The sequence below is a fragment of the Agarivorans sp. MS3-6 genome, from assembly GCF_054112545.1.
Genome location: NZ_CM134202.1, coordinates 2,430,001 through 2,487,671 on the forward strand (window position 1 = coordinate 2,430,001; position 57,671 = coordinate 2,487,671).

Sequence of the window (57,671 nt, forward strand, 5' to 3'; positions counted from 1 at the left end):
CCTAAGGCGAGACTGAAAAGTGTAGTCGATGGGAAACAGGTTAATATTCCTGTACTTCGTATAATTGCGATGGGAGGACGGAGAAGGCTAGGCCAGCATGGTGATGGTTATCCATGTTTAAGGTTGTAGGCTGGACACTTAGGAAAATCCGGGTGTCTAAGGCTGAGAATTGATGACGAGTGTCTACGGACATGAAGTGGTTGATGCCCTGCTTCCAGGAAAAGTCTCTAAGCTTCAGATTATACGAAACCGTACCCCAAACCGACACAGGTGGTTGGGTAGAGAATACCAAGGCGCTTGAGAGAACTCGGGTGAAGGAACTAGGCAAAATGGTACCGTAACTTCGGGAGAAGGTACGCTCCCGACGGTGATGAGACTTGCTCTCTAAGCTGTTGGGAGTCGCAGATACCAGTTGGCTGCAACTGTTTATTAAAAACACAGCACTGTGCTAAATCGAAAGATGACGTATACGGTGTGACGCCTGCCCGGTGCCGGAAGGTTAATTGATGTGGTTAGCGCAAGCGAAGCTATTGATCGAAGCCCCGGTAAACGGCGGCCGTAACTATAACGGTCCTAAGGTAGCGAAATTCCTTGTCGGGTAAGTTCCGACCTGCACGAATGGCGTAATGATGGCCAAGCTGTCTCCACCCGAGACTCAGTGAAATTGAAATTGCCGTGAAGATGCGGTGTACCCGCGGCTAGACGGAAAGACCCCGTGAACCTTTACTACAGCTTGACACTGAACATTGACCCTACATGTGTAGGATAGGTGGGAGGCTTTGAAGCGTTGTCGCTAGATGATGTGGAGCCGACCTTGAAATACCACCCTTGTAGTGTTGATGTTCTAACGTTGGTCCCTTATCGGGATTGCGGACAGTGTCTGGTGGGTAGTTTGACTGGGGCGGTCTCCTCCCAAAGAGTAACGGAGGAGCACGAAGGTTGGCTAAGTACGGTCGGACATCGTACGGTTAGTGCAATGGCATAAGCCAGCTTAACTGCGAGACAGACACGTCGAGCAGGTACGAAAGTAGGTCATAGTGATCCGGTGGTTCTGTATGGAAGGGCCATCGCTCAACGGATAAAAGGTACTCCGGGGATAACAGGCTGATACCGCCCAAGAGTTCATATCGACGGCGGTGTTTGGCACCTCGATGTCGGCTCATCACATCCTGGGGCTGAAGTCGGTCCCAAGGGTATGGCTGTTCGCCATTTAAAGTGGTACGCGAGCTGGGTTTAGAACGTCGTGAGACAGTTCGGTCCCTATCTGCCGTGGGCGTTTGAGAATTGAAAGGAGCTGCTCCTAGTACGAGAGGACCGGAGTGGACGAACCGCTGGTGTTTGGGTTGTTATGCCAATAGCATTGCCCAGTAGCTACGTTCGGAACTGATAACCGCTGAAAGCATCTAAGCGGGAAGCAGGCCTTGAGATTAATTCTCACTAGGACTTTAAGTCCTCTGAAGGGCCGTTGGAGACTACAACGTTGATAGGCAAGGTGTGTAAGTGCTGTGAGGCATTGAGCTAACTTGTACTAATTACCCGTGAGGCTTAACCATACAACACCCAAGTGGTGTTGCTTATAGACATCTTATTTTTTAGACCAAGAGTACTTGTTATACTCGTGGGATGTTTTCAGCTTTTTCGAATGTTAAAGACAACAAGTTTTTGCCTGGTGGCAATAGCGTTGTGGACCCACCTGAACCCATGCCGAACTCAGAAGTGAAACGCAACTGCGCCGATGATAGTGTGGGGTCTCCCCATGTGAAAGTAGGTCACTGCCAGGCTCCAAATAAGAAGCCCTGCTCTATGAGCAGGGCTTTTTTATGCCTGAGGTTTAGCCACCGGCTACCATGCTGAGTCGATGGCCATGGATAGCCATGGGTAAGCATGCTTTTTCAGGCTGAAGTGAAAGCCGCTATGCTGCGCACCTATTTAGAGAAGGCCTATCCTAAGGGATAGGCTTTTTTATGCCCGAAATGTAGTCACAGGCTACCATGCTGAGTCGATAGCCATAGATAGCCATGGGTAAGCATGCTTTTTCAGGCTGAAGAGAAAGCCGCTATGCTGCGCACCTGTTCCACTGCCAGAGTCTATTTAGAGAACGCCTATCCTAACGGATAGGCTTTTTTTATGCCTGAGGTTTAGTCACAGGCTACCATGCTGAGTCGATAGCCATAGATAGCCGTGGGTAAACATGTGAACGTCAACAGATACCGCCAGGCACTTATTTAGAGAAGGCCTATCCTAAGGGATAGGCTTTTTTTATGCCTGAGATGTAGTCACAGCCTACCAAGGTGATAGCTGATTTACATGATCACTATTCTGCCTTGCTCTAAATGTTGCTTACAGTGCCAATTAAATGACCTTCTTTGAATAGAGCGAGTGCTTATTGCGACATGGAGAAGCGCCAATGAGATGAAGAGCCTTAGCTGTATGCCGCTAAATATTACTGCGAAGGGGACTCCGTTTCGCTGTGAAATGCGGGAGGATCCAACCATATTTGTATTACTAATGGTTGCTGTTGATAGGCATTAATCGCGCGTAGGCGGATCTTTTCCGCTTTTTGTAGAGTGATAGGCTAGTTTTTTCCATCTTGCGGCAATCTTTGCCTGACTAATACCGTTTATCATACAAAGTTTATTGATTAACATTAAATAGTTCCTATCGGCTTCTCGCGGTCAAAATTTAGTGATTTAAGTAAAAACGGTATGAAGCACCGCATTTTATCTATTTAGTGGCATTTAATTTGCAGTATAGATTTTGTGTAGTGAAATATCTCGAAGGGTGACGGGTTGTTGTCGCTGGTAGTCATTTTTGACAATTAGAGTCTCGAAAAGAGGGGTTTTTATTGGCATTAATGGCATTTGCCTTGCAATTTATAGATGAAGTCTGACTTAGAAACCTAACTATTATAAAAAGTTCTAAGCATCAAGCTAAATAATACAAATGTAATAAACGGAACTAACGTGATTAGGAATAGAGCTATGTTTACCAGAATTGCCGGGGTGTGTAGTATTTTATTATTGTCTGCGTGCTCGACAATAAGTGATACGGTTGAAAAAGCCGCTGACGGAGTGCAAGAACGAGAAGATCGTTCACAGCGTCAAGTTACAGTGAGCACTGATCGGCGTTCGCCAATCCCTGATGACCCCTATTATGCGCCTATTGAACCCAGCCCAGCAGCAGATCCGGTGATTGTTACTGGTTCAATGTTTAATAGTAATACGTCAACTAGCTTATATAGTTACACCCCGCCCTTTGCATTGGGCGATACCATCACAATCATGTTGGACGAAGAAGCCACAGCGACCAAATCAGCAAGTTCAACCTTGGCTAAAGACAACAGTTACAAACTGGATCCAATTACTGTGCCTGGTGGCAATATGACGATAAATGGTAAAACGGTAGAGTTAGAACTGAGTCAAACGCAAGATTTTGATGGTTCGTCAGATGCCAACCAACGACATCGTTTATCTGGCAGAATTACCGTGTCGGTAGTAGATATCCTGAATAACGGCAATTTGGTGGTGAGGGGAGAAAAGTGGCTAGTAATCAACAATGGTAAAGAATATATGCGCTTTACTGGGATTGTTCGCCCGCTAGATGTTAGTGAAAACAACTCGATTGGTTCATACCAAGTAGCTGATGCCCGAATAGAGTTTAGTGGCACTGGGGACCACGCAGACGTGCAAACTCAAGGCTGGTTATCTTCATTTCTAGGCGGAAGCTTATGGCCGCTATAGGGCGAATGCTATGTCATTGTTAATACGCGCAGGCTTAACGTTAGTAATGCTGTTAGGGGCGGTTTGTCCGAGTTATGCGGTTTGGTTTGAAGGTGAAGGGCAAGCCAAAATTCGAGATGGCCAAGTAGATGTAGCTCGACAGCAAGCCATCAAGGATGCGTTGCTTACACTCATGTATCGCGGTGGTGCCAGTGTCAAATCGCTGCAAGTCGTCAAGTCGGGAGTGTTAGAAACCGATGAGCTAACGGTTCGCACAAACGGTGAAGTGTATGACATGAAGCTGTTGGTGGAGACGATAAACGAGGACCAAATTACAGTTAAGGTAGCGGCAGACATATTTCCATTAAATAGCTGTGAAAAAGACAGCTATGCCAAAACGCTGTTTGTCGGCCCTTTTCAGCTGCAAAAACGAGAGCACGCCCAATTGGGTGGCATTTATAGAACTCCTGAAGAGGTGTCGCAACGCTTATTTTATCGCTTTAAGAACAAAAGTAAACGTATCGACGCCCGCCACTTAATGACTCGACAAATTGCTTTTGACGGTCGTTATTCTAATGATATTGAGCCACAAATGCTAAAGGTAGCGCGCAGCTTATCCTCGCAATACGACGTGCAGTACATCTTGTTCGGTAAAATAATCGATATGTCTAGTTACAACGAAACGACCTCCAATTTATTGGGTATAAATAGCACGGTCAAGCAACGTAACTTTCAGCTTAGGTTATATGTTATCGATGGCATCAATGGCGAAACTATTTTGCGTAAAAGCTACGGTTCTAATCGAGAGTGGCCCTTTGATGTCACCATGAAATTAGACGTAACCGGAGAAACTTTTTGGTCGTCGGATTATGGAAAACTTATTGATTCCTATATTGATCAGTCAGTTGTCGATGTAGAGGACGCACTCTACTGTCGTCAAAGCCTCGCTAAGGTGGTCGGCCTTTATAACGACCAAGTAGTGATTAATATTGGTCAGACAAACGGTGTGAGAAAAGGTGACAAGTTTGAATTAGTTCGCCAACAATATCTAATGCATCTTGATGGCGGCTTGCGAGGCCCAATTTTTAATGCTGATGATACGCAGCTTACCGTGGTATCGGTTCAATCTGATCGCTCAGTATTAAGAACAGAACGATTTTCAGATATGGCCAATATTCAAATTAGGGATGTTTTAGTCGCTGTTAGCGATGACCCCTTTGCGCTAACAGATAACGCTAATTAATCATTTATAAGGAATACTCAATGACCACTTCTTATGGGTCTGCTCCATTACAAACAAACGATGTGGCTTATAAACCAAATTTACTTAAAGTGAATGAACCGCAAGTGACCCCTAGTGCTGGCTTTGGTGAAAAGCTTCAAAGTGCCCTATTGCCTGATGCCCCCGAACCATCCTCTGTGGCTGGCACCGTTGGTGACCAAGTAACCGACTTGAGTGGTGGCTCCGATATTTTGGATGTAGCCCCTGCAGCTATGGATATAGGCGTAAGTTTGGCGTCTGGTAACCCGGTAGCCGCGGGATTGGCAGGGGCTGATTTATTACAAAGTGTGCTCAAGGCTGATATTGAGGCGCAGTTTACGGATTTGGGGCAAGGCATTGCCGCCGCTCTGGTGGCGGGTTTATCTGGCGATCCTAGCGCAACAGCAGTACTACCAAGTGCTGAAGAGTTAGCTGAGCAGGCGGCATTGGTCAGTGCAGACATTGTTGCAAATGGCAGTCAACAAGTCGCGAATGCTAGCAACAACGTTTTAGGCAATATCGGCACGAGTCAAGAGGGTAAGTCGACACCGACTAAAGGAACCATTCCCAAGGCATTTTTAGACAATACTTCTGTAGCGAAAGAGGAACCTTTGCTTAACCAGCAGGAAAATAGCTAAGCGGCTATATTTATTGCCGACGCTGTAAAAAAAGTGGCGTTATTGCTTAAGACGCCTTCGGCCCTTTTGTTTGCGACTTCCCAATATCTTGTTTTGTGCTTAAAGTTAACGCCGTGGTGATTAAACTCAGAGCTAAATGTTATATTCTGTAGATGTCGCATATTATTAAACATGTTGTTTATTCGATGTAAGGGACTCTATGAAGACTGGGATTGCTGTAGTTGTGTCACTAATACTTTTTGGCTGTGGTGGCGGAGGAGATAGTTCGGTGGTGGATAACCGCCCCGTATACTCAGTGAGTGGCAGTGCCATCGTATTAACCAATACGGTCATTGATAGCGATGTGAATGATGTTAATAGCCCTTATGCTTCAAACAATCAGGTTACTAGTGCCCAGGAATTACCGCCTATTGCTGTAGTCAGTGGTTATTTAACCAGCCATGCAACCCAAGTGAGTGGTGACCGCTTTGCCACTACGAGTGATTATATTGATATTTATAAGGTGGATTTACAGGCCGGTCAGCGTTTGTTCTTAGAAATTGCAGATTGGGAGAGTGGTAAAACTAATAGCGACTTTGATCTCAGCTTGTATAAGGTCAGTGATGAGAGTGAAGTGGCCAGCTCTATTGGTATAAATAAAACCGAACTGATTGATGTAGAAACCACAGACAGCTATTACATTGTGGTTGACGCTTATACGGGGGGAGGCCAAACCTTATCTCGTGGTAATTATACTTTGCGTTTGATTGGGCAAAACCAGTTAATCACCACTCATAGTCAGCATTTCAGCACGCAGCAAGATTTTGTCATTGACGAAATGGTGGTCAACCATAGCGCTGTACAAGCCAGAACGATGGATGCCAATCAGTACGGTTTATCGCGCGTGAGTGGCAGTGCAAAGATGAGCCTGTATCGCAACGAACAGCCGCTCGCGGCTGTCGCCGGTAGTGCGAAGTCTGCCTTAAAGGGTGGCGTTCAGTCCAATGAGTATGCAGCCAAGAAACGTACTCTGCAGACAATTAAGCTGTTGGCTTATCAAATGGGTATCGACAGTGTATCGCCCAACTTCCTTTATCAAGCAACGGCTTTATCCAATGATGCCTTAGTTGAGCGTCAGTGGCATTACCAACAAATAAACCTTGAGGCTGGCTGGCAAGCCATGCAGGGGCAAACATTAAATGATGTGGTGGTTGCGGTTCTTGATACCGGAATGTTTCAAAGTCACCCTGATTTGAATGCACAACTTACCGGTGACGGTATCGATTTTATATCCTATGACAGCATTTCTCTAGATGGCGATGGCATCGATACTAACCCAGAAGACCCTGGCGACCAGAGTGGTCCAAACGGCACGTCCTCTTGGCATGGTACCCATGTTGCCGGCACCATCGCGGCTCAGACTAACAATAATCTCGGTGTTGCAGGGGTAGCACCAAATGCAAAAATTATGAACTTACGCGTATTGGGATATGGCGGAGGAACAACCTATGACATTTCTCAAGCCATTTTATACGCAGCGGGCTTAGAGAACGCCTCGGGCTTATTGCCAGATAAAACCGCGAGTATTATTAATATGAGCCTTGGAGGCTCCGGCTATGACTCAACATTTAACCAAGCAGTGCAAGATGCGGTAGCCCAAGGCTTGATTGTGGTGGCTGCTGCGGGTAACGAAAGTACTTCTAGCGCCTCTTATCCCGCGGCTTTCGACAATGTGATTGGGGTGAGTGCGGTTGATGCTCAAAAACAAATTACCAGCTATTCAAATTACGGCTCTTATATTGATATTGCGGCTCCAGGTGGAAATAGTAGTGTCGATTTAGACGGTGACGGTTATGGCGATGGCGTATATAGCACTTATGTTAATGAAAACGGTTCTAGTGTTAGTGCTAGCTACCAATATTTAAATGGGACCAGTATGGCGGCACCACATGTTGCCGGTGTGCTTGCTTTGATGAAGCAATTGAATCCAGATTTAGATAGCAGCGAGTTTTTTCGCTTATTAACCAATGGCTTTTTGAGTGACGATCTGGGCGCAGCAGGCAAAGATTCACTATATGGTTACGGCCTGATCAATGCCGAGAAAGCGGTACAAAGTCAAATAGGCGTTAACGATCCTGACCGCAGCTACCTTAGCTTGAGCGCCAGTCAAATTAGTTTAAGCGCCTTAGAAAGTGAAGCGAGCTTTAGTATGCAGTTAGTGGGGGCTTCGCCGATCAGCATTGTTGATATAGCTCAAGAGGCAGACTGGCTCGAGCTTGACGCGAGTGCAACCGATGGTAATGGCTTAGGTACTTATAGTGTTGTCGTTGACCGAGCAGGACTAAGTGATGGCAATTACAGCACCAGCATTACTTTAACGGGTTCAGATGGTAGCGAGCACAAAGTGGCAATCTCGATGACAGTGGTCACTGAAGAAGCTGGTGATAGTGGTTTAGTGTACGCGCTGCTGATAGACCCTAACACTGGAAATACCATTTATAGCCAGCAGTTATTGATGAATGATGGCGTGTTTCAGTTTGCTTTTGCCGAGGTAGCTGAAGCAGATTATCGATTATACGTTAGTAGCGATAACGATAACGATTTTGTGGTTTGTGATGAAGGTGAATTATGTGGTGCTTATCCGGTGCGAAATGATATTAACCTAATACAAGTAAATCAGAATATATCTGGCTTGAGCTTAGATATTGAACCGATAACAACTGAAGACCTAAGCAGCCTATCGCAAAGCTTACTTTTGAAGGTAAAGTGAGCTTAGAACAAAGCCGCTTAGATCATTGTGATTAAGCGGTTAAAGCTATTCATGCTGGTAGATAACTTACCGGCTGATGGACTGAGGCATCGTTATTGCTGGCTGTTAATCCATAAATTGACGCCATAGAGGAATAAATGTAGTCCAAACAACATGCCAATTAGCCAAGCAAAACCATTCGCTCCGGCCAGAATGACTGCGATACCTAAGCCAATACTGAGCAAATAGCGTAATTTTAACCAAAGTTTATTACCCATGGTGGAATTGAGCGCTTTAAACCCGACAGCACCATTTATTATTAAGCCGCCGCCAAGGCATAAAGCCGCTAATCCGAGAGTAATGCCAGGAAATAAACTGAGCATCAACCCGACGACTAAAAATAGCCAGTAACTACTAGGGTCGGTGCGAGGGCCGCCAAGTTGTTGCAGTGTTCGGTTAAACCAAAGTCCTAATATTGCGTAGAACAAAATGGATAAACCTAAAATAACCGCACTGAAAGTACCGACATAATAAGCTAACAACATAGCTGCAATGCCAATGATGATATGTAACACCGCGACCTTTTTTATTTGACTCGTAATGTGGGCGGAGGTATTTAAACTAACCATGTGGGGATGTCCTAATATCAAAAAACAAAGTTGACTATAAATGAGTGTAACTAACTCAAGTCATTTCCCAGTGATTTTATTTACGGCAAATTAAAATCTTCAGAAGGTAAAATAATAGTGTGCCATGCAGCTAAAATACCGATCTAGTTCAATTAGTTGAAATCTTAAGAGTGAGTTATATTGGTTATAAGGGCTTAGCAAAGGCATACTACAATAGTACTACTGCCTATGTTGACCTGCCGCAGTCTGACCTAATTTGAAGTGAAGGAGAGTTAATGCTGGAGTTGAAATGTTTACGTTTATCGCAAGATAAACTGGCCGCATTAATTGAAATCACACCGCAAGAGGCCCATGTTAGCGAATCCGACATCAGGGCACTCATTCTTCGCTCTGATTATAGTCATTACTTTTTTGATGACGAAGCTATCGCTGACGCAGTGGCTAAATTTGCAGAATTAAGAGAGTCTCCTGAGCTCATTGAACAATGGGGCCAAACTTTTGTAAAACTGGCCAATATCCGCAATGCAGAAATCACGTTAGATGTCTCAGAAGATAAAATGGTGGCAAGGGCCACGATTACTGGTGCCTATGGGGGAAAAGCGATTTCTCAAGGCGATCTGGTTAATGCGATGAAAGAAGCTGGCGTTATTTTTGGCCTGCAGAAAAAACGTGCATTATCCTTGTTGAGTCTGGCTAAAAATATTCAACCCGGTGAAAAAATCAAGAAGGTTGTTGCCTTAGGGCGTAAACCGATAGATGGTGAAGATAGCCGTTTTGAACGTTTTGTTGCCACCCCAAAAGAGCGTTTGTTAAAACCCAAAGAAACTGACGATGGTCGGGTGGACATGCGCGACCTCGGTAATTTGGAAACGGTAGAACCTGATACAGAATTGATGCGCCGTCATCCTCATACTTTTGGTCATGAAGGAAAGGATGTACTGGGAGAGCCGCTCCCTTTTAAGCAAGGGCATGAGATACCGTTTACGGTAGGTGAAGGAACCACTATCTCTGCAGACGATGCCAATTTGCTGCTGGCCGCTCGCACCGGTTTACCTTTAGAAATTGAAAATGGCATGAAGGTTGACGACGTATTGTCGATTAAGAATGTAGACGTCACCAATGGCCATGTTGATTTTGCCGGTAGTGTATTGATTAAAGGCAACATTGGCGATGGCATGAAGGTCAAGGCAACCGGCGACATTCATGTTAATGGCTTTGTTGAGTCTGCTGATATTAGCGCTGGTGGCGATATTGTCATCGGCAAAGGTGTGATTGGCCACCGACTGATGGAAGGTGATGACAATTACTCTTGCTCGGTGAGTGCTGCAGGGGAGCTGCACGCCACTTTTGTCCAGTATTCTAAAATTACTGCGGGAAAAGACGTCACTATTACCAGTCAATTGCTGCATAGTAAAATTGAAACTGATGGCAAAGTAACGGTTAGTGACGCGAGTGGTTTACGTGGCACCTTGGTCGGTGGCTCTATTAATGCTGGCGGAGAGATAAGCGCTGTTGTATTAGGTGCAACAGCCGGCACTGCTACTCAATTAACCATATCTGGCGATTTTGATGATATTCAAGAAGAGCGGCGCTCATTGAATGGCATTAAGCATAACTTGCATGAAAAATTGAGTAAGGTGCTTGATGCGCAAATGAAACTCAGTAGTACTAAACAACAAGACCGCGAAGAAGGCACTGCCGAAAAACTAGCGGCAACCTTACACCATACTCGACAAGAGCTGGTGCAAATCGATTTCGCTCTAGATTACAACCAGCAAATGGAAGAACAGTTTTTTGCTAATGCAAAATTAACCGTTAGAAAGGAGCTTCATCCTAATGTTAGGTTGGATATTGTGGGTCAAAAGCTATTCACCAATAGAGAGTATGGGCCGACGCAAACCCAATATGAAAATGGGAAAATCAGCTTTACGCCGCTAAAGCCGGGAAGTTAGTAAATGGCTTGTTAGCGGCCTTTCAGATTAACTAAGGGTGATGTTTAAAGAGGCGAGAACAATGAATTGGCAATCGATTGCTAAGCAGTCCTTGGGTTTTTTCCCTACCCCTCTACACCTTCTTCCGGCTCTATCTAGTCAATTAGCTGGGCCTCAAATCTATATAAAACGGGATGATCTAAGCGGTTTAGCTCTAGGTGGAAATAAAGTGAGGAAGCTAGAGTTTTTGCTAGGTGATGCCTTAAGGCAACAGGCCAACTGTATTATTACCGCTGGCGCTGCTCAATCCAATCATTGCCGTCAAACTGCTGCTGCCGCAGCCAAGCTTAACTTACCTTGTTTTTTGCTGTTAGGTGGCAATGCGCCATCTGAAGCTCAGGGAAATGTATTGCTCGACAAATTGTTTGGTGCGCAGATTAGGTGGGCCGGTGAGCAGCGCAAAGGCGAAGGCATTGATGTGCTTGAGCAGCAATTACGATCCGAAGGATTAAACCCTTACGTTGTGCCTTATGGAGGATCTGACGCTGTAGGTTGTTTGGGTTTTGCCGCGGCTTTAGAAGAATTATTACAACAACAATCTGACTTGGATGAAATTATCTTCGCCTCCAGTTCAGGGGCTAGCCACGCCGGCTTAATGTTGGCTAAGCGCTATTTGCAGTCAACGATTAAACTGCGCGGTATTAATATTGATAAAGCTAATCATGCCGAGCAATCTTTTAATCAACGGATCGCTAATTTGGCTTCAGCTTCGGCCTTGCGCTTTGGTCTCAAGGAAGCGTTCGCGGCTGACGAGGTATGCTTAGATGATGCCTATTTAGGGGAAGGCTACGGGATACTTGGAGATGCAGAACGTGAAGCCATCATGTTGTTAGCGCAAACCGAAGGGATTTTATTAGACCCAGTCTATACCGCTAAAGCTATGGCGGGTTTAATTGCGCGAGTTCGCCAAGGTTGCTATTCCCCCCAACAAAAAATACTGTTTTGGCATACTGGCGGTGCGCCAGCATTATTTGCTTATTCCCAGCAATTACTCAGCTAATCCTGAGGCCTTGACTATGCTTTAAGTAGTCAACGAAAGCTTCAATGAGAATTATTATGGAATCTGGCATTCATAGCCTTAGTGATTTGTTTCAGCAATTGGGCTTAGATCCATCTATTAATGGAATAGCTCAATTTGTTGCCGAACATGCGCCTATTCCCGCGGATGTTTTGTTGCATCAAGCAAGTTTTTGGAATGCGAATCAAGCTGAGTTTTTAGCTGAGTCGGTAGCGCAAGATGCTGATTGGTCAGAGTTAGTCGATCAGCTGGACATAATGCTACGTTGAAGGTTTGTCTGCCGTAATTGGGTCTTGTTCTAACAGATCCAAAGCATGTGCTAGCGTGTTGGCAAAATCGTAACTGTTTTGGCTGGATAGATGAGCGGGCACTGTTCCATTAACATAGCGAACTTGAGCTACAGCCTTAACCTTATCGGTGGCCCTATGTGTTATCGCTTGATTCAATTTCAATCCTTTTTTCATCGAATAGACATCTTTACACTTCGCTACCATAATGCTCTATAGCATACTTAATCATCGCTACGCTACTATCAAGGTCTAGCTTGCGGCGGATCTTTAAAGTGTGAGTTTCAACGGTTCTAATACTGATAGATAAGCTATCGGCTATTTTTTTGTTACCACTGCCTGTGGCCAATAAACGCAGTACTTGCTGTTCACGTTTGGTCAAATGAGCGTTTGTTTGCTGGGCTTCATTATCAAACAAAAGTTTAGACACTCCGGCACTAATGTAGTGGCCACCGTTCGCTATCGCTTCTAACGCGCTGATTAATTCACTTGAAGCAATATCTTTTAACAAGTAGCCTTTCGCGCCGTTACGCATAGCGTTTTGCACGTACTCTTTGTTGTCATGCATACTGAGCATGACAACTTTACTGGAAGGGCTTTGCGTCGCTAAAGATTCCAAAAGCTGAATCCCATTTAGCTTCGGCATATTTATATCTGTCAATACGATATCAGGGTTGAGCGCGATTGCTAAATTGAGTGCTTGTTCACCATCGGCTGCAGTGCCTACCACTACAAAGCCTGGATGGGCTTCTAGGCGCATTTTTAAACCATCTTGTACCAGCGGATGATCATCAACCAATAAAATAGAAGTCATGCTGTTTGCTCTTGTGAAGAAGGGGCCTGTGTTGGTGTTTCTATCAGTGGCACTTTAATGGTAATGAAGGTTCCCTCACCAAGTTGACTATCGACCTCTACATGACCATCAATGTGGGCGATTCGCTCGAATATGTTCTTCAGTCCAAGTCCGCTGCTGGCTAACTCTGGGCGCCTGGTCAGTTCTTTAATTGAATGCCTACGCACTTTTTTACCTTTTTCAAAACCACAACCATTGTCTCTAATTTGCATCGTAAGCAGCTTTCCCTGATGACTTAATACAATGTCTACAGTATCAGCATTCGCATGTTTTTCTACATTTTGTAATGCTTCCTGAGTGATTCGGTAAAGGGTGGTTTCTACAGTCGAAGGAATATTCAAACCTTCAATGTCGCACTCTAAAAAAACATCAATATGGGTGCGCATTTCAAATTCTTGGCAAAAGCTTGCTAAGGCTGCGGCTAGCCCTAGGTCATCTAATACACTAGGGCGCAAGTCCTTTGATATACGTCTGATTTCGCCAATTGCTTCGTTAATGGTGTTGAGTCCCTGATTAAGGCTAGCGCTAACACTGGCGGGGGTATTGTTACATTCAGTAGCACTTTCTAAGCGGTATTTAATTGAAACTAATAATTGATTAATACCATCGTGTAACTCGCGAGATACTCGCTGTCGTTCTTGTTCTTGTGAATCGATAATGCGTTGGGTAAGTGCCTTCAGTTTCTTGTCGGCCAACTTATGCTCGGATATATTCAGTGATGCCCCTAAAAACGCGATAACCACGCCTGAAACAGTGGTTATCACAAACAGCCAAATAAAGTTGCGATTAATATTTTGTTCAGTTTGTGCTTCTAGCTTTGCTAACTCAAGATCTACATCGTCTAGGTATACCCCGGTGCCAAACATCCACTGCCATTTATCTAACATGACCACATAGCCGAGTTTTTTTACTCGATTGCCAGTGCTGGGTTTTTCCCATAGGTAATTACTAAAACCTCCTCCTGCTTTAGCTTGAGCAATCAGGTCTTGAATTAAGTAAGTGCCTTCAGAATCTTTAAAATCCCACAAGTTTTGCCCAACTAGCTCTGGTTGAATGGGGTGGACTAAATTAACGCCTTTCAAGGTATACGCAAAAAAGTAGCCATCGTCGGCAAAACGTAAACGATTAAGTAGCTCACGTACTTGCTGTTTGGCTTGTTCATCTTCGGCGCTCGCGGGCTCGTAGATATCTCGAATGCTGGCAAAGGCTTGGTCTATGTGATTTTGTAACTCAAGCGTTTTACTACGCATGATGTTTTCTTTAATCAGGGTTAGCTGTTGCTCGGTGAGAATAGATGATTGTTTAAAAACTAAGGTTGCGATTAACGCTGTTACGCAAAGTAGCGGTACTACCGACAGCAAGATTATTTTAAATTTTAGAGACCACATCTCATGACAGCCCAACAGAGTTTGTTAACTACATGTTAATACGGGGTAATTTTGAGTGATAGTGATCTGTGTCTCGTTTATACCAAAGTCTATGAGATACGTGATCTTACGTAGAAAAAAACCGTGCTTTAGCGGATAGGCTTTTTTGTAACAAGTCGCTAACATTAGGGGTGACCATAAAGCAGTTGGTTTACATTTTAAACATTTGACCAACAATGGAAAATTAAAACGAAAGGGAGAACAACATGCTTAAGTCCCTCTGCAGTAAAACCCTGCTGGCTTCTGCGATTATTGCGTTTAGTTCGGCCGCTGTATCGGCTGAAAAAGTATACAAATTGAAACTTGCTGAAACTTGGGGGCCTAACTTCCCTGTGTTTGGTGATGCGGTTAAAAACATGGTGAAAATGGCCGACGAGATGTCGAATGGTCGTTTAAAAATTCGCGTCGACTCTTCAAATAAACACAAAGCACCCTTCGGTGTATTTGATTTAGTAAAAAGTGGTCAGTATGACTTAGGGCATAGTGCTTCTTACTACTACAAAGGTAAAGTGCCCAATACGCTTTACTTCACTACGATGCCATTTGGTATGAATGCCCCTGAGCAACACGCTTGGTTGCAATACGGTGGCGGCCAAGAGTTAATGGACCAAGTATATGCCGAGCATAACTTAGTACCATTTCCTGGTGGTAATACCGGTGTGCAAATGGGCGGATGGTTCCGCAAAGAAATTAACTCTGTTGGTGATTTAGAAAACCTTAAAATGCGTATTCCGGGTTTTGCTGGTGAAGTATTGGCTCGTTTAGGCGCCACCCCAGTTAACATTCCACCCGGTGAGTTATACACCGCACTAGAGCGTAATACCATTGATGCACTTGAGTGGGTGGGGCCTTCATTAGATCTACGCATGGGCTTCCACAAAATTGCGCCATATTACTACATGGGCTGGCATGAGCCTGCTACTGAGTTGATGTTTATTGCGAACAAGAAAAAACTTGAGAAACTGCCTGCCGATTTACAAGCCATATTGGCGGTAGCAATGCGCAAGGCTGCCTACGACATGTTTATTCACTCGTATGCAGAAAGTGCCAAAAATTGGCAAACCATGTTGCAAGAATACCCTGACATTCAAGTTAAAACTTTCCCTGCAGAAGTTATCAAAGCACTTAAAACGGCTAACGATGAACTATTGAAAGAGAAAGCGGCTAGCGACCCAATGGCAGCCAAAATTATTGAATCTCAGCAACAATACATGCAGCAAGTTCGCGCGTATACAGCGATTTCTGAGCAAGGTTACCTAAACAGTACCGAAGGTTTGTAGTATTAGAATGAGCCATCAGCTGTTGCTGATGGCTCATTGATTAAACCGATAAAGCAATAGAATTGCTTAGGAGGCTAGAAATGTTGCGTTGGCAACTGGCAGTGGACAGATTTTCTAAGGGCATTGCCGCCCTAACCGCAGTATTGATGCTGCTGATGTTGGTTAATATATTTTACGATGTCGTTATGCGTTACTTTTTCCGCTCAAGCTCGATAGGTATGCAAGAGTTAGAGTGGCATTTGTTTGCAGCGATGTTTTTATTGGGCATTGCCTCAACCTTACAGGCCGAAGGCCACGTTAGGGTTGATATTATTTATGACCGCCTGTCCCGTCGCAAACGCGCGTGGATTGATAGCTTAGGCGTAGTGTTTTTCCTATTTCCTTTTTGCGGGTTGATAGCTTGGTATGGCTATGACTTTGCGTTGGAATCTTACCGTTTAGGAGAAACCAGTGGTGACCCTGGTGGTTTACCTTACCGATGGATTATTAAATCGATGATTCCGATTTCAGCGATATGCTTAGCGATAAGCGGCCTCGGAATGTTACTCAAAAATATTATTCAGCTACGAAATAAGCCCTAGTTCGTAGTTTAAAAGGAAGTTGTCATGATCGGGATTGTCATGTTTTTTGTGGCCTTATTAATGCTGCTTACTGGTTTTCCAGTTGCATTTATATTTGGCGGCGTCGCACTGGTATTTGGGATCTTTGCCGAGGGTTTTGAGTTATTTGCTTTTATGCCATATCGAATTATGAGCATTATGCAAAACTCGGTACTGATGGCGGTACCACTTTTTATCTTCATGGGAATAGTATTACAGAAAACTCGCCTTGCTGAGCAGTTGCTTGAAGCGATGGGGCAGTTGTTTGGTCGTGTTCGAGGCGGCTTGGCTGTTTCTACTATTCTAGTAGGCGCCTTGTTAGCTGCATCCACTGGCGTTGTAGGGGCATCAGTGGTAGCCATGGGCGTTATTTCACTGCCGGTGATGCTTAAATACAAGTATGACAAACGCCTAGCGGCCGGGGTTATTTGTGCCTCTGGGACTCTTGGGCAAATTATTCCACCCTCCATCATCTTAATTATTTTGGGTGATGTAATGGGTGTGCCAGTGGGGGATTTATTTAAAGCGGCCTTACTACCCGGCGCGATGCTGGTAGGGGCTTTCATTCTGTATGTATTGGCTGTTTCATTTTTTAAACCTGAAATGGCACCTGCATTACCTAAAGATGAAGCTGCAGGTCACGGTGTTCAGCCTTGCTGGAATGCTTTTAAGGCGATAGCTCCGCCGCTGGCTTTAATGATTGCGGTACTGGGCTCAATATTTTACGGTATTGCTACACCTACTGAATCGTCTGCGATTGGTGGTATTGGTGCCATTTTACTCTCTATTATTTATCGCCAGTTCTCTTGGAAGATCGTTTACGAGGCATCGATTGAAACCGTTAAAGTCACCTCAATGGTCTTTGCTATTTTCATTGGTGCAACGGCGTTCTCTATGGTGTTCTCATACACGGGTGGCGAAGAAGTCATTGAAGAAGTGATGACCAGCTTACCGGGTGAGAAGTGGGGCTTTTTAATCCTTACCATGATCGTGATTTTGATCTTGGGTTTCTTTATCGATTTTGTGGAAATCTCGTTTATTGTGGTACCGATGCTTTACCCGGTAGCCGAGTTAATGGGGATTGATTTAACGTGGTTTGCTATTTTAATCGCCATGAATTTACAAACGTCCTTCCTTACCCCGCCCTTTGGCTTTAGTTTATTCTATCTCAAAGGGGTTGCCCCGCCAGAGGTGAAAACTACCGATATTTATAAAGGGGTAGTACCGTTCATTATCCTGCAAATAATGGTCTTAGCGTCTATTTTGGTGTTCCCTGAGTTTTATGGCTTCGGCATGTAAAGGGGCATGTGGAATACAAAAAGAGGCCGTGTAGGCCTCTTTTTTGTTCATCTCTTAAAAAGACGTACGTTTATAGTGACGGTATTCAGGTTTCCAAAAGCTGGCTTCAATAGTTTGCATTAGCACTTCGTCGGTAGTGTTTACCGCTAAGCCTTGTTGCATGGCAGTTTTAGCTACCGCATAAGCGATATGTTTACTGACCAATTGAATTTCCTCTAGCGGTGGCAAGAGCGCCCCTTCACCATCGTTTGCTAGTGGTGAGCACTCAGCTAACGCGCGGCTGCTGGCGATTAACATCGCGTCACTGACTCTGGTGGCTTGGCAGGCTAGTACGCCTAAACCAATACCTGGGAAAATATAGCTATTGTTACATTGAGCAATCGCGATGGTTTGCTCACCCAGTTTTACCGGAGGGAAAGGGCTGCCAGTTGCCACTAGGGCTGCCCCTTGGGTCCAACGCAATATGTCTTCAGGTAAAGCTTCTACTCGACTAGTAGGGTTAGACAGCGGCAGAACGATGGGTTTAGCGCAGTGTTGATGCATGGTTTCAATGACTTGTTGGCTAAATACCCCGGCCGCTCCAGATACACCAATTAATACTGTTGGTTTGGCATGTTCAACGACATCCAGTAAAGACAGGCTATCGCTTTCCACTGACCATTGCTGTTGTAAGTGAGCTGATTGAGCCAAAGCTTTTTGGAAGCCTAACAAGTTTGGCATGTTATTTTGTAGTAGCCCCCAGCGGTCTACCATGAAAATTTGGCTTCGAGCTTGAGTTTCGGTAATTCCTTCTTCAACCATCGCGGCAATAATGGCCTCGGCGATCCCGCAACCTGCTGAACCTGAGCCGACAAAAGTGACGCGTTGTTCGGCTAAACGGGTATTGGCAGCCTTACAGGCTGCCAATAAAGAGCCTACAGTGACTGCAGCAGTACCTTGGATATCATCATTGAAACAACAAAACTGGTCTTTATAGCGTTGCAGCAGCGGCATCGCATTTTTTTGTGCAAAGTCTTCAAATTGGATTAAAGCTTCCGGCCAGCGAACTTTTACTGCTTGCATGAACTGTTCGACAAATGCGTCGTATTCCTCACCGCTGATTCGCTGATGTCGCCAACCCATATACATGGGGTCGTTAAGAAGTTGTTGGTTATCGGTGCCTACATCTAACACAATGGGCAAGGTGTAAGCAGGGCTAATCCCACCGCAAGAGGTATACAGTGATAATTTGCCAATGGGGATCCCCATTCCACCGATACCTTGGTCACCCAGTCCCAAAATACGTTCGCCATCAGTCACCACGATAATTTTTACATTGTGACGAGTGGCGTTATTAAGTAATTCGTCGATCCGGTGGCGATTAGGGTAGGAGATAAATAAGCCGCGTGAGCGACGATAAATATTGGAAAACTGCTCACAAGCAGCCCCCACCGTTGGGGTGTAAATGATCGGCATCATTTCACTAATATGGTCTTCAACCAATCGATAAAACAGCGTTTCGTTAGTATCTTGAATATTGCGCAGATAGATATGGCGGTCTAAGTCGTTAGTGAAGCTCTGGTATTGCTTATAAGCGCGTTCACTTTGCTCATCGATGCTTTCAATGGTTTCGGGTAATAAGCCTTCTAAATTAAAGAAAATCCGTTCTTCTTGGTTAAAAGCGCTGCCCTTATTGAGTAGGGGCGTCTCTAATAGTGCGGGACCAGCATAAGGGATATAAAGCGGGCGTTTTTTATCATCCATGTTAATTGCATCTTTAAATCAGCTAAGGAAAGCAGCATTTTTCCATATTCTAGCGTGCTAGTCATGGCTAAAAGGTGTAGATGTTGAAGAAATGTTTAATTTTAGAGGGAATCAGAAAGAGGCGAGCCGGCACCGCCAATAGATAGGAGGGGCATAACGCCTACCAAACGAGGTGCTATCGCCCGGGCATCTAAAAGCGACAACCGACTTAATGTAAGCATAGATGACGCAATAAAGATTACCAGTTAAATGTTATTTAAATGTTAACTTGATGTTGTTTTGTTGGGTAAGTTATTGATGTGTGGTTGCACAATAGCTAAATAACAAGCCGCAGCGATCACCTCACAACAGAGGTGAGGCTTAGGTACTGCGTTATGGCGGCTTAAAGAAATTGAATATCTAGGTATAAGTAAGCTAACAAAAGCGCGGCAAACCCCTTATAGAACTCCCCGCCAGTCGCGTTTTGCAGCGAATCTACCCATTGTGGTAACCAAGAGAGCAATTGCTGCTTGATAAATTGGCCTTGAGCGCTGGTGGCTTTTTGACCATCACGGATAATCAAATTACCCAAATAATCTAACTGAATGGCTAGGTGATCTGCAGGTTCATTAAATGCTGGGTCTACTTGCATGCCCTGTTGTTTCAGCAGTGCCTGCATGTCTTCATGAGGCTGTTGGAACATCATTTTAGACCCTGAGTAAATAGAGGCGTACGGAGGCGCGCCCGTGTTGGCATCAGTGAGAAACAGTTGGCAGAAGTCTGCGGCCAATTCCAACTCTGGGTGGCGCATGGCTAGGCTGTGGGCTAAGCCATTATTAATACGTTGTACCGCGCTGCTTAATTCGGGAACCTCGGCCAGGTTTTTAAGCAGGGCGGCTCCTTCTCCAGAGATATAGTGATTAAGCTGTTGCTTATCTAGCTCTTTAGTAAAAGTACTCGCGAACCACCAATAGAGGCTGGCCCGTACTTCGCTTTCTTCGCTTGAGCTTACTTGCTCTAACATTTATGCCATCTCCTTAGGGCCACCGAATGACGATACCGCGGGGGCCTTACCGACAAATTTTTCAAATTCAACTAAACAAGTATTGGCGCTGGTGGCTTGGGCTAGCTGAGAGCTACCAATATCCATGGTCAGGGTATTTGGGTCGCCATAGGTATCTAACGCGCCTATTTTTTCATCTTCAGGCCCATACCAAGCCCCTTCGTGAATGCGCGCTACCCCTTTAGCGAATTTATCTGAGACTACGGCTCCTGCCAGTAACTGACCTCGCTGATTGAATACTCTCACTAAGTCGCCGTCTTTAATACCGCGTTTCTTGGCATCTTCTGGATTAATGTATATCGGCTCACGGCCTTGTACGGCATAGCTGGCACGATATTCTTCAGAGTCACACATTTGAGAGTGTAGCCGTTGGTCGGGGTGACAAGATTGTAGCCAGATAGGAAATTTTTCAGAACCTGGGCCACCATGTGAGCGCTCGGCTTTTTCAAACCACATAGGGTGTCCTTGGCAGTCGTCATAACCATAGCGATCAATCTTACGACTAAATATTTCAATAAAGCCAGAGGGAGTACCCAAAGCATTAATTTCAGGATCAGCCCGAAAATCCGCTTGGCGAGTCCAGTTTGGGCCCTTACCAAAATCTACCCAGCCCTCTTTCCAAAAGGTGATAAAGTCTGGCATTTCAAACTTACCTTTATTGGCGGCGGCACATTCATCGTAGAGTTGTTTTACCCACTCCATTTCGGTCTTGCCTTGAGTATATTCTTTAGCTTTGCCAAAGCGTTGGCTGAGTAGGGTGAAAATCTCAAAGTCAGTTTTAGACTGATACAGTGGATCGACTAACTTGTGCATGGCAATAATACCGCGGTTGCTATACGAGCCATATAAATCAATATCGTTACGTTCCCACTGGGTACAGGCGGGCAGAACAATATCTGAGAAGCGGCAAGTCGCGGTCCATGTGAAGTCGACGCTTACAACGGTTTCTAATTTTTGGAAGGCTTTTTTCATACGGTTGCGATCTTGGTGGTGATGCCAAGGGTTACACCCTGAAAACACCATCATTTTCAAATCTGGAAGGGTGATTTTAGCCCCGTTGGCATTAATCACTTTGCCGGGTTCTAAAATCGCATCTACCCAACGGGCAACCGGGATGGTGCTGCTGTAGCCATTAAAGTCTTGGTTTTTGTGGATACGCTCATCCGGTTTGTCGGGGTTGCGTGGGTAAGCTCCCGGCCCTGCGGCGCCAGTAGATGGTACTCCAATAGAACTGTAATGGTGACCATAAGACACCCCGCCACCGGGCAAGCCTATCTGGCCTAACATCGCCGCTATAACCGCGCCCATCCAGTAAGGTTGTTCACCATGCTGTTGGCGCTGGATACACCAGCCAAACATGATTTGGGTTCTATCGCTGGCCAACAAGCGAGCAAACTGGCGAATGTCTTCGGCTGGTACGCCACAAATAGCTTCGGCCCATTCTGGGGTTTTCTCGATCTTATCTTTACTTTGTCCGGTGACGTAAGGAATAAAGTCTTCAAAACCAAGTGCGTAGGTATTGATAAACTCCTTGTCGTAAAGCTCTTCTTGATAAAGCGTATGGGCTATTCCCAGCATAAAGGGGACATCGGCCTGCGGATTCACATAACGTTGTTCGCAGCCTAAGTAGTCCTGTGTTTTAGTGCGTACAGGGTCGACACTAATCACTCTAATTTGTTTGTTGGCCACCTTATCTTTTAGTTGTTCTAGGTATTCAAATGACTCATGGGTTTCACAGGCCCAACCCACTTGTAGGTTTTTCACTAGGTCATTCGCCCACAATACAATGGTTTTACTGTTCTCTAAAATAAGCGGCCAAGAGGTTCCTTGTGCATACACCTCGGTAGTACCTAGCACATAAGGCATGATAGTTTGCCCTGCACCCGTTGAGTAATCCCCTACTTTTTTAACCGAAAAACCATGCATGGCAACTGCGCGTTCCATGTGATTTCCACATGAATGTACTTGACCGGTTTGTCGCCAGCCGGTTTGACCTGCATGCAAAGCCCAAGGGCCATAGTCTTTTTGCACCCGCTCTAATTCTTGATAGAACAAGTCTAGCGCTTCGTCCCAAGTGACCCGAATGAAGCGATTGTCGCCCCGTTGACTGGTATCGCTTTTATGGCGATTTAAGTACCAATCGTAACGCACCATCGGGTAACGAATGCGCGAAGGACTATAGATAATACCCCTAATGCCTTTCAGCATATCGGTGGGATACTTATCAGCTTCAAAGGCTTTGACCTCTTGCACCTTACCGCCATAAACACGTGCTCTAAACGCTCCCCAGTGAGAACCCGATACCTTCCACATACCTGCTGTTTCGGCGGCAGCCGCATCATTTGATACCGCCAATAAACTGGGACCTATCAAAGTACTAGCGCTGGTGGCTAAAATGCCTTTGAGAAAACCGCGACGAGTAATTGCCATGTTAATCTCCTTGAATTAGTGGCCAGCGTCAGAAAAGTCTGAAGAGTGTTTTTGCAAGTATTTTAATACTAGCGCCTGAGTATCACCGTCTAAATTTACAAACGACAACATACCGTTGAACATACCTGGCCAGGTATTGGTGTCGAAGTGGTTTTCTGCAGGCTGAGTATGACAAACACTACAGCTGGTATCGTAAGTGGATTTAGCAAACTGCCATAAGGTGTCTCGCGAATCGGTCAGCGAGCCATTGCGCATCCACAGTTCAATTGACACTTTCTGCCAAGGTAGGCCAGTGAGATCGTCTTCTTTGGTTTCACCTTTGGTTAACATGCTGTCGTTTTGCGCGACTTCTTTGGTTAAGTAGCCATCGTTGATGTTCATCGCAAAGTCTTCAAATAGAACCCGGCCAAACCCTTTAGTTTTGCGCCAGCCGTCAATTTCAACTTTAATCGCATCGCCTTTTACTTCGATAATTTTCACTTCAGTGGCGGCGTTCAGTTGGCCGGCTTCTTCACTGAGATCTGGATTTGTGAATAAGGGCAATTGCCGCACGCTAAAGTAGGCCTGACCTTCTTGGTAGCCTGAAGTTGCCATTTCTTCGAGTTTGGCTAAGGTGCCTTCGCCAGAATTCATATTTTCTGGTAGTTGGTGGGCAATACCTTTATGGCAGTCAATACAGCTTTGGTCACGCTCTGCAGCCATTTTCATTTGCGTTTGAGCACGCTCTGACATCGAATCGAAGTCCATGCTGTTGTAGTTGTGACAGTTTTTACACTCGAGAGAATTATTAGCGGTAAAACGATCCCATTCGTGTTGAGCAAGCTCCCCCCGTTTTGCTAGAAATTTCTCGCGAGTATTAATAGTTCCAAACACGGTACCGAAAACTTCTTTAGACGCCTGCATCTTTCGCGCAATTTTGTCTGTCCAATTGTGCGGTACGTGACAATCTGGGCAAGTAGCGCGTACGCCAGAGGTATTTTTCCAATGCACAGTGTCTTGTAATTCTACATACACGTTGTCAGCCATTTCATGACAGCCGATGCAAAACTTTTCAGTATTAGTCACTTCTAGTGCGGTATTAAAACCACCCCAGAAGATGATACCGGCAATAAAACCGCCAATAGTTAACAAACCAAAGCTTAAGTGTACGCTGGGTTTACTTATCACGGACCAGAATGTTTTCAGCAGTTTTTTCATTGTGTTATCTCACATCGCTGTGGGTTATTAAGGTTGCTAAAACGCTAAATAAAGCGAACAGATAAAGGTAGGTTATCCGTGTCCCGGAGGGCCCATTAACAGTTGCAGCATCCATACCGTAAAACCATAACCACCTACCAGTATCACCGCCAAAACGGGGAACAGAATGATGGTAATGAAGAGAAAGGTCTTCCACTCGCTCGATTTGCTTTGTTGCTCTGGCACGGTGTTGTGTTGAGACATGCTAAAGCGCTCCTACTTTACGGCCAACATATAGCTTCAACAGTAGACGCTGTTTGTACATTTAACCAGTTTGCAGGCTAATTTGGCTTAGTTAAAAAGAGGCAGAGAATAGCCAAGGTTTAATAACGGTTTTTTATTTGCTTGGGCATTGCCGCTATTTGTTGCTCAACCAGTGTCTCTAGCACGTTCCGCAGTGGCGTGGGGTTGAAGTCTTCAATTTGTTGTAACGTGTAGGCTATTGCTTCAATGGTAGACAAGCCTTGATCGATACGGGTTTTTCGAATGCGATATTGTCCTGCCGGTGCATTGGCAAAATGAAATTGGGCTATTTGTGTTAACCAAGGGTTTAGGTGCCAAAGCTTTAGCGCTTTACGCCAGGTGCCATCCAAGAAAATCAATGTAATGGGGAGCGGGCATGCGGGACGATTATTTGCCTCGGTTAAGGGCCTCTGTTGTTCTATGGCTTGGCTGGTTTCGCTTGGAAAAATTAGCCAGTACTGCTGTGGGTTTGCTGTTACCGCTTGGCAGATCTCATTGAAGTCAGCGGGCGTTTCACCAATCACTAACTGTGCTTTGTTGAGCGCTAAACTCGCTAGATGAGCGGTGCCTTTAGCATTTTTTTGTTCACTGGGGTGTTGCAGAATAAGTACCGAATGGCGGTGTTCACAGTTTGGGATATGTGGGCATAGGCAGTGGCTCACGGGGCGTAAGCAGCGCTGGCAACGGGGTCTACTCATAGTACTGTGCTTGGTCTGCAATTATCTGACACTCATTATAACCTTGCTGTCAGCTAAACCACTAGTGTTGCAAATGCCTAACTAGCTTAGATACTCGGCTTGTTGTTGCTTTATCCAAGCGCAGAGGTCTTCGGGGCAATGCTTGGATAGGTGCAAGTAGGTGGCAAGCTCACCTTGCGGTTCAAGCCAAGCCTTAAGGGTTCCCTCAGCCAAGCGTGATTCTACACTTATTTGCGGAAGTATTGCCCAACCTAGGCCTTCACTAAGCGCATCGAGTAATAGCGTTTCACCGCTAAATAGGTTGTTGTGTTGTGGCTCACGAATATCAAACAGTTTTAGGTGACTATCAAATAGCTGGCTATGATTGACCAGTTTGGGGTGAGCCACCTTCACCAGTTTTGCTGCCTGCCAATCTAATACTTCGATTTCTGGACGCTGATTATTCGCAGAGAAACTAAAGTGCATCATTTGTTGCTGGCCAGCGGTAAAATTGAGCTCTAATAAATGGTCGTATCGATGAAGCTGGCTAGCGAGCAACGTTAGCCATGGGCTGGGGAACCAGCTTTGATAGCTGATACTGAGTTGTAAACTTTGGCCTTGTTGTAGATGCTGACAGTGGCGTTGCAACTCCTGGTAGCGGTGAACGATCAATTCGGCTTGTTCCACCATGGCTAAACCCGCTTGGCTTAAATGAAACGGTGGAGATTGTTGGGTAAAGAGCGAACAAGCAAGCGTTAGTTGTAACTGGTCCAATTGCTCGAGTATTTCATCGGGGCTAAGTTTTAGCTGCGTAGAGCAATGGGCTAAATCACCATGCCTGGCAACACAAACAAAAGCCTTGAGTGCGGGTAAATATTTAGGATCATCCATCATAGGCACTTAGTCCAAGTAAGTTCAGGCACTGAGCTACTAAGCTGTTGTGCTGACCGCTTTGCCACAAAATTTCTATTTCTAATCTTGCTGGAGAAAAATAGTTGCTTAAATGTAGCTCGATTAAACTCCCGTTGCGAAAACTAGGCTCCAGCCAATGACGCGGGGCAATCGCCCAGCCCATGCCTAACACTAATAAATCATGCAGAATTTCTCGGTGCTCTAAGTGCCAGCAATTAACCCTATTGAGTTGCAACTCTGTGGGCAAATGGCTCAGACAGAGCTGCCGATGGCGCTGTAATTGTTCAGCACTAAGTTGTTGATGCCTGCTTAGGCTATGGCGTGCAGCACAAGCTAACGCTAAGTTTAAACTGCAATATCGCCTTGAGTGAGTTTTGGGCGGTTTTTGTTGTTGCGCGACACGCAAGGCAATATCTATCTCGCCCTGACATAATTGAGCTTGTAACTGTTGTTCGCTGAGCTGCACCAGTTTGAGCTGTTGTAATGCCAACTCAGAGATAAACCTTGGATAGCAATGCAGCAGGCTTTGACTCGGTACAAACTCATCCATACCAATAATTATTTGTTGAGGTCGAGTCGCGGTGTCTTGGCTTTGAAATAGGTTGTTCAGTTGCAACTGTAACTGCTTAGCCCGTCGGTATAACAACTGTCCTTGCGGGTTTAAACGTGTGTAGTTGGCTTCGAATAGGCGACAATGCAAACTTTTTTCTAAGCGGATGAATAGCTGCTCTCGTTGCCCGGGCGTGTTGGTTTCTGGATATTGATGTTGTTGCTCGTAAGCTTTCACAAATTGGTTGAGCAACTGAATATCTGGTGAGGGCATCGCCATTATCCCATTCTCTGCCGCAGTTGCTTTAAGGCTAGCAGAGAATGGCAGGAAATTAGCCCAATTTAGAACATATAACGAACTCCGGCACTAAATTCAAGCTTCACATCTATGTTGTCTACCACATAGATAATCGGCTGTACTTCGGCGAAAAAACGGAATTGTTCCACAGCTCTATTTGCGCCAAATACAGCTCTAGCCCCTAACTTTTTGTGCTTACTGTCACTGAGCTTACCGCCAAACCCGTAATAGAAATAGGGCTGCTCTTTAAAATCAAACATCTTATCGGCGCTGAGCGATAAATCGTTAAACCCAAGATTGACGCGAATATCATCAAACTGAGCACTGATCCCGTTATCGCTGCCAACCATTACTCCCAATTCAGGATTTGCATAACTTGGATTGGCCGCCAACGCTAACAATGCACTGAGTAGTAAAACACTTCGTTTCATATTCACCTCTTAATTAATCTAAGGAGCATTTTAGTGCTCATCGGCACGAGGGTAAACAAGGCCTGTGTAATAACGAGTGATAGACGGAAAATATTCGTGACACCTTAGATAGTTTATTCAAATCATTCGATTAAAGCTTGTCGCTACTCACAGAGCGTGCTAAATCTAGAGGTAGTGGAAGTAGAACTAATGCTTACCGCTGGGCGCTAACTATTATTAGTCGTAAGGAGTGCTTATGAGAAGTGACATTAACTTCGCAAAAACCGGATTGCTAAGCCGTTACTTAGCTGAAAGAGAACAATTCTTTAAAGGAGCATGCTGTTTTGTTCCTGATTCCCATCAAAACCTTAAAGAGCAGCAACAATCAGCCTTGCAACATGCCTATCAACAATCTTGGATTAATATTTCAGAGTTTCAACATTGGTCGCAACAGCTAGACCTGTAATTCGCTAAGTCGCTTAACTCACCACGCGAAGGTTTGAGTGAGTTTTGCTCGGGTAACTCAAAATAGGCTATCGGTAACTTGATAGCCGCAAGCTGCTGACGTAAAAATTGATTCAGTGGCAGCTTGCCTAGCGGAGCTTCACTGCTAATAAAAGCCACTGGCCGTTGGCCATACTCACTATTTTGCTGAGGAACCACAATCGCTTGATTGATCTGTGGGTGTTGCAGTAATGCCAGCTCTATTTCTTCAGGCTGAATGTTTTCACCAGCACAAATAAACATGTTGTTGCTGCGACCCAGTGTATATAGCCGGTTGCCTTCAATACGCCCAGTATCGCCACTGTTAAACCAGCCTTTGGGGTCACTGGGGCGAAGTATTTCGCCATTTTTCCAATAGCCTAAAAATAAGGTCTCGCCGCGCAAATAAATTTCACCTTGATGAATTTTGGCGTGGCGGTGAGGTAACAACTGATAGGTGGGGTGTTCTAGGCGGTGGTTGCGCGTAGCCACCTGCGAGCTTAACTCGCTGCTCCCATAGGAGCTGTACACCTGAAAGCCACGGCTAATGGCATCTTCCAATAAGCTATCGTTACAGGCGGCGCCACCAATCAGAATGTGTTTAAGACTCAGCGCGCTGGCCCAGAATTTGGCTTGGGTAAGTAAGCGATAGAGCTGCGTAGGGACCAAAGAGACATGGGTGGTGTCGCTGGCGACTAAATCAGGGAAAACACGGCCTTTGTTTTGCGCCACCACAATGCGAGCGCCAGCCAGTAAACAACGCCATACAATGGCTTGGCCGCCAATATGATAGAGCGGCAGTGACAACAGCCACTGGTCTTGTTCAGTTAGCGGGATGACGGTTTGCGAGCCTAGGGCGCTGTAATAGTGATTTCGCCAACAATGCACTACCGCTTTAGGTGGGCCGCTGCTGCCAGAAGTAAATACCATGCTAAGCGGCCGTTCGGCATCAAGTCTGGTGACCGGCTCAATATCCATATCTTGAAAGGGATTGAACTCAATCTGCACTGCTGGTGCTAAAGGCAGCGCTAGATCGCTCCAATAAAACTGGCTATCTACCGATTGGCTGAGGCTTTGTAGCTGCTGGAGTGGGTGGTGGTGATTAAGCGGACAATACACATAAGCTAGCTGCAAACTACACAACTGTAGCAGTAACATGCGCAGCGGGTCTTCGCCAAAACAACATACTCTTGAACCTTCGCCCACACCTTGCTTACGCAGTTGCGCTGCGGTGGCGTTAACCATGGTGTTTAGCTGTTGGTAGCTAAAGTGTTGCTCACCAATGCTCAACGCAATATGCTCAGGCCTAATTTGGCATTGCTGCTGCAGTGGCTGTATTGACAAAGAATTGATACTCATAGCGGTATTATGCCGCAAAAACTTGATGATGTCGCCGCTAGCAAAACAGGGCTAGCGGCGTTTTAAATGGTCCCTTAGGCAAGTAGCGCACTTAGGCCAAAGGCGGCTGTTAGGCCTGCAATAGCACGCGTTATTGTTAGACCATGCTGGGAGCGTAGGGCAGCTTTACCTAGTAGGTAACCACCACAAATTAAGGTGACAGAGCTAGCAATAAAACCTGCGAAGAATAGTGTTAAATCAGCACCGGCGGGTACTTCGTTACCATGGGCTGCACCGTGTAAAGCCGCCACCAAACATACCACTAAGCCGGCGATGCCTGCAGAGCGCGGTAACAACTTAGCGACTAATACCGCCATCACTAATAATGATACCGCTAAACCTGTTTCTAACATTGGTGGTACAAGCCCAAAGCTAGCGACTAGCGCTGCCAATACTAAAGCAAACAAGCTTTGGCTTAGGCTTAGTTTGAGCTTGCCCGTTTGACTCGCCAGTAGGCCAATTAAGCTTAAAGCCAACAAATGGTCTATACCTGTTAGCGGGTGTAATAGCCCAGCAGATAGGCCGTGGTGTGCGCCTTCGTGGGCAAAACCAGGTAAGCTAAATAGTAGGCCTGCGGTTAAGGTAAGTAGTTTTTTCATGGGTCAATATCCTTATAAAATAGATTAGTTAGCAGTGGCTGGGCTAGTTTCTTCTAACATGCCTTGCTCAATAATGAAGCTGATGATGTCTTGTAAACCCTGATTGGTTTTAAGGTTGCTGAATACAAATGGGCGCTCACCGCGCATTTTTTTAGCATCACGATCCATCACCTCAAGAGACGCACCCACATAAGGGGCTAAATCGGTTTTGTTGATGATTAATAAGTCTGACTTAGTAATACCGGGCCCGCCTTTTCGCGGGATTTTATCGCCAGCACTTACGTCAATCACATAGAGGGTTAAATCGCTTAACTCGGGGCTAAACGTAGCACTCAGGTTGTCACCGCCACTTTCAACCAGAACTAGATCTAATCCTTTGTGACGACGGTTTAGCTCAGCAATCGCGGCTAGATTCATCGAGGCATCTTCGCGGATCGCGGTATGCGGACACCCGCCTGTCTCAACGCCTAAAATACGATCTTCGGCTAACGCGTCATTGCGTAATAAAAATTGTGCATCTTCTTTGGTGTAAATGTCATTGGTCACTACGGCTAGGTTGAAGCGATCTTTTAGCTCTCGACATAAGGCGGTTAGTAGCGCTGTTTTGCCAGAACCTACTGGGCCACCGACTCCTACACGTAAGGTTTGTTTAATGCTCATGGTTTTTATTCCTCATAATTGCTGCTGCGCTTAAGAGCGGAACAGTCGACAATATTGGGTTTCATGTAAGGTACTGGCCAAGCTCAAGGCTGGCAGTGACCCGCTAATTTGTTCAAAAGGTAGAGCGAGCCCTGATTCACGCGCAGTAGGAAGTTTAGGGAGTAATTCGCTCAGCAATTTCTGGCAAGCGGTTTGCCCTAGGGGGAGGGTTTTACCGGCTACCGCTAATTGGTTTTCTAACCATGTCCATAAATAACCATCAGCCAGTTGATTGAGTTCTACTTGCCAATGCACTCCAGCTAAAGCAAACATGCTGGTCCAACTCATGGCTTCGTCGCTCAGTGGCTTGGTAATGTTAGCGTCCAGTTGGTTTAATAAGGTGCGTAAGGCATTACCCATTTGCACATCTTCAAGTTCTAATTCGAGAGTTTCTCGGCTAGCAATTAGTTCCAAATTCAAGCACTCAAATTTGGCGTAGTCTTGCTCAGCCAATGCCCGATAGAGTGCCGCTAACATCGGAATATCTAAGCAGGCTAAACCTGCATCTAAGCAGCCACTAATCCAGCTATTTAGCTGATTTGGATTATTTACCCAGCCGTTCTCAATGGCATACTCCAAACCTTGCGAGTAGGCAAAACCACCTACTGGCAAGCTTGGGCTAACCAATCGCATCAGCTGCAGTTGCGCCAAGCTACTCATTAGTGACTATGCGCCGGCAAATGGCTATGGTAAGCGCCCGTCTCTGGGTCAAAAGGTCCTTGGTGTTGTTCAACACGCAAACCGTAAAGCTCGACTAAATCTTGCAATACATGGTCTGGCTGAAAGCGCACCCAACCTTCACCAATTTGTAGCGGCGTATGGCGGTTACCTAAGTGATAGCAAACCTTTGCGAACATCAACGGGTCATCGCTATAGGCGGTAGTCACTAACTCATCGGCACTTTTAATTTCCACCACTTCGCCATTTTCGGCTTCAAGAAACTGGCCGTTTTGCAGCACTTGGCCACGCTCTAAAAAAAAGCCAATGTCTTGCTTGTCTTCGGTTTGTGCCTTAATTCGCGCTTTTTTACGCAGTTCGTAACTCAATACCACCTGATGATGCACCGGGCCATGGTAGTGATGGAGGGTTTGATACACCTTTAACATTCATTCTCTCCTTAAAATAAAAAGTAACGCTGAGCCAGCGGTAATTCAGTGGCGGGTTCACACTCCAGTAGCTGACCATCGGCGCGTACTTCGTAGGTTTGTGAATCCACTTCCATATGGGGTTGATAATGGTTATGCACCATGTCTTGTTTTTTGATACTACGGGTATTTTTACAGGCCACTAAACGACTGGTTAAACCCAAGGTTTCTTTCACTTTGGCGTCTATTGCGGCTTGGCACACGAAGGTCACTCGAGTTTCACTCATGGCTTTACCATAGGCGCCAAACATTGGGCGATAATGCACGGGTTGAGGGGTTGGGATCGATGCGTTAGGGTCGCCCATTGGCGCAGCGGCGATGGCACCGCCTTTTATAATGAGCGAAGGTTTAGCGCCAAAAAAGGCCGGCTTCCATAACACCAGGTCGGCTAATTTACCCACTTCGATAGAGCCAACCTCATGGGCGATACCATGAGTAATCGCCGGGTTTATGGTGTATTTGGCTACGTAGCGTTTAGCACGAAAGTTATCACAGCCAATGTCTTTATCTTCTGGTAATAAACCTCGCTGAACTTTCATCTTGTGGGCGGTTTGCCAAGTACGGGTAATGACTTCACCAACCCGGCCCATTGCTTGTGAATCAGAGGCAATCATCGAGAAAGCGCCTAAGTCATGTAAAATGTCTTCGGCGGCAATGGTTTCTTTACGAATTCGAGAGTCGGCAAAGGCGACGTCTTCAGGAATAGCCGGATCAAGGTGGTGACATACCATCAACATGTCTAAGTGCTCGTCTACGGTATTGATGGTGTAGGGGCGAGTAGGGTTGGTAGAAGACGGTAATACATTGTCTAAGCCACAAGCCGTAATAATATCGGGAGCATGACCACCACCGGCGCCTTCGGTGTGATAGGTATGAATGACCCTACCTTTAAAGGCTGCAATGGTATCTTCTACAAAACCAGATTCGTTTAAAGTATCGGTATGAATGGCTACCTGTACGTCGTAATTTTCTGCCACGGTTAAACAGTTGTCGATAGACATTGGCGTGGTGCCCCAGTCTTCATGCAGTTTTAAGCCCATGGCACCGGCGATCAGTTGCTCTTCTAGTGGGCGCGGTAGGCTGGCGTTGCCCTTGCCTAAAAACCCTAAGTTCATTGGGAAACTATCGGCGGCTTGTAACATTTTTCCTAGGTGGAAAGGCCCTGGGGTACAAGTGGTCGCGTTGGTACCCGTTGCTGGGCCTGTACCGCCACCTAACATGGTGGTGGTGCCTGACATTAAAGCTTCTTCGATTTGCTGTGGGCAAATGAAGTGGATGTGTGAGTCTACGCCGCCAGCGGTAACAATTTGGCCTTCGCCGGCGATGACTTCGGTACCGGCACCAATTTCAATGTCGATATTATCTTGAATATCGGGGTTACCGGCTTTACCAATCGCCTGAATACGACCTTCTTTTAAGGCAATATCGGCTTTCACAATGCCCCAATGATCTAAGATTAAGGCGTTGGTAATCACCGTGTCAGGTACCATGGCGCAGCCGGCTTGGCTTTGTCCCATGCCATCACGAATCACCTTACCGCCACCAAACTTCACTTCGCTGCCGTATTGAGCGTAATCTTTTTCTACTTGAATGATTAGCTCGGTATCGCCTAGGCGTACTTTATCACCTACGGTGGGGCCGAACATTTCGGCATAGGCGCGTTTATCCATCTTGCTCATGCTTGTTCCTCGCTGTCTAAGCTACCCATTACTTCCCCTCTAAAGCCGTACACTTCGCGTTTACCGCTAAGTGCCACTAGCTCTACCTTACGGCTCTGGCCTGGCTCAAAGCGCACCGCGGTGCCAGCGGCAATATTTAGGCGAAAGCCCAGTGCCGCTTTACGGTCAAAATGTAAGGCCGGGTTAGTTTCGGCAAAATGGTAGTGCGAACCTACTTGCACGGGGCGGTCACCACTATTGGCAACGTCAACGGTTACGGTAGCTAAACCTTGATTTAGCTCTATCCAACCGTCTTCAATGATCAGTTCTCCAGGTATCATTTGCTGTTCCTTTATTGGTGGCCTAAGGGATCGGGTTATGCACGGTGACTAATTTGGTGCCGTCGGGGAAAGTGGCTTCCACCTGTACTTCGTGCACCATTTCGGCAATGCCATCCATTACGTCGTCGCGGGTTAACAGGGTGCGTCCCCAGCTCATTAACTCGGCAACTCGGCGACCTTCGCGCGCGCCTTCAACAATACTGGCCGAGAGGTAGGCTACCGTTTCTGGGTAGTTGAGTTTTAGCCCTTTGTTTTTGCGTCGCTCGGCGACCAAAAATGCGGTAAACAGCAATAACTTATCTTTCTCTCTAGGGGTTAATTCCATGTTTGCCTCGTAGTGTTTTAAATTAGGTATTCCAAATGCGTGGACGCACTGCGACATGTCCTAAGGTGCGTGGGCGAATGACCGCCCATGCGTCTTCAAACTGTTGGCGTACGATTTCAGCTTTATCACCCAAATAGCGTAAAATGATTAAGCCTCTTACCAAGGTTGCCCCAATCTCTGGGCAACTTAGTTGTTGACGAAGATCTTCCAATAATTGTTTTTGCTCAGCTTCGCTGAGTTGGTCAACCGTGGCTAACATGCAGGCGTAAACGTGTTTACCTGCCAGCGCCGCTGGGTTGTTAGCGGTAATGGCGTTATGTATACGGGTATTTTCAATTAATAGTGGGCGCTGTTCTCGATACACTTTGATTGATTGCAGTAGCTCGCCGTTATCAAAGTCTTCCTCACTGGCTTTACGGCCTAGACAGGTAATTTCCCAGGCAATCAATTGCGCATTACCCTGCAGCATAAAGTGGCTGTCTAAACGCCCTTGCGCACCATTAAACACAATCGTTTCGGGAGGAAGCCATTCCAGGCTGCTGTTATTTTGCACATGGAAACGCTGCTGCTGAGATTGCTGTTGGCGGGCCAAGTTAGAGCGGTATAACTTGCCAGAGGCCGGGGTGGTCAGTACCACTTTACTGCCTTCAAAGCACTCTACATTCATGAGCAGTTTGTCGCCCGCCACTAAACCACCCGGTGGGTGTAACAAATAAACGTGGCAGCAGTCTGGTGCGGTTAATTCCGGATGAAACGGTCGCTGTACCCTTAACGGGCCAATGCTCTTGTTGAGCGTTAACCGTGTTTTGTTAGCAATAGGCGCAAAGCCGAGATCAAGCTGAGCTAACCAACCCTGTTTAATCGGTGCTGATGTCTTGCTGTGCTTGGTTTGAATAAGCTGGCTCACATTGGTCCCTTGGCTAACTGATTGTTTCGATTCTTTTTGCTTAGCTATATACAGCAAGAAACAAACCAGTTTTTCAGCCTGACTATAGGCGCGACTTTGTACCACATTGGTGCTTTTCTTTGGTTTCGAATTGGATCAATTTGGTGCGTTTGTTTCAAAAGGGTGCGTCAATTTGGGGGTTGCTTGCTAGTTGATCATTTTGGTGCGTTTTTTAGAGTGGTTCGCTCGAAAACTGTGCGTTAATGATTTGTTAATTTTAACCTTTGTTTATTAAGTTGTTGATTTTATTGTTTTTGTCTTCTTTGGCACAGTCAGTGCTCTAGTGTATTCAGCACTGCATGAGGTACCGCATGCTCTAAAGGACTATAAAATAATAGGATATATAGCAATGACACAACATAGCAAATGGAAGAAGTTGGTAACGGTAGCGGGCGGCGTAGCCCTAGCCTTTTCAATGAATGCGGCACAAGCAGCAGAAACGATTAAAGTGGGTGTTTTACACTCTTTATCAGGCACCATGGCCATCAGTGAAACAACACTGAAAGACACGGTGTTAATGATGATTGAAGAGCAAAACAAAAAAGGTGGCCTACTAGGTAAAAAGCTTGAGCCGGTAGTGGTTGACCCTGCTTCAAATTGGCCTTTGTTTGCAGAAAAAGCCCGTGAATTATTAGATAAAGAACAAGTGGACGTTATCTTCGGTTGTTGGACGTCGGTATCGCGTAAGTCGGTACTGCCTGTTATTGAAGAACTGAACGGCATGCTGTTCTACCCTGTTCAATACGAAGGTGAAGAAAGCTCTAAAAACGTATTCTATACGGGCGCTGCTCCTAACCAACAAGCTATTCCTGCGGTTGATTACTTAATGGCAGAAGAAGGTGTTGAGCGTTGGGTACTCGCGGGAACCGATTACGTATACCCACGTACGACTAACAAAATTCTTGAAGCTTACTTGAAGTCTAAAGGCGTCGCTGACGCAGACATCATGATTAACTACACGCCATTTGGTCACTCTGATTGGCAAACCATCGTTTCTGATGTGAAGAAATTTGGTGGCGCAGGTAAGAAAACAGCGGTTGTTTCAACTATTAATGGTGATGCAAACGTACCGTTCTACAAAGAGCTAGCTAACCAAGGTATCTCAGCAGAAGACATTCCAGTAGTGGCCTTCTCTGTAGGTGAAGAAGAACTATCTGGTTTTGATACGGCGCCTCTTGTGGGTCACTTAGCGGCTTGGAACTACTTCCAGAGTGCTGACAGCGAAGCAAACGAAAGCTTTATTGAAGCTTGGAAAGCTTACACGGGTGACGACAAGCGTGTAACTAACGACCCAATGGAAGCAACATACATTGGTTTCCAAATGTGGGCTGAAGCGGTTGAGAAAGCCGGTACTACAGATACTGACCCAGTACGTGACGCAATGTACGGTATCACCGTGCCTAACTTAACTGGCGGTTACGCAGTAATGAATACTAACCACCACCTAACTAAACCAGTACTTATTGGTGAAATCCAAGCTGACGGTCAATTTGAGACAGTATGGCAAACAGCGGGTGGCGTAATTGGTGATGCATGGACAGACCATCTTGAAGAGTCTGCGTTGATTGTTGCTGATTGGACAGCACCGATAGCGTGCGGCAACTTCAATATTAAAACAGGCCAATGTTCAGGTCAGAACTACTAAGCTAGTTCGCGTAAACAGCTAAGCGCCTTAGGCGCTTTATTAAAAAAGGCGCGACTGGAGTGATTCGGTAGCGCCTTTTGTATTTGAATCAATCAAGAGTAGGGATTGTTTTGAGCATATACATATCTCGTTTCTCTCGCTTTATTGCCAGTGTATTACTCGTATTGTGGGTACTACCAGCGGCAGCTAGCGACTGGGAACAGGCAGTGCAGGCCTTAACTGCAAAAAATAATAATCAAAAAAAACAAGCTATTGAAGCGCTTATCGCCACTGGCGATACGCGTAACTCATTAATATTTCAAAGTTTGCTAGACGCAACACTGTATTACCAAAAATCAGACAAACAGGTGGTAGTGGCGACCAAAACGGGGAGTGAATATGCCTTGGTGTCGGTGATTGATGGCAGTGATTTAGGGCTGGTGAAGAAGTCAAAGATCAAAAAAGTGTCTGTGAATAACAAAATTCGCCGTCAGCTACGCAATGGTTTAGCGCTGGTGGGGTTAAATGCTGAATCGTCAATTGACCGTATTGCTGCGATTCGCTCCTTGATGAATGACGCAGATGCCAGTTACAGCCCCTTAATTGAAAAACGTTTAGTGGCTGAGCAAGATAAAGACGTCATCGCCAAGTTAAAAGAGATGCAGGCCATCATCAATTTGCAGTTTGCCGATGCGCCTGCGCGTGTTGAAGCGGCCCAACTGCTCGCTGGTAAGCTCGACCCAGCTTCACGCAATGTCTTGGTTAAACAGCAAGCCAGTGAACAAGATGCTGAAGTACTAGAAGAAATTGATAAAGCCATCGCGACTAACCAGCAGTTACTGCAAGTAAACAGTATCGCTGAAAACATGTACTTTGGCCTAAGTTTAGGCGCTGTATTGCTACTGGCAGCAGTAGGCCTGGCCATTACCTTTGGGGTGATGGGCGTGATCAACATGGCCCACGGCGAAATGATTATGCTTGGGGCGTATACCACTTATGTGGTGCAGCAGTTAATGCCTAACAATATTGAGTGGTCATTATTAGTGGCGGTTCCTGCTGCCTTTGTGGTGTCAGGTTTAGTGGGTATTTTGATTGAGCGCGGCGTTATTCGTTTTCTCTACGGCCGACCTCTAGAAACCCTATTGGCTACTTTTGGTTTAAGTTTAATGTTGCAGCAAGCGGTGCGCAGTATTTTTGGTCCCTTAAACCAAGCGGTGATTACCCCGCAATGGATGAGTGGCTCGTTAGAAATTAACGGCGTGTTATCGCTGACCTATAACCGCTTATACATCATTGTGTTCAGCTTTATGGTGGTTGCCCTGTTGTGGACTATTTTGCGTAAAACTTTTTTTGGTTTGCAAATGCGCGCGGTAACTCAAAATCGCCCTATGGCCAATTCAATGGGCATTCGCTCAAGCTGGGTAGACGCGATGACCTTTGGTTTGGGCTCTGGTATTGCCGGTGTGGCCGGTGTGGCCTTAAGTCAGTTAACTAACGTCGGCCCTAACCTTGGTCAAAACTACATTATTGATTCGTTCATGGTGGTGGTATTTGGTGGTGTAGGCAACTTATTTGGTACCGTGATTGGTGCCTTAACCTTAGGTGTGGCAAACAAGCTGATGGAACCCTTTGCTGGCGCAGTATTAGCCAAAATTATGGTGTTGGTATTCATCATCTTGTTTATTCAAAAACGTCCTCGAGGCTTGTTTGCCTTGAAAGGCCGTACGGTGGAGGACTAAGTCATGCCAAAGTCATTATTAGTAAGATTTTTAGTGAAAGATAAAGTGGGCAACGCGATGTTGTTAGCTTTACTATTGTCGGCGATTTTAGTGCCAATGATGAGCCTATTGCTTAGCCCAGAAAACCCGCTGCATTTAAGCAGCTACTGGGTCACCTTGTTAGGTAAATACCTATGTTATGCCCTGTTGGCTATTGCCGTTGATTTGGTATGGGGGTATTGCGGTATTTTGAGTTTGGGTCACGGGGCCTTCTTTGCATTGGGTGGTTATGCTATGGGCATGTACCTGATGCGCCAAATTGGTGACCGAGGTGTATACGCCAATCCTGAATTACCGGACTTTATGGTGTTCCTTGATTGGTCTGAGCTGCCTTGGTACTGGTTTGGTTTTGATATGTTCCCCTTTGCTATGTTAATGGTGTTTTTAGCACCAGGAATATTGGCGTTCATCTTTGGTTATTTAGCGTTCCGTTCGCGAGTAACAGGGGTATATCTGTCAATTATTACCCAAGCCCTCACTTATGCCTTAATGCTAGCCTTCTTCCGCAACGACATGGGTTTTGGCGGTAACAACGGCTTAACCGACTTTAAAGATATCCTGGGGTACAACTTGCAAGCGGATACCACCCGTGCGGTGTTGTTTGCCTTAAGCGCTTTAGCCTTAGCCGGTGCTTACGTATTGTGTCGCTGGATCGTTAACTCAAAACTGGGTCGAGTATTAATTGCGGTGCGTGATAGTGAGAGCAGAACGCGCTTTATTGGCTATAGAGTAGAACGCTTCAAGCTATTTGTGTTTGTTGTATCAGCGATGTTGGCGGGGGTGGCAGGGGCCTTATATGTGCCGCAAGTGGGCATTATTAACCCTGGTGAATTTGCCCCGCTTAATTCGATTGAAAGCATTGTTTGGGTAGCCGTAGGCGGCCGAGGTACCTTGTTTGGTGCAATATTTGGCGCGCTATTGGTGAACTTTGGTAAGTCTTGGTTTACCGGTGCTTTCCCCGAACTATGGTTGTTCTTCCTAGGTGGTTTGTTTGTGGTGACTACCTTGTGGTTACCTAAAGGCGTGGTGGGGTTATATGCCAGCATTAAGCGAAAAATAAGTGAACGTGCGGCGATGAAACCTAGCGAAACTAAGCAAGCTGTTGAAGCCACAGAGGTAAGCAGCGAGGGCGGTAAAGCGCCTGCAAAGCCAAGTGAAGGAGCAGCAAATGCGTAGTGTACATATTCCTCAAGACACCATTTTATATGTTGATGGTGTTACTAAGAGCTTTGATGGCTTTAAAGCACTTAATAGCTTGTCGCTAATTTTAGAGCCCGGCCAAATGCGCGCCATCATTGGCCCCAATGGCGCCGGTAAAACCACCATGATGGATGTGATTACCGGTAAGCTGCGCCCCGATGAAGGCTCGGTTTTCTTTAATAACGACATCGACTTGACCCAGCACGACGAAGCCGAAATTGCCAACATTGGTATTGGTCGAAAATTCCAAAAACCGTCGGTGATAGAAAACCTCAGTGTGTTTGAAAACCTCGAGCTTGCCTTGGCGGGGCGACGTGGTGTATTTGAATCGCTGATGCATAAACTGTCTTCCAGTGATAATAAGCAAATTGGCGATACGCTAGCTTTGATCCGCTTAAGCGACAAGCAAGACTGGTTGGCTGGCGCTTTGTCTCACGGTCAAAAACAGTGGTTAGAAATTGGTATGTTGATCATGCAAGAACCACAACTTCTGCTGATTGATGAGCCCGCCGCAGGCATGACCGACGAAGAAACCGCGCTTACCGCCGAACTGTTTAAAGAGCTAGCAAAGAAGCACTCTTTGGTGGTGGTTGAACACGATATGGATTTTGTAAAAGCCCTCGATTGTCCAGTAACGGTATTACACGAAGGTTCGGTATTAGCCCAAGGCACCCTTGAGCAAGTACAGAAAAATCAACAAGTTATTGAAGTGTACTTAGGGCGCTAGGAGGCGAAATAATAATGTTAGAACTTTCTCAAGTGGATAGCCACTATGGTGCTAGCCAAGCCCTATACAATGTAAATTTGAGCGCTGAGCCGGGCAAAATAAGCTGTGTATTAGGGCGCAATGGGGTAGGTAAAACTACCTTGCTCAAGGCCTTAGCTGGCCAGCAAAACATTAGCGCTGGCAGCATCATGTTTAACGGTAAAGATATTAGTAAAATGTCGGCCGCACAGCGTGCCAAACAGGGCATTGCTATTGTGCCACAAGGGCGTGAAATATTTGGTCAGTTAACGGTGCTGGAAAACCTAAAAACGGGTTTTTCTGTGTTGCCAAAATCAGAGCGATTTATTCCTGATGAAATATTTCGTTTGTTCCCGGTGCTTAAGCAAATGCTAGCCCGGCGTGGTGGTGATTTATCGGGTGGTCAGCAGCAACAGCTGGCGATCGCAAGAGCCTTAATCATGCGCCCTAAACTACTGATGCTCGATGAACCCACCGAAGGGATTCAACCGTCGATTATTAAAGACATCCAAAAGGTATTGGCATTACTGCGCGATCGCGGCGAAATGGCGATTGTATTAGTAGAGCAGTACTTTGACTTTGCGGTGGCCTTAGCCGATCACTACACCGTGTTAGACCGTGGCAATGTGGTGCTGCAAGGCAGTAAAGACCAAGTAGACGAAGCCGATGTTAAGCGCTGGATGAGTGTTTAACATTTAACTCAGGTTACTACTATGGCCGCTCTCTTGAGCGGCTTTTTTGGTTTTTTAAAAGACTTTTGTTGATTAAGGTTTCGTTAATCTACCTTCATTCGACAGGTAAGCCTGCAGCTCAATAAAACCTTATTATGCAAAACTATGATTTTAGGCTGTGTATCAAATTTTTATTAATATCAGTATGTTAATCTCATGGCCTCAATACTTATAGATGACTCATTGCTACAAGGAGGTAGTTTTGCATTTAGGTTTTCCTGCCGTATTCGTCACCATTTTTCTGGTGGCTTGCGCCACCAATACTCCTTCAAAGGTTGACGTTGCAGTAACACCCAGCAACAGTGAGCAACCGGCAGTAGCGGGTGCTACCAAGCCTGAGTATGATGATTCTGTACCACAAGCAAAGCCCATACTTGGCGATTCTCCGGCAGTAACCCAAAATCTTAAAACCGGAATGAAGCGGTTAACAGCGCTGCTTTCTCGATCTCACATACAAGCTTTTGACTCTCAGCGCCTATTATCTCAGTACTATTTTGATCAGTTAATTGCGCTTGAATTTAGTCAACAGTGCTTGCTGAGCGCAGAAGAACTTAGCGCTTTACGCCAAACATATCGGGATGATTTAGCCTTAGGTTTGGCTAAAGGCCTGTTGGACAGTAGCTTATCTATCTTGTCTTTAGCTGATGAGCGAAAGCAGCAATCTCTAGTTTACAAAATTCAGCAATTTGAACCAGAACAAGCACCTGTTAGTCAGCATGCCGCCCATGAGTTAAGCGCTTGTTGGCAACAGCAATTGCAAGACGATTTGCAGTGGTTAGCGCGGCTAGGCTTAGATACAGAAAGCGCTCGCCAGTTTGTGTATAAACGTTACCAACTGCAGTTAGACACACTTGAGCAGAACACCGATATTCATCAATTTGACCGTTTAGCGCAAGCTTACGTGAAAGCTTACTCTAACTCCGAATCTTACCATTCTGCTGAATATAAAGAACAGTATAGGAAGGTTTCAAATGGAACGTATGGACTAGGTTTGGTGTTTGATAGTGACACGAAAGGAGCGAAAGTTAAGTACAAGCGGGGACATTCCAACAGTGCGCTAAAAGTAGATGATGTGATTGTTGCTATTGAAGACAATGGCAGGGTGATACCACTATTAGGTGAAGAGCTGGCCAGTATTGTTAGCTTGGTCAAAGGGCCAGAAGGTAGCACTGTAAAGGTCATGGTGCTTAAAGCCAATAGTAATGAGTTAGTTACTTATACGGAGCAGCGAATCGCTTTTAAGCGGGAAATGCTCGGTTACAAAATCATAAAATCGCACCCGAAAACCGCGCTTATTCATTTTGAAAGCATGCCTAAAGATTTCGCCAAAGAGCTGGAAGCCGCGCTCATTGAGTTGCAAGCCAAAGGTGTTGATAATGTGTTGATAGATTTACGCAACAATGGCGGTGGGTCGTTGACTGAGGTAATAACACTACCAGGTTTATTTGGCATTACCGAGCCAGTCTTACTCGTGGCACATGGAAAGGATTCGCAGCTTGAAGTTGAAGCTATGAGTGCAAAACCCGCCGCAAATCCGTTTCTTGGTAAGGTTACTATTTTGCTTAATCAAGCATCGGCCGCTGGCACCGAGATTTTTGCAGCGGCAATGCAAGATTACGGTCGAGCAATTATCATAGGGGACACAAGCTTTGGCAGAGGTACTATACAACAGTATCGCTCGCTGTCGCGACTATACGACGTAGAAGAGGTTTTTGGTGCCGTTCAATATACTATCGCTAAAGTATATAGAATTACTGGTGAAGGCCTGCAAAATAGGGGTATTAGACCTGATGTGGAGTTACCGATGGTGCGTCCTTTAGGTGATAAGCCTTTGGACCCGCGACTAAAATGGGATCAGATAGAAGCGTTACAAGGCAGAAGTCGCGCCTTGCAGATTGATATTAAACAGCTTCAAACAAAGTTAAAGTCTCATTATGATTTAACTGAAACGCTTACCGAGCAGCAGGTTGAACAGTTAGCTGTAGAACTGGCCTTAATTTACGCGGATCTCAACTAATAGTCGCTGAGTTGCTTGTGCATTATTAGGCAATCGATATAGCTAAGTTCGGGATGTTTGTAAGCTTTAGGAATGGTCCCTATGATGCTAAATCCTAATTTCTGCCACAGTGAGATAGCCACCGTATTGCTGGATACTACCGAGTTAAATTGCATCGCTTTAAACCCCAGTTTTAGCGCTTCTGTTTGTGAGTGCACGCATAGCTTGCGGGCGACACCTTGGCCGCGTGCTGCTTCACTTACCATATAGCCACAGTTGCAAATATGTTTACTGGGACCCATTGCATTAGGCTTAATATAATAGCTGCCCAGTATTTTATTATCTTGCTCAAATACAAAGCTGCTAAGCGGCAGCTGGCACCATAGCTGATAGGCTTGCTGCTCACTCATATTGGGGTCAAAGGCATAACTTTGTTGGGCTTTTATCACGGCCTTGAAGTGTGGCCAAAAAGCGGTGAAATCTGCTTGGGTCATGGCTCTTATCATTAGGTGCTTCCTTACTTTGACTGATTGCCAAGATGCAGGCTAGTTTATACTTTACTCATGGCTGGTTGTTAAGCAGAGTCGATACTAAAGGGTAGTGTACAGATTATCTCGGTGCCGTTTCTAGTGGTAATGGCTGGTGTTAGATGAAGCTTGTGGAATAAATCGTGTCAACAGCACTTTAGACAGAGTAAACCTTTAAATAAATGTGCCAGCGATATTGCTGACACTCACTTCAACAGGCCATAAGCAGTATTGATTTTCGAAAGAGTTAGCAAACCTGCTGCTTTATCTGCTCTAGCCATTTACGGTGATAGGCTTGAATTTTGTTTGCCATAAAGTATTTACTTAGCCACGTTATGCCATTGCGCTGAGTCGCTTCGGTAATAACTTTACAGCCTTTATTTGAAGGTTGCAGCACCCATGCATGATACATATCTGCAGTGCCTATTTCCCCCTTCCATGCCAGCCGTTTATTGGGGGTAAATTCGACCACAGTGCCTTTTATGGTGGTTAACGGGGTTTGCCAATAGAAAATAGCGCCTTTAGATAAAGCTTGGCCGTTGCCATCGATAATTTGTACTGAGGTGGTATTGCGGCGCCACGTTGGCCAATCTGGCGCGTGAACTAAATTAGACCAAATATCTTCGGGGGAGGCTGAGATATCTAGCTGATTTTTAACATGTATTTGAGAGTGTTTCGGGTGGTAGTATTTGGGCCATCTAATTTTTTTAATAGAGATTAGCTTACTCCTTTTGCTTATTAAGAACGCTTATTATCTCATGTTGGCCAAAAATAAGCCAATTAGGCTTGGTCTCACGGGCCTTAATCGAGGTGTTTAAGTTTGAGCTGAAGCTTATCATTCATCGCGTTGGGGCGACGTTCGCAGGCACCCGATTTACAGTTTTGTAGGCAAAGCTGCCATAGGATTGGCTTCGCGTCTGCTTGAACGTCTGCCAGATCGTTTATGCAAATTGCCCCTTGGGCGAGCAGTAGTTGTAACTTAGCGACTGACAAGCTGAGGTGGATTCGATTGGCGTTAGCAGGAGGCGGTAGTTTTGTCATTGTCATTCCCAAATATCAATTGCGAATGATTATCATTACTGTGTTTTTGACTGTGGTCAAGTTTCTTTGATTGTTATCTCGGATCTTGGCTTAGTGTTGAAGCAACGCTTAACGGTTCTGTGCAGTTAAGCGCTGTGTTGCATGTGGTCAGCGCTGCTTAAGGAGGGCTTTTATCTCGGCCAACTCTTGTTGTAACTCTCGTAAAGTCGGCTCATTGGTGCCTTCGGCTAAGCTTTTTTCTTGCGCGGCATTGCTGTGCTCTTGCTCCATAACGTTTACTACGATACCAATGACCATGTTGAGAAAGGCGAAGGCAGAGAGGAAGATAAAGCTTAGGTAATAGCTCCAGCTAAAACTATACACCGCCATGGTTTCATACATCACGTCGGTCCAATCTTCAAAGGTCATTATTCTAAATAGGGTTAGCATAGATATAGCAATGTCTCCCCACAGCGTGGGGTTTATCTGTTCGAATAAGGTGCTGCCAATCGCGGCATAGATATAAAAAATAATAAACATTAGCAACATCACGTAGCCTAACTGGGGCAGTGATTTAACCAATGAGGTTAATAGAATACGTAGCTCTGGAATGACTGACACCATCCGCAGTACTCTAAATACTCTTATCAAACGGCCGATTACCGCCAGTTCAGAATTGTCTATGGGCACCAGGCTAATCAACACAATCAGCGTATCAAACACGTTCCAGAAGTTATTAAAGAAGCGCTTTTTGTTAGGTTCGGCGATGAAGCGGATACTAATTTCGACTAAAAAGAACAGGGTAATGATGTAATCTAAAACGATGGTGGCGGTCACCACTGCGGGGGGCAGTGCATAGGTTTTAGCACCGATTAGCAGGGCTGAAACGAGAATGACGGATATCACAAATAGCTCAAACAGCTTGTTGCGTTTAAGTCGTTCGAATTGTGTTTGTAAGCTTTGGCTGTTAGTGGTCAATGTTTGCAACTGCAGTATGATGAAATGCTGTTTTCAATTCTGCCGTATCTTGGGTCATTAACTCAAGCCTTAGATTATTTTATGGTCAAGCTGGTGGTGGCTATTCGTTAGGAAAAGGAGGGGTCGATGCTGTATTTACGGTGTTATCATATTACCCTAAGCCTAAGAAAAATAACGGTTGTGGGAGCTTAATCTACTCACCCGTCATTAAGCTAAGTTATAATTTAGTGACGTCCATTTTATCCCCTTGTTAAGGCCTTACATGTTTAAAAACCTTTCTTTAAAAAATAAGTTGGCAATCTCTGCTAGCTTAGCGATTATTCTCGGTGGCTTTTTGGTTGAAGGCTTGTCATTTCGGGCGTCTTTAGAGCGCTTAAAATATGATGTTGAGCAACGTTTGCTAAGCGCGTCAGCGTCCTACAACCAATACGTGTCAGACTGGTTGTTATCAAAAGAACGCTCACTAACTTCATTGTCTAGCGATGCCGATGAAAAACAGATAGTGAAACATTTAGCCCAAGTACGCGATGCTGCTGCTTTTGACAATGTATTTTTAGCCTATCCAGACGGCTCTCAGAAAAATCCAAATGGCGTGGTATTGCCAGCAGGTAACGACGACCCTCGCAAGTGGGGCTGGTATATTAATGCGCTAGCAGCACCTAACAAGGTGTTCATGGACAATCCCACGGTTGCAGCGGCAACCGGGGCTAATGTTGTCTCTTTGGGTAAAGCCTTAACACTCAACGGCCAACAAGTCGTTTTGGGCGCAGACGTTGAAATCACCGATATTCTTAATAGCTTAGAGCAGGTTATTTTACCGGGCGATGGTTATATGTTTATTGCTAATAAGCAAGGCAATGTATTTGTTCATCCCGATGCTAACCTGCTAAATCAAAGCATTAGCCGTTTGGGTTTAAATTTTAATGATGTAAAAAAAGCCGCTTCTTCAGCCAAATATATGTCGATAGTTATCGACGGCGAAGCCTTTGTTATTTTTGCTCGCGACATTGCGGGTACAGGCCTCGTCACCGTGAGTGTGGTTAATTACGATTCGCTAGTCGCGCCTTTGTTTGATGCGGTGATTGGCCAAGTTATTGTCACCCTGCTGGTGGTGATTGTCTGTGTGATTTTATTTAACCTACTGTGTAATGTTTTATTTAGACCACTTGGTAAAGTGTCAGACGCCTTGGCAGAGTTTGCTCAAGGTAATGGCGATTTAACTCAGCGTATTGAGATTGACAATCAAGATGAAGTGGGTGACTTAGCGGCTAATTTCAATACCTTTGTTGAATCATTGCAACAGCTGATTAGCCATATTCAAGTGCAGTCGGGCAAACTTGCTCAGCAATCAGAGGTGGGCATTAACCGGGCTAATCAGTCGGTGTCGGAAATTGAAGGTCAGCAGCAAGAGATTGCGATGGTGGCAACAGCGGTAACCGAGATGGCTTCAGCCACTCAAGAGATTGCCTCTCATGCTGATCGCACCGCTCAAGCTGCACAAGACTCTACGGTGAGCACCAACAGTGGCCATGAACTAGTGATGAACTCTAAGGCTTCGATTAATTCCTTGGCGAACGAAGTAACAGAGGCGGGGTCGGTGATTGCTGAGTTGAGCCAACACGCTCTAGAGATTAACACGGTATTAGCCACCATTCAGGGGATTGCTGAACAAACTAACTTGTTGGCACTTAATGCCGCCATTGAAGCGGCACGTGCAGGAGAGCAAGGGCGCGGATTTGCGGTAGTCGCTGACGAAGTGCGGGTATTGTCACAGCGTACCCATACCTCTACTGTAGAGATAAAGACCACGATTGATACCCTGCAAAAAACCACAGAACGAGCGGTAGCCTTAATGGGCAGTAGCTCTAAACTGGCCAGTGGCTCGGTTGAAGATGCGGATAAGGCCACCAGTGCCTTAGAAGAAATTACCAACGCGGTGACGCTGATCAGCGATATGGCAACTCAAATAGCCACCGCAGCACAAGAGCAAACCCATGTGACCAGTGAAATCACCCAAAATGTGGTGTCGATTAAAGACGTAAGTGACCAGTTAACCTTAGGGGTAAACGACGGTTTGGAGCAGTCTCGTGAGTTGCAAATTCAAGCTGAAGATCTGCAAAGTAAAGTGAAAACCTTTAAGCTTTAGCGATAAAAAAGCCGCTCTAGGTAAGAGCGGCTAGTCTTTTTTAGCTTGGTGGGGACTCACTAATTCTCGGTAGTGGCTTCTGATTCTGGCTCACCGTCTTTACGCTCAGATAGCATTGCATGCGCTTTAGGTGCATCTAAACTCAACTCGCTGCTGCGGTTTGCTAAGCGTTCTGGCGCTGAATCAGCTTTCATCTGTAAGTTAGAACTGTTGTATTCTTCTACCACTTTGCGCTGCTCATCATTCATTGCGGCGGTGCCAGCGCGGTTGCCAATGCTGTCCATTAACTCGTGGTGCAGTTCATCAGCTAAGTTTTCGTCGCCATGCATGGTCATGATATGGCGTGGGAACATGAGGTTAGTGTTACCTATGCCGGCAAAGGTTGAGCTGATTATGCGAGTAACAAATAAACGCGGCTGAATGGTTGAGGTAAACACACTCGTCTCTAGGCTGGTGCTGTCGTTGAAGCCTTTACCAAAGGTGCGGGTATCTTCTTTAACCGTACCTTTACACTTAAAGTAAACCAAGCTCGATTCAAACTGAATTTCGCTCCAAAACGGATGGCTTAGGTTGCTAAGCAGGCGACCAAAAATGGCGCAAATGCTAGCGGCGACCAATAAGCTAAGTACGGTAAAAAAGCTTTCAATGCTGGTTTGTACAAACGCGGGTCCGGTTTGGTCGTCCAGTAAGTCAAACACTACGCCATCGTAAAAGCTGGTATAAGTGGTGAGTGGGGTGAGTGCGTAAAATACCAGTAAGGTAGCAATCATTAGCAATGCTTGAGCAAGACTGGTAGACGCTATGCGCATTTTTTTGCTTACTGGTTCGTCTGTTTTCTCTACCGTTTTCGGTTGCGTTTCTTGAATAAGCTCGCCATCAAATTCGCCATTGTTAGGGTTTTGTCTGGCACTTAGCGGTTTATAAATTCGGTTTGGTACTTTCTTGTAGCGACGACGCTCCATTACCTGATGGTTAAATTCGTTGAATATATCCATTGGGCGGGCACCCACTTCGCTGGTGCGAGGTAGCTTGTCAGTGATCTCGGTGGTTGGGTTTGCTTGCTTAGCGCGTAAGGCGGTTAACCCTAGTACTAAGCCACAGCTAATTACTGCAAATACAAAAATTAAGCCCAACCAGGTAGCGTTGCTGTAGCTGTTGTAGGCAAGGTCGAGCATTTGAGTGGCCCAAACCATGCCTTCATTTAATTCAGCTTCTATTTCTAAACCACGTAGCTGTGCAGCAATAACCTCTTGATATTTTTCTAGTTCGTAGGAAAATATTTTACCCAGTATTATGTTGATGATAACTGGTACGCTCACGCACACCGCCACCATTTTCACAAAACCAAAGGCGCTTACTGTTTCAATACCACGGCCTAAACTGCGGTTAAGTGGGCGACCCGCTCTAAACCACACTAGTGCCACATAGCACAGCAGGGTAAAGGCAAAAAATGGCATTAAAATAGTGGCTTTATCACCCGCTAAACCTACCGAAGTAACAAAGCTTAAAATGGCAAAGCCAAAAAGGGCAACAAGGGTTTGTACCAATGCGCCAACAATACGTTGTGCTAAGTTTTGAATAGGGTAAGGCACAAAGGTGATTTTAGGGAACAGCGTGTGCAGTAGTCGAGCGACTAAACCTACGGGTTCCTTAAAGGTGTAGTTTTTGCTGCCTACCAGCATGGATTCAATTTGCTGCTGATCGTAGGCCACGTCTTGGCGTTCACGATTTGCGCTGTCTTGCTCTGACTTAGCGTGATTGAAAGACAATGACGTAGGCGCCGAGCGACCCACGTAAAAACGCATTACTTGCATTAACCCGCGGCCTAATGTCCATAAGCCATTGGCCATTAACACAAAGCCAATTAAAGCGAATGTCCAGCCAGTAATAGGGTGAGTTTGTACTGCACTGGCCACGTTTAGTAACGAGAGTAAGCCAAGTAGTGCTGTTATGCCGCCACGAATGGCACGCAAGGTGCCTTCAAAGCGAAAGGGATTGCGGATCCCTAAGTCGAGTGAGCCATGTTCAAAAGACATGTGAGTTCCTTAAACGATATCTTGGATTAAATAAGAGTTTGGTAGCCGTCTGCGTCGGTTTTTACATCTGAGCTTGCAGCGTTTGTACTACTGGACATTGGTGTTGATTCGCTAGGTTTATCGGCATTAGCAAAAATGCTTGGGAGCTGCTTTTCTAATGAGCTACCAAATGCTAAACGCAATTTGTTACGCAGCCGACCCACTGAAAAGCTAATAATTGCTTTACTTAAAGCAAAACCTGCAATTAAACCCAAGAAGGCTCTACCGTAGCTATTGCCGTAATTGCTACCGTACTGGCTTAGCTCAGAGATCAGTATGGGAGTATCCCAAAGCACAAAAGGGATAGATCGTAAAAAATTAAGGAGACCGCTAACGCTAAATTCAGGGTTTACCCAAAAAGCGGTCCAAGCAAATATTACGGCTAAAAGGCCAGTGATTACTAAGCGCCATTTTTCCAATTTTTGCGCAATGCCTTGCAGAGGAATAATTCGCTTAGCCGCATTTTGGCTGTTCTGATTGGTGGTATAACCTAAGAAATCATTTGAATGAATGTAGTAGCCGAAGCGAAAGGTTTTCTTTGTTTTTTTGTCTTCGCCCCATAGGGTTGAAATTAGCCGAGTTGATGGCGGAATATCGGGCTTAAAATCAATGCCCATGGTTTCAACTTTGCCATTATTGTCTTCCAAATAGATGTTGGTTCCGTCGCTAAATTGTTTGGATCCACCATAGGTTTTTGTTACCGAAATAACATTGTAGTCATAGTCATTTTTACCCACTCTGATGGTGGTTGGATGAGATATTTCCATTTTTTTCTCGCTACTGCAATTGGTCTATTTAACTCAAAATATGGACGGTAAACGCCCACCAATGCAGATTTTGCGGGAAGAATATTACACTAACAATGCGCTTAAACTAAAGATTATTATAATATTTAAAAAAATGTCATTGTTTTGATTTATATGACATTTTCATGATCTTAGGGCTGTATTGTTGAGCATTGCATTAGTATTTACACAGTGAAAAATTTTGTTACTTATCTTTGGGTAGGCAAATGTGCTGACGCAACAACTCAGCCGAGTCGGCTGCATTAGCTTGGCAAACAAACAAGCCTATTTGCTCATAACCTCCCATCATTTGGGTTTTGGGTAGAAACTCAACATATAGCCCACAACCAGGGCCATTATTCACAATCATGTTGTAAGCTGGGCTGATGTCCATTTGCTGCATTAATGTTAAAATAGCTTGAATAGCCTGCTGTAATCCTAACACCAATTGCTGCTGTTCTAGCTCGGTTAATTGATGAAGGTAACGCTTGTTAGCATCTTTAACTATTAGCAACATGTCCAACGGGCGCTTCATAAAATACGGTACCATTAGTTGCCATTCGCCATAATCCTTTACTAGCAGCTCAGTGGGGTTTTCTTCAATCATATACTGACTGAACGATTTATTATGCCGCTTCCTGAAACGCAGATTATTGAAGAAATGCTGCGGCAAAATATTACTGTAAGCAATTTGCTGGTGGCCATGCACCAAAGAGGCACCTGCGGTAGCACCATAGTTTTTGATGATCGATACGTAACCACTTACCGACTCTTGAGCTAATTGGGTTTCAGAGCGAGCCATGAAATCAGTGGGTTGATTAAGTAAGCTTTTTTCTAAAAAAGCTAAGCGCTTAAAGCTAATTAGTGCGTCATTAAAGGGCAGGTTTTGCCAGTCTTTGTTATGAATGGATGACGTCCATTGCAGTAGGTGAAAACCATAAGAAGCGCGACCTAGATGCTCGGGATCCTGATGTTGGAAATAGTCAGCCTCTTCATAGGGGAGGTTTTCAATGGGATGAAAAATAGGATAGAGATTTTTATTAATGAAGGTAAAGCCTTCACTGTGCTCGGCAATATCTAAAATGTCGGCGCTTTTCCCTTCACAAATCGGGCATTGGCTATCTTGATGCGTGGCCACGGGTTTAGCGGTGGTGTGTACCCGTTTGGCTCTCGCTGAATTGTAGATCACCAAATTGCCGTTGCGAGGGTCGATTTGGCAAACACCATCAGGAGCAAACTGTTTTAATTGAGGGTCATCGCTGATGTTTTTAAGCAGCTGTTGAAACTGCAGCTGACTCAGGTCTTCACTGATAGCTAAAGATTTGGCTAAGGCCAGTGGTAACTGTTGTTTCATCCATCGTCCTCTATCTGTGAAGCGCCAGTTTTTCAGTGCCATCTTAGTATAGGATAAGCAAATGTTTTTGCGGGCGTAGTTGGCGACTAAAAACAAGTCACGTTAAATTCGCGATGTTTACTTTATTGTTAATAGTTGACGTTTTGTGGCTGGCTTCATCTCCTACATGCGGTATGTCTTTATTGCTGTGTTGCGGGTTTAAGTTGTAGCTACTCATTTGCCATATTGCTTGTTTAAATATTTCAGTGTACAAGTGTACGCTGAAATATTAAGGTAGTAGCCAAGATTAAAAATGTAGGTCACGACATGCTTGTCCCCACTAGTTACTCTGCTAGAGAAGAAATGCTCAATGTAGTGTCTCACTTACTCGGTTTGCTGATTGCCATCTTGGGCTTAGTGATGCTTGTTGGTAAAGCTAAAGGGCCGCTGGAGCTTAGTGCTGTTGGCGTTTATGGCGGTTCGCTGATTTTGTTATTTTTGGCTTCTTCGCTTTACCATGCGGTGCCCAATCAGGCTTGGAAAGCCGGTTTAAAACTGTTTGATCACTCGGCTATTTATTTGCTGATCGCCGGAACCTACACTCCCATTTTACTGATTGCTTTTGATGGCTGGTTATCACTGGTTTCGATGATTGTTATTTGGACCCTCGCAGCCTTCGGAGTGGGCTTCAAGTTGCTTACAGGCACTCGCTTTCCCAAAGTGTCGCTGACCACTTATTTGGCCATGGGGTGGTTGGCCTTAGTATTGGCCTACCCTATGTATCAGCATATACAGGCAGGTGGCTTGTGGTTAATTGCAGCAGGGGGCTTATTGTTTAGTGTTGGTGCGATGTTTTATGTGGCCAAACATAAAGCCTACACCCACGCCATATGGCATGTATTTGTAGTGGCAGGATGTGCCTGCCACTTTGCTGCCATTTATGAGTATGTGCTGTAGTGGCTTAGGGCAACCAAACTAATTCAGGTAAGGCGCTGATATCTAACTTATCCCCCCGTTTTGCCGTTATTATCGAGTGTGGTCGAATCGCCGATGAGGCTTGGATTGCCTCGATCAAGCCTTGCTGAGCACTTGCTTCCCCATGTACTAGAATCAGAGGCGGGGCATCCTCAAACTGTTGATACCAATGCATTAGCTCTGCTTGGTCGGCATGTGCTGATAAACCACCTACCGTGTGTAGTTTAGCGGCTACTTTAACCGGTTTACCGTGAATGGTGAGGTGGTCTACGCCATCGACTAATAGGCGCCCAGGGGTGCTTAGCGCTTGATAGCCACAAATAATTACATCACATTCACTGCGCCATAGATTGTGCTCTAAATGGCAGCGGATCCGACCGCCATTACACATACCGCTGCCAGCAATAATGATTAAACCTTGGCTAATGTCATTCAGTTCCATCGACTCTTCAGTACTTTGAATAAACTCTATATTTGACAGTAGCGGGTGCTCTCCTGGATGCTGGCGGGTAAAGCGTTTAAAGTCATCGTCCATCACCGGATAATTGTTGATATAAACTTTGGTGGCCTCAATTGCCATTGGGCTATCTAAGCAAATCTTCCAGCGTGATAAATCCCACTGTTTGGCATATAAATGAAATAAATACAGTAGCTCTTGAGCGCGACCGACAGAAAAGGCTGGAAGTAGAATATTACCTCGGCTGCCGCTAATAGCGGCTGAGAATATTTGCTCAAGTTCGTTAATGGTGTCATCCCAAGAACGGTGTAAACGGTTACCGTAGGTGCTTTCCATTAGGACTAAATCAGCCTGCTTAATAACCACTGGATCATTCAATATTGGCATGCCTTCACGCCCTAAGTCACCGCTAAACACCAGCTTTTTCTGAGTGCCTATTTCACTTATCCAGAGTTCAACAATGGCTGAGCCTAGAATATGTCCGGCATCAGATAGCTGAATAGTGAGTTGCGGAAGTACCTCCACCTTCTGCCCGTAACTCAAGGGATAGAATTGTTTAACGGTCTGTGCGACATCGTCTTCATCAAACAGTATTTCAAGCTCAGGAAGATTGTTTTTAATTCGCTTTTTGTTTTGTCTCTCGGTATCACGTTGTTGCAGCATCGCGGCATCTTTGAGCATGATTGCACAAAGCTCTGCCGAGGCTTTATGGGTATAGATAGGTCCGTTAAAACCTGATTTTACTAGCTGAGGGATCCTGCCTGAGTGGTCGATATGCGCATGACTCAGAATAACCGCATCGATGTTATTAGGATCGAAAGAGAAGGCTTGGTGATTGCGTAATGCGTCGGCTTTACTGCCTTGAATTAGACCACAATCTAATAATACGTTTTTGCCATTTATCGAGAGCAGATGACAAGAGCCGGTCACCTCTTCGGTAGCACCTAAAAACTGTAGAGTCATGGTCATAATGCACCTCCAATCTCGAGATTAACGTCTTCTTTAGACGTGTTCACTTTAAGGATAGACCAGCCCCTACACAAAATGTGTGCGCAACAGCAAAACGCTAGCTCGCGCATGGCAGGAGGAAGTACTGCTTTAGATTCACAAAGGAGGGATTGCTGGCGATTCAGCGGCTAGCTTAAGCCAAGAATCAATAGGTATAGCAAGCGATGGTGCTATCGCTAAAGGCTAATAACTAGCCTTTAGCGACGTCGAGGACTTATTCTGCTTTTAATGTTGAAAGCTGTTGGTTAAGTAGGTTAGCTACTTGTGATAATTCGCCACTAAGGGTTTCGATGTCGTGTGCCAGAGAGTTTTGCACTCCAGCCGCTTCGCCAATACCGGTAATGTTGCGATTAATATCAGCGCTGACATGGCTTTGCTCTTCAGCAGCAGTAGCCACTTGAGCGGCATTGTCATTGATGGCCGCGATGCTGGCCACAACGGTATGCAACTGTTCATAGCTGGCTTCAGTGTCTTTGGCTGTGCTGTTAACTTGCTCGCGGCTCGTAGCAATTAAATCAACGGTGGCATTTACATCACTTTGTAGTGCTTGAATCAGTTGATTAATTTCTTCGGTAGAGCTTTGGGTTCTGCCTGCTAAGTTTCTCACTTCATCGGCCACCACCGCAAAACCTCTTCCTTGCTCACCAGCCCTTGCGGCTTCAATGGCTGCGTTGAGAGCCAGTAAGTTAGTTTGCTCGGCAATACCACGAATGGTTTCTAAGATGCTGTTAATATCTTGGCTACGCCCTGCGACCTTAGTGATGCGCTCACTAATGCCTTCCATACTGCCAGATACATTGCGGATCTGCTCTACCGAGCTTTGAAACTCTTGTTGAGTTTGGCTTAGCTGCTGCTCTGCTTGTTGCGCATTGCTGGCGGTACCGTTGGCTAACTCAGCAACATTACTGGCTGTTGAAGACATTTGGTTTACTGCAGTGGCAACATTGTCGGTTTCGCTATGTTGTAAGCGACTAGCTTCTCCGGCTGATTCTGCATTCTTGGCTAGGGTGAGTGAGCCTTGAGTGAGGTGGTCAGATTGTTTTTGCAGCTCGTTAACCATTAAGCGTAGCTTTTCGGTAAAGGCATTAAACTCACCGGACATGTTGACCAGCTCTTGATGACCTTGAATATCGAGCTTGAGTGTCAAGTCTCCATCATTACCTGCTAGGTAACCAATGCGGCGAGTCACTTCCGCTAATGGGTCTAAAAAGCTTTGTACAATGCGTGAAATAATGAAAAGCGCTATGGCTCCACCAATCACCGCGATCAATAGCATAGTACTATGTGCATCTGCGGTTGTTTGGGCGAATAAGTCTTGAAGTTGACGGGCATCTAGCTGGCTAGCTGCGGCGGCTTGCTCGGCACTTAGCGAAGCACCTCCAAAGATTAACATGCTGCTTAACAAGCAAATAAATAGTAGCGTGATACTGATTAACAATTTTAGTTTAAACGACAACTGCGCCATTCTGATCCTCCGTGAATGCGTATCCGTCTAACATCGCATACTTTGTCCTTAAGTGCTTAACTTTTATCGTGTATTGTCGGTGGTTCAGCAATTTTTTTTGTGCAGAAGAGAAAAACATGGTGAGCCAGTGAATATTTACCATAAGTGGCTAAAATTGCGTGGCGATTCTAGCCTTTATTATTGGCCGAAAAAGCACCTAAACCCAAATCTTGTGGTGTCGCTCAACGACTGAGGAATATACCTATCAGTGTTACGGATCTGGCGGGTGTAGTAAGCCAAGCCGGTAGGTGTGTAGTTAGGTGATGTTTTAACAGAGCGCTAAAGAACGGGCTAACAGTTAACGCCGGGGAGTGACAAATACGCTTAAACTTAAATTGCTTAAGGACCAAAATTCAACATCTTAGCTATGCTATTATGGCTTAAACATCTTTTGGAGTTGCTATGCCCTATCAATTGATATTACTTGGCCTTGCGGGGCTTATTGCCGTCGGCATTCTATTACATCACCCTTCACGTACCCTGGGCATCCCTTCGTTACTGATTTTTATGGGCGTGGGCCTTACGGTGGGTAATGGCGAGTTCAATTTTGTGTATGACAATTTGCAGGTCTCTTCTCTGGTGGGTTCTTTCGCTTTAAACATTATTGTTTTTGTCGGAGGCATTAATACGCCGATTAATAGCATTAAAGTGGCCTATAAAGAGGGCGGAGTGTTGTCTTCTTTTGGCGTGGTATTCACTTCACTGATTTTTGCCGTGATTTTCTATGCTTTATTTGATTATGACTTTATCTATTGTTTGTTATTTGCGGCAGTGATTTCGTCAACCGATGCCGCAGCGGTATTCTCTATTCTTGAATCTAAAAAACTAAAACTAAAAGAAAGCACCGACACCGTTTTAGAATTTGAATCGGCTACCAATGACCCGGTCGCTTTAATTATGGTCGTCATACTAACTGGCTTGTCGTTAGCTCCCGATAGCGGTGTTTCGGTGATGCAAATAAGCCAAACCTTAGGCATACAGGTACTAGCGGGCGTTGGTATTGGTTATGTTATGGGCAAATTATGTGTGCTGGCCCTACGGCGCATCAGTTTGCAAGAGTATGGTTTGATTCCAGTGTTTGTGTTGGCGTGCTTCATATTAGCCACCTATGGCAGTGAATTTGCTGGGGGAAATATTCTAATCGCTTCATACGTAGCGGGCGTGGTGATTGGCAATGGGCTTAAACGCGGTAAAGAAGTTAATAAGCACTTCTTTAATAGCATTTCATGGTTAGCTCAATCGGTGATGTTTATTATTTTGGGGCTGCAAATTTTCCCTCAACAACTACTCGAAGTGGTTTGGCTAGCCTTGATACCCAGCGCATTATTGATGTTAGTCGCTAGGCCATTGGCTGTGCAGTTGTGTTATTTGCCGTTTCGCCAAGCGTCTTGGAAAAAACGCCTATTTATCTCCTCTATCGGTTTGAAGGGGGCAACACCTATCGTGTTTGCTTTGATCCCCGCCGCCGCTGGAGTAGAAGGCTCTTTAGAGATGTTGCATATGGTGTTTTTTGTGGTGCTGTATTCGGTGTTGATACAAGGCGCTGCTATCGAGCCCTTAGCTAAAAAACTTAAACTAAATCAAGATGAAAGTACTTAAGTGGTTTGCTGGCAATGTTCAATAATGAGCTGGCGCAACCAGCGGTGAGCATGGTCTTGTTCTAGGTGCTGAGGCCATGCCAATAAGTAACTAAAGGGCTCCATTTTTACCGGTAAGGGCAGGATCTCCAGCTGATGAGTGCCGCTCACTACATTGGCAAAACTGCGGGTACAGGTGAACACTAAGTCGCTTGATTGACAGAGTAGGGCTGCGGCAAAAAAGTCTGCGGTTAAGCTGCTGTTTTCTATATGTAGCCCTTGCTCGGCTAACACTTTATGTAATAACCAATGCGGGCCAACCTCGCATTCACAATTGACATGGGCTTGC

At 45.4% G+C, this 57,671-nt stretch carries 52 protein-coding genes and 2 rRNA genes (2 of these 54 only partly in view); 22 read left to right on the plus strand and 32 right to left on the minus strand.

Annotated features, from left to right (window positions below):
• The 6 genes from ACVFI8_RS11175 to ACVFI8_RS11200 form a co-directional block, all read left to right on the plus strand.
• Nucleotides 1–1,553, plus strand: a 23S ribosomal RNA gene (locus tag ACVFI8_RS11175); it begins 1,336 nt to the left of the window's first position.
• 112 nt (nt 1,554–1,665) lie between these two features.
• Nucleotides 1,666–1,781 (plus strand): 5S ribosomal RNA (gene rrf / locus ACVFI8_RS11180).
• Nucleotides 1,782–2,981: 1,200 nt separating this feature from the next.
• Nucleotides 2,982–3,740 (plus strand): flagellar basal body L-ring protein FlgH, encoded by a 759-nt coding sequence (locus ACVFI8_RS11185; protein WP_248713406.1) that lies wholly within the window; start codon nt 2,982–2,984, stop codon nt 3,738–3,740.
• Between the two features lie 10 nt (nt 3,741–3,750).
• Complete coding sequence (locus tag ACVFI8_RS11190; protein ID WP_457871381.1) at nt 3,751–4,962, plus strand: flagellar assembly protein T N-terminal domain-containing protein; 1,212 nt, start codon at nt 3,751–3,753, stop codon at nt 4,960–4,962.
• Between the two features lie 20 nt (nt 4,963–4,982).
• Nucleotides 4,983–5,618 carry a hypothetical protein gene (locus tag ACVFI8_RS11195; protein ID WP_457871382.1) on the plus strand — a complete coding sequence of 212 codons (636 nt, stop codon included), beginning with the start codon at nt 4,983–4,985 and terminating at the stop codon, nt 5,616–5,618.
• A 199-nt stretch (nt 5,619–5,817) separates the two neighbouring features.
• On the plus strand, nt 5,818–8,367 hold the full coding sequence (locus ACVFI8_RS11200) for a S8 family peptidase (protein WP_457871383.1): 2,550 nt from the start codon (nt 5,818–5,820) through the stop codon (nt 8,365–8,367).
• 92 nt (nt 8,368–8,459) lie between these two features.
• On the opposite strand, the gene ACVFI8_RS11205 is transcribed toward ACVFI8_RS11200, so the two are convergent.
• A complete protein-coding gene (locus ACVFI8_RS11205; RefSeq protein ID WP_457871384.1) occupies nt 8,460–8,975 on the minus strand; it encodes a hypothetical protein in 516 nt (171 codons plus the stop codon).
• Between the two features lie 275 nt (nt 8,976–9,250).
• On the opposite strand from ACVFI8_RS11205, the gene ACVFI8_RS11210 reads away from it, so the two are divergent.
• From ACVFI8_RS11210 to ACVFI8_RS11220, 3 genes are all read left to right on the plus strand, one after another.
• Nucleotides 9,251–10,927 carry a DUF342 domain-containing protein gene (locus ACVFI8_RS11210; RefSeq protein ID WP_457871385.1) on the plus strand — a complete coding sequence of 559 codons (1,677 nt, stop codon included), beginning with the start codon at nt 9,251–9,253 and terminating at the stop codon, nt 10,925–10,927.
• 61 nt (nt 10,928–10,988) lie between these two features.
• Nucleotides 10,989–11,966, plus strand: coding sequence for a D-cysteine desulfhydrase family protein (locus tag ACVFI8_RS11215; RefSeq protein ID WP_457871386.1), 978 nt, complete (start codon nt 10,989–10,991; stop codon nt 11,964–11,966).
• A 44-nt stretch (nt 11,967–12,010) separates the two neighbouring features.
• The gene (locus ACVFI8_RS11220; RefSeq protein WP_371923096.1) at nt 12,011–12,253 is read left to right on the plus strand and encodes a DUF2789 domain-containing protein; all 243 of its coding nucleotides are present in this window, start codon (nt 12,011–12,013) and stop codon (nt 12,251–12,253) included.
• Here ACVFI8_RS11220 and ACVFI8_RS11225 read toward each other — a convergent pair.
• The 3 genes from ACVFI8_RS11225 to ACVFI8_RS11235 are packed head-to-tail and all read right to left on the minus strand — an operon-like array spanning nt 12,245 to nt 14,512.
• The gene (locus tag ACVFI8_RS11225) at nt 12,245–12,448 is read right to left on the minus strand and encodes a hypothetical protein (RefSeq protein ID WP_248713399.1); all 204 of its coding nucleotides are present in this window, start codon (nt 12,446–12,448) and stop codon (nt 12,245–12,247) included. The two genes, ACVFI8_RS11220 and ACVFI8_RS11225, sit on opposite strands and share 9 nt — an antisense overlap.
• Nucleotides 12,449–12,461: 13 nt before the next feature.
• Nucleotides 12,462–13,085, minus strand: a complete 624-nt coding sequence (locus tag ACVFI8_RS11230; protein ID WP_248713398.1) for a response regulator — start codon at nt 13,083–13,085, stop codon at nt 12,462–12,464.
• Nucleotides 13,082–14,512 (minus strand): cache domain-containing protein, encoded by a 1,431-nt coding sequence (locus ACVFI8_RS11235; RefSeq protein ID WP_248713397.1) that lies wholly within the window; start codon nt 14,510–14,512, stop codon nt 13,082–13,084. Before ACVFI8_RS11235 ends, ACVFI8_RS11230 begins: the two co-directional genes overlap by 4 nt.
• Before the next feature lie 245 nt (nt 14,513–14,757).
• Here ACVFI8_RS11235 and ACVFI8_RS11240 point away from each other — a divergent pair, with 245 nt between their 5' ends.
• The 3 genes from ACVFI8_RS11240 to ACVFI8_RS11250 all read left to right on the plus strand — a co-directional run bounded on the left by ACVFI8_RS11240 (nt 14,758) and on the right by ACVFI8_RS11250 (nt 17,729).
• The gene (locus ACVFI8_RS11240) at nt 14,758–15,831 is read left to right on the plus strand and encodes a TRAP transporter substrate-binding protein (protein WP_248713396.1); all 1,074 of its coding nucleotides are present in this window, start codon (nt 14,758–14,760) and stop codon (nt 15,829–15,831) included.
• Between the two features lie 80 nt (nt 15,832–15,911).
• Nucleotides 15,912–16,412, plus strand: a complete 501-nt coding sequence (locus ACVFI8_RS11245; RefSeq protein WP_248713395.1) for a TRAP transporter small permease subunit — start codon at nt 15,912–15,914, stop codon at nt 16,410–16,412.
• A gap of 24 nt (nt 16,413–16,436) precedes the next feature.
• The gene (locus ACVFI8_RS11250; RefSeq protein WP_248713394.1) at nt 16,437–17,729 is read left to right on the plus strand and encodes a TRAP transporter large permease; all 1,293 of its coding nucleotides are present in this window, start codon (nt 16,437–16,439) and stop codon (nt 17,727–17,729) included.
• 54 nt (nt 17,730–17,783) lie between these two features.
• On the opposite strand, the gene ACVFI8_RS11255 is transcribed toward ACVFI8_RS11250, so the two are convergent.
• The 9 genes from ACVFI8_RS11255 to ACVFI8_RS11295 form a co-directional block, all read right to left on the minus strand.
• Complete coding sequence (locus tag ACVFI8_RS11255; RefSeq protein ID WP_457871387.1) at nt 17,784–19,472, minus strand: NAD-dependent malic enzyme; 1,689 nt, start codon at nt 19,470–19,472, stop codon at nt 17,784–17,786.
• Between the two features lie 382 nt (nt 19,473–19,854).
• Nucleotides 19,855–20,475 carry a molecular chaperone TorD gene (gene torD / locus ACVFI8_RS11260; RefSeq protein WP_248713392.1) on the minus strand — a complete coding sequence of 207 codons (621 nt, stop codon included), beginning with the start codon at nt 20,473–20,475 and terminating at the stop codon, nt 19,855–19,857.
• A complete protein-coding gene (gene torA / locus ACVFI8_RS11265) occupies nt 20,476–22,944 on the minus strand; it encodes a trimethylamine-N-oxide reductase TorA (protein ID WP_457871388.1) in 2,469 nt (822 codons plus the stop codon).
• Nucleotides 22,945–22,959: 15 nt separating this feature from the next.
• Nucleotides 22,960–24,141 (minus strand): pentaheme c-type cytochrome TorC, encoded by a 1,182-nt coding sequence (gene torC / locus ACVFI8_RS11270; RefSeq protein ID WP_248713390.1) that lies wholly within the window; start codon nt 24,139–24,141, stop codon nt 22,960–22,962.
• A 72-nt stretch (nt 24,142–24,213) separates the two neighbouring features.
• Nucleotides 24,214–24,384: a trimethylamine N-oxide reductase system protein TorE gene (torE, locus tag ACVFI8_RS11275; RefSeq protein ID WP_248713389.1), complete on the minus strand. Its 171-nt coding sequence runs from the start codon at nt 24,382–24,384 to the stop codon at nt 24,214–24,216.
• A gap of 119 nt (nt 24,385–24,503) precedes the next feature.
• Entirely contained in the window at nt 24,504–25,121 is a 618-nt protein-coding gene (locus ACVFI8_RS11280) for a tRNA-uridine aminocarboxypropyltransferase (protein ID WP_457871389.1), read from the minus strand.
• An 81-nt stretch (nt 25,122–25,202) separates the two neighbouring features.
• On the minus strand, nt 25,203–25,994 hold the full coding sequence (locus ACVFI8_RS11285) for a LysR family transcriptional regulator (RefSeq protein WP_248713387.1): 792 nt from the start codon (nt 25,992–25,994) through the stop codon (nt 25,203–25,205).
• Nucleotides 25,984–26,841 carry a LysR family transcriptional regulator gene (locus ACVFI8_RS11290; protein WP_248713386.1) on the minus strand — a complete coding sequence of 286 codons (858 nt, stop codon included), beginning with the start codon at nt 26,839–26,841 and terminating at the stop codon, nt 25,984–25,986. The genes ACVFI8_RS11285 and ACVFI8_RS11290 overlap by 11 nt, the downstream gene beginning before the upstream one ends.
• Nucleotides 26,842–26,903: 62 nt before the next feature.
• Complete coding sequence (locus ACVFI8_RS11295) at nt 26,904–27,290, minus strand: hypothetical protein (RefSeq protein WP_248713385.1); 387 nt, start codon at nt 27,288–27,290, stop codon at nt 26,904–26,906.
• Between the two features lie 235 nt (nt 27,291–27,525).
• On the opposite strand from ACVFI8_RS11295, the gene ACVFI8_RS11300 reads away from it, so the two are divergent.
• Nucleotides 27,526–27,735: a hypothetical protein gene (locus ACVFI8_RS11300; RefSeq protein ID WP_248713384.1), complete on the plus strand. Its 210-nt coding sequence runs from the start codon at nt 27,526–27,528 to the stop codon at nt 27,733–27,735.
• Here ACVFI8_RS11300 and menE read toward each other — a convergent pair.
• From menE to ACVFI8_RS11345, 9 genes are all read right to left on the minus strand, one after another.
• Nucleotides 27,705–29,111 (minus strand): o-succinylbenzoate--CoA ligase, encoded by a 1,407-nt coding sequence (gene menE, locus ACVFI8_RS11305; RefSeq protein WP_248713383.1) that lies wholly within the window; start codon nt 29,109–29,111, stop codon nt 27,705–27,707. The two genes, ACVFI8_RS11300 and menE, sit on opposite strands and share 31 nt — an antisense overlap.
• A gap of 74 nt (nt 29,112–29,185) precedes the next feature.
• Entirely contained in the window at nt 29,186–29,749 is a 564-nt protein-coding gene (locus ACVFI8_RS11310) for a HupE/UreJ family protein (RefSeq protein WP_248713382.1), read from the minus strand.
• A 24-nt stretch (nt 29,750–29,773) separates the two neighbouring features.
• On the minus strand, nt 29,774–30,409 hold the full coding sequence (gene ureG, locus ACVFI8_RS11315) for an urease accessory protein UreG (RefSeq protein ID WP_248713381.1): 636 nt from the start codon (nt 30,407–30,409) through the stop codon (nt 29,774–29,776).
• A 30-nt stretch (nt 30,410–30,439) separates the two neighbouring features.
• Nucleotides 30,440–31,108: an urease accessory protein UreF gene (locus ACVFI8_RS11320; RefSeq protein WP_248713380.1), complete on the minus strand. Its 669-nt coding sequence runs from the start codon at nt 31,106–31,108 to the stop codon at nt 30,440–30,442.
• Nucleotides 31,108–31,554: an urease accessory protein UreE gene (gene ureE / locus ACVFI8_RS11325; RefSeq protein WP_248713379.1), complete on the minus strand. Its 447-nt coding sequence runs from the start codon at nt 31,552–31,554 to the stop codon at nt 31,108–31,110. The genes ACVFI8_RS11320 and ureE overlap by 1 nt, the downstream gene beginning before the upstream one ends.
• Before the next feature lie 11 nt (nt 31,555–31,565).
• Nucleotides 31,566–33,272: an urease subunit alpha gene (gene ureC / locus ACVFI8_RS11330; protein ID WP_248713378.1), complete on the minus strand. Its 1,707-nt coding sequence runs from the start codon at nt 33,270–33,272 to the stop codon at nt 31,566–31,568.
• A complete protein-coding gene (locus ACVFI8_RS11335) occupies nt 33,269–33,592 on the minus strand; it encodes an urease subunit beta (protein ID WP_248713377.1) in 324 nt (107 codons plus the stop codon). Before ACVFI8_RS11335 ends, ureC begins: the two co-directional genes overlap by 4 nt.
• 22 nt (nt 33,593–33,614) lie before the next feature.
• The gene (gene ureA / locus ACVFI8_RS11340; protein WP_248713376.1) at nt 33,615–33,917 is read right to left on the minus strand and encodes an urease subunit gamma; all 303 of its coding nucleotides are present in this window, start codon (nt 33,915–33,917) and stop codon (nt 33,615–33,617) included.
• A gap of 22 nt (nt 33,918–33,939) precedes the next feature.
• A complete protein-coding gene (locus ACVFI8_RS11345; RefSeq protein ID WP_457871390.1) occupies nt 33,940–34,824 on the minus strand; it encodes an urease accessory protein UreD in 885 nt (294 codons plus the stop codon).
• Nucleotides 34,825–35,212: 388 nt separating this feature from the next.
• On the opposite strand from ACVFI8_RS11345, the gene urtA reads away from it, so the two are divergent.
• The 6 genes from urtA (at nt 35,213) to ACVFI8_RS11375 (ending at nt 42,958) form a co-directional block, all read left to right on the plus strand.
• The gene (gene urtA / locus ACVFI8_RS11350) at nt 35,213–36,508 is read left to right on the plus strand and encodes an urea ABC transporter substrate-binding protein (protein WP_371923095.1); all 1,296 of its coding nucleotides are present in this window, start codon (nt 35,213–35,215) and stop codon (nt 36,506–36,508) included.
• A 110-nt stretch (nt 36,509–36,618) separates the two neighbouring features.
• Nucleotides 36,619–38,226: an urea ABC transporter permease subunit UrtB gene (urtB, locus tag ACVFI8_RS11355; protein ID WP_457871391.1), complete on the plus strand. Its 1,608-nt coding sequence runs from the start codon at nt 36,619–36,621 to the stop codon at nt 38,224–38,226.
• A 3-nt stretch (nt 38,227–38,229) separates the two neighbouring features.
• Nucleotides 38,230–39,441, plus strand: a complete 1,212-nt coding sequence (gene urtC / locus ACVFI8_RS11360; protein ID WP_248713373.1) for an urea ABC transporter permease subunit UrtC — start codon at nt 38,230–38,232, stop codon at nt 39,439–39,441.
• The gene (urtD, locus tag ACVFI8_RS11365) at nt 39,434–40,192 is read left to right on the plus strand and encodes an urea ABC transporter ATP-binding protein UrtD (RefSeq protein ID WP_457871392.1); all 759 of its coding nucleotides are present in this window, start codon (nt 39,434–39,436) and stop codon (nt 40,190–40,192) included. Before urtC ends, urtD begins: the two co-directional genes overlap by 8 nt.
• 14 nt (nt 40,193–40,206) lie before the next feature.
• Nucleotides 40,207–40,902 (plus strand): urea ABC transporter ATP-binding subunit UrtE, encoded by a 696-nt coding sequence (gene urtE / locus ACVFI8_RS11370; RefSeq protein WP_457871393.1) that lies wholly within the window; start codon nt 40,207–40,209, stop codon nt 40,900–40,902.
• A gap of 241 nt (nt 40,903–41,143) precedes the next feature.
• Nucleotides 41,144–42,958, plus strand: a complete 1,815-nt coding sequence (locus ACVFI8_RS11375) for a S41 family peptidase (RefSeq protein ID WP_457871394.1) — start codon at nt 41,144–41,146, stop codon at nt 42,956–42,958.
• On the opposite strand, the gene ACVFI8_RS11380 is transcribed toward ACVFI8_RS11375, so the two are convergent.
• From ACVFI8_RS11380 to ACVFI8_RS11395, 4 genes are all read right to left on the minus strand, one after another.
• The gene (locus tag ACVFI8_RS11380) at nt 42,955–43,443 is read right to left on the minus strand and encodes a GNAT family N-acetyltransferase (RefSeq protein WP_248713369.1); all 489 of its coding nucleotides are present in this window, start codon (nt 43,441–43,443) and stop codon (nt 42,955–42,957) included. The two genes, ACVFI8_RS11375 and ACVFI8_RS11380, sit on opposite strands and share 4 nt — an antisense overlap.
• Before the next feature lie 268 nt (nt 43,444–43,711).
• Nucleotides 43,712–44,203, minus strand: a complete 492-nt coding sequence (locus ACVFI8_RS11385) for an SRPBCC domain-containing protein (protein WP_457873824.1) — start codon at nt 44,201–44,203, stop codon at nt 43,712–43,714.
• Nucleotides 44,204–44,265: 62 nt separating this feature from the next.
• Nucleotides 44,266–44,505 (minus strand): hypothetical protein, encoded by a 240-nt coding sequence (locus ACVFI8_RS11390; RefSeq protein ID WP_248713368.1) that lies wholly within the window; start codon nt 44,503–44,505, stop codon nt 44,266–44,268.
• 147 nt (nt 44,506–44,652) lie between these two features.
• Nucleotides 44,653–45,462 carry an ion transporter gene (locus tag ACVFI8_RS11395; RefSeq protein WP_248713367.1) on the minus strand — a complete coding sequence of 270 codons (810 nt, stop codon included), beginning with the start codon at nt 45,460–45,462 and terminating at the stop codon, nt 44,653–44,655.
• Between the two features lie 262 nt (nt 45,463–45,724).
• On the opposite strand from ACVFI8_RS11395, the gene ACVFI8_RS11400 reads away from it, so the two are divergent.
• On the plus strand, nt 45,725–47,608 hold the full coding sequence (locus ACVFI8_RS11400) for a methyl-accepting chemotaxis protein (RefSeq protein ID WP_457871395.1): 1,884 nt from the start codon (nt 45,725–45,727) through the stop codon (nt 47,606–47,608).
• A gap of 59 nt (nt 47,609–47,667) precedes the next feature.
• Here ACVFI8_RS11400 and ACVFI8_RS11405 read toward each other — a convergent pair whose 3' ends face one another.
• The 3 genes from ACVFI8_RS11405 to ACVFI8_RS11415 form a co-directional block, all read right to left on the minus strand.
• Complete coding sequence (locus ACVFI8_RS11405) at nt 47,668–49,644, minus strand: hypothetical protein (RefSeq protein WP_457871396.1); 1,977 nt, start codon at nt 49,642–49,644, stop codon at nt 47,668–47,670.
• Nucleotides 49,645–49,670: 26 nt separating this feature from the next.
• The gene (locus tag ACVFI8_RS11410) at nt 49,671–50,450 is read right to left on the minus strand and encodes a hypothetical protein (protein WP_248713364.1); all 780 of its coding nucleotides are present in this window, start codon (nt 50,448–50,450) and stop codon (nt 49,671–49,673) included.
• Nucleotides 50,451–50,673: 223 nt separating this feature from the next.
• Nucleotides 50,674–51,822 carry a hypothetical protein gene (locus ACVFI8_RS11415; RefSeq protein ID WP_248713363.1) on the minus strand — a complete coding sequence of 383 codons (1,149 nt, stop codon included), beginning with the start codon at nt 51,820–51,822 and terminating at the stop codon, nt 50,674–50,676.
• A gap of 306 nt (nt 51,823–52,128) precedes the next feature.
• On the opposite strand from ACVFI8_RS11415, the gene trhA reads away from it, so the two are divergent.
• Nucleotides 52,129–52,758: a PAQR family membrane homeostasis protein TrhA gene (trhA, locus tag ACVFI8_RS11420; protein WP_457871397.1), complete on the plus strand. Its 630-nt coding sequence runs from the start codon at nt 52,129–52,131 to the stop codon at nt 52,756–52,758.
• 4 nt (nt 52,759–52,762) lie between these two features.
• Here the strand turns inward: trhA and ACVFI8_RS11425 are convergent, their stop codons facing one another.
• The gene (locus tag ACVFI8_RS11425) at nt 52,763–54,202 is read right to left on the minus strand and encodes an MBL fold metallo-hydrolase RNA specificity domain-containing protein (protein WP_457871398.1); all 1,440 of its coding nucleotides are present in this window, start codon (nt 54,200–54,202) and stop codon (nt 52,763–52,765) included.
• A 253-nt stretch (nt 54,203–54,455) separates the two neighbouring features.
• A complete protein-coding gene (locus ACVFI8_RS11430; RefSeq protein WP_248713360.1) occupies nt 54,456–55,706 on the minus strand; it encodes a methyl-accepting chemotaxis protein in 1,251 nt (416 codons plus the stop codon).
• A 441-nt stretch (nt 55,707–56,147) separates the two neighbouring features.
• On the opposite strand from ACVFI8_RS11430, the gene ACVFI8_RS11435 reads away from it, so the two are divergent.
• Nucleotides 56,148–57,344: a potassium/proton antiporter gene (locus ACVFI8_RS11435; RefSeq protein WP_457871399.1), complete on the plus strand. Its 1,197-nt coding sequence runs from the start codon at nt 56,148–56,150 to the stop codon at nt 57,342–57,344.
• On the opposite strand, the gene ACVFI8_RS11440 is transcribed toward ACVFI8_RS11435, so the two are convergent.
• A protein-coding gene (locus ACVFI8_RS11440) for a LysR family transcriptional regulator (RefSeq protein WP_248713358.1) crosses the window boundary here: on the minus strand, nt 57,341–57,671 show its 3' portion. It continues 605 nt past the right edge of the window; the window shows 331 of its 936 coding nt (coding positions 606–936); its start codon lies beyond the right edge, outside the window; its stop codon occupies nt 57,341–57,343. The two genes, ACVFI8_RS11435 and ACVFI8_RS11440, sit on opposite strands and share 4 nt — an antisense overlap.

Excerpts from the sequence above, each read along its gene's own strand:
- ACVFI8_RS11185 (WP_248713406.1), top strand. The coding sequence starts at position 2,982 with ATGTTTACCAGAATTGCCGGGGTGTGTAGTATTTTATTATTGTCTGCG.
- ACVFI8_RS11190 (WP_457871381.1), top strand. The coding sequence starts at position 3,751 with ATGTCATTGTTAATACGCGCAGGCTTAACGTTAGTAATGCTGTTAGGG.
- ACVFI8_RS11195 (WP_457871382.1), top strand. The coding sequence starts at position 4,983 with ATGACCACTTCTTATGGGTCTGCTCCATTACAAACAAACGATGTGGCT.
- ACVFI8_RS11200 (WP_457871383.1), top strand. The coding sequence starts at position 5,818 with ATGAAGACTGGGATTGCTGTAGTTGTGTCACTAATACTTTTTGGCTGT.
- ACVFI8_RS11205 (WP_457871384.1), bottom strand. The coding sequence starts at position 8,975 with ATGGTTAGTTTAAATACCTCCGCCCACATTACGAGTCAAATAAAAAAG.
- ACVFI8_RS11210 (WP_457871385.1), top strand. The coding sequence starts at position 9,251 with ATGCTGGAGTTGAAATGTTTACGTTTATCGCAAGATAAACTGGCCGCA.
- ACVFI8_RS11215 (WP_457871386.1), top strand. The coding sequence starts at position 10,989 with ATGAATTGGCAATCGATTGCTAAGCAGTCCTTGGGTTTTTTCCCTACC.
- ACVFI8_RS11220 (WP_371923096.1), top strand. The coding sequence starts at position 12,011 with ATGAGAATTATTATGGAATCTGGCATTCATAGCCTTAGTGATTTGTTT.
- ACVFI8_RS11225 (WP_248713399.1), bottom strand. The coding sequence starts at position 12,448 with ATGAAAAAAGGATTGAAATTGAATCAAGCGATAACACATAGGGCCACC.
- ACVFI8_RS11230 (WP_248713398.1), bottom strand. The coding sequence starts at position 13,085 with ATGACTTCTATTTTATTGGTTGATGATCATCCGCTGGTACAAGATGGT.
- ACVFI8_RS11235 (WP_248713397.1), bottom strand. The coding sequence starts at position 14,512 with ATGTGGTCTCTAAAATTTAAAATAATCTTGCTGTCGGTAGTACCGCTA.
- ACVFI8_RS11240 (WP_248713396.1), top strand. The coding sequence starts at position 14,758 with ATGCTTAAGTCCCTCTGCAGTAAAACCCTGCTGGCTTCTGCGATTATT.
- ACVFI8_RS11245 (WP_248713395.1), top strand. The coding sequence starts at position 15,912 with ATGTTGCGTTGGCAACTGGCAGTGGACAGATTTTCTAAGGGCATTGCC.
- ACVFI8_RS11250 (WP_248713394.1), top strand. The coding sequence starts at position 16,437 with ATGATCGGGATTGTCATGTTTTTTGTGGCCTTATTAATGCTGCTTACT.
- ACVFI8_RS11255 (WP_457871387.1), bottom strand. The coding sequence starts at position 19,472 with ATGGATGATAAAAAACGCCCGCTTTATATCCCTTATGCTGGTCCCGCA.
- torD (WP_248713392.1), bottom strand. The coding sequence starts at position 20,475 with ATGTTAGAGCAAGTAAGCTCAAGCGAAGAAAGCGAAGTACGGGCCAGC.
- torA (WP_457871388.1), bottom strand. The coding sequence starts at position 22,944 with ATGGCAATTACTCGTCGCGGTTTTCTCAAAGGCATTTTAGCCACCAGC.
- torC (WP_248713390.1), bottom strand. The coding sequence starts at position 24,141 with ATGAAAAAACTGCTGAAAACATTCTGGTCCGTGATAAGTAAACCCAGC.
- torE (WP_248713389.1), bottom strand. The coding sequence starts at position 24,384 with ATGTCTCAACACAACACCGTGCCAGAGCAACAAAGCAAATCGAGCGAG.
- ACVFI8_RS11280 (WP_457871389.1), bottom strand. The coding sequence starts at position 25,121 with ATGAGTAGACCCCGTTGCCAGCGCTGCTTACGCCCCGTGAGCCACTGC.
- ACVFI8_RS11285 (WP_248713387.1), bottom strand. The coding sequence starts at position 25,994 with ATGATGGATGATCCTAAATATTTACCCGCACTCAAGGCTTTTGTTTGT.
- ACVFI8_RS11290 (WP_248713386.1), bottom strand. The coding sequence starts at position 26,841 with ATGGCGATGCCCTCACCAGATATTCAGTTGCTCAACCAATTTGTGAAA.
- ACVFI8_RS11295 (WP_248713385.1), bottom strand. The coding sequence starts at position 27,290 with ATGAAACGAAGTGTTTTACTACTCAGTGCATTGTTAGCGTTGGCGGCC.
- ACVFI8_RS11300 (WP_248713384.1), top strand. The coding sequence starts at position 27,526 with ATGAGAAGTGACATTAACTTCGCAAAAACCGGATTGCTAAGCCGTTAC.
- menE (WP_248713383.1), bottom strand. The coding sequence starts at position 29,111 with ATGAGTATCAATTCTTTGTCAATACAGCCACTGCAGCAGCAATGCCAA.
- ACVFI8_RS11310 (WP_248713382.1), bottom strand. The coding sequence starts at position 29,749 with ATGAAAAAACTACTTACCTTAACCGCAGGCCTACTATTTAGCTTACCT.
- ureG (WP_248713381.1), bottom strand. The coding sequence starts at position 30,409 with ATGAGCATTAAACAAACCTTACGTGTAGGAGTCGGTGGCCCAGTAGGT.
- ACVFI8_RS11320 (WP_248713380.1), bottom strand. The coding sequence starts at position 31,108 with ATGAGTAGCTTGGCGCAACTGCAGCTGATGCGATTGGTTAGCCCAAGC.
- ureE (WP_248713379.1), bottom strand. The coding sequence starts at position 31,554 with ATGTTAAAGGTGTATCAAACCCTCCATCACTACCATGGCCCGGTGCAT.
- ureC (WP_248713378.1), bottom strand. The coding sequence starts at position 33,272 with ATGAGCAAGATGGATAAACGCGCCTATGCCGAAATGTTCGGCCCCACC.
- ACVFI8_RS11335 (WP_248713377.1), bottom strand. The coding sequence starts at position 33,592 with ATGATACCTGGAGAACTGATCATTGAAGACGGTTGGATAGAGCTAAAT.
- ureA (WP_248713376.1), bottom strand. The coding sequence starts at position 33,917 with ATGGAATTAACCCCTAGAGAGAAAGATAAGTTATTGCTGTTTACCGCA.
- urtA (WP_371923095.1), top strand. The coding sequence starts at position 35,213 with ATGACACAACATAGCAAATGGAAGAAGTTGGTAACGGTAGCGGGCGGC.
- urtC (WP_248713373.1), top strand. The coding sequence starts at position 38,230 with ATGCCAAAGTCATTATTAGTAAGATTTTTAGTGAAAGATAAAGTGGGC.
- urtD (WP_457871392.1), top strand. The coding sequence starts at position 39,434 with ATGCGTAGTGTACATATTCCTCAAGACACCATTTTATATGTTGATGGT.
- urtE (WP_457871393.1), top strand. The coding sequence starts at position 40,207 with ATGTTAGAACTTTCTCAAGTGGATAGCCACTATGGTGCTAGCCAAGCC.
- ACVFI8_RS11380 (WP_248713369.1), bottom strand. The coding sequence starts at position 43,443 with ATGATAAGAGCCATGACCCAAGCAGATTTCACCGCTTTTTGGCCACAC.
- ACVFI8_RS11390 (WP_248713368.1), bottom strand. The coding sequence starts at position 44,505 with ATGACAAAACTACCGCCTCCTGCTAACGCCAATCGAATCCACCTCAGC.
- ACVFI8_RS11400 (WP_457871395.1), top strand. The coding sequence starts at position 45,725 with ATGTTTAAAAACCTTTCTTTAAAAAATAAGTTGGCAATCTCTGCTAGC.
- ACVFI8_RS11405 (WP_457871396.1), bottom strand. The coding sequence starts at position 49,644 with ATGTCTTTTGAACATGGCTCACTCGACTTAGGGATCCGCAATCCCTTT.
- ACVFI8_RS11410 (WP_248713364.1), bottom strand. The coding sequence starts at position 50,450 with ATGGAAATATCTCATCCAACCACCATCAGAGTGGGTAAAAATGACTAT.
- ACVFI8_RS11415 (WP_248713363.1), bottom strand. The coding sequence starts at position 51,822 with ATGAAACAACAGTTACCACTGGCCTTAGCCAAATCTTTAGCTATCAGT.
- trhA (WP_457871397.1), top strand. The coding sequence starts at position 52,129 with ATGCTTGTCCCCACTAGTTACTCTGCTAGAGAAGAAATGCTCAATGTA.
- ACVFI8_RS11425 (WP_457871398.1), bottom strand. The coding sequence starts at position 54,202 with ATGACCATGACTCTACAGTTTTTAGGTGCTACCGAAGAGGTGACCGGC.
- ACVFI8_RS11430 (WP_248713360.1), bottom strand. The coding sequence starts at position 55,706 with ATGGCGCAGTTGTCGTTTAAACTAAAATTGTTAATCAGTATCACGCTA.
- ACVFI8_RS11435 (WP_457871399.1), top strand. The coding sequence starts at position 56,148 with ATGCCCTATCAATTGATATTACTTGGCCTTGCGGGGCTTATTGCCGTC.